43 protein-coding genes are annotated in these 53079 nt (G+C 64.1%); 25 read left to right on the top strand and 18 right to left on the bottom strand.

What is annotated here, in order from left to right; translation table 11 throughout:
* Positions 1 to 658: 658 nt before the first annotated feature.
* Positions 659 to 1543, bottom strand: a complete 885-nt coding sequence (locus tag AAGA68_21920; GenBank protein MEM9387727.1) for a hypothetical protein — start codon at positions 1541 to 1543, stop codon at positions 659 to 661.
* 297 nt (positions 1544 to 1840) lie between these two features.
* Positions 1841 to 2659 (bottom strand): hypothetical protein, encoded by an 819-nt coding sequence (locus tag AAGA68_21925; GenBank protein ID MEM9387728.1) that lies wholly within the window; start codon positions 2657 to 2659, stop codon positions 1841 to 1843.
* A 208-nt stretch (positions 2660 to 2867) separates the two neighbouring features.
* On the opposite strand from AAGA68_21925, the gene AAGA68_21930 reads away from it, so the two are divergent.
* From AAGA68_21930 to AAGA68_21960, 7 genes are all read left to right on the top strand, one after another.
* Entirely contained in the window at positions 2868 to 4310 is a 1443-nt protein-coding gene (locus AAGA68_21930; GenBank protein MEM9387729.1) for an alpha/beta fold hydrolase, read from the top strand.
* Entirely contained in the window at positions 4307 to 5011 is a 705-nt protein-coding gene (locus AAGA68_21935) for an ATP-binding cassette domain-containing protein (protein ID MEM9387730.1), read from the top strand. The genes AAGA68_21930 and AAGA68_21935 overlap by 4 nt, the downstream gene beginning before the upstream one ends.
* Positions 5008 to 6150 carry an ABC transporter permease subunit gene (locus tag AAGA68_21940; GenBank protein ID MEM9387731.1) on the top strand — a complete coding sequence of 381 codons (1143 nt, stop codon included), beginning with the start codon at positions 5008 to 5010 and terminating at the stop codon, positions 6148 to 6150. The genes AAGA68_21935 and AAGA68_21940 overlap by 4 nt, the downstream gene beginning before the upstream one ends.
* Before the next feature lie 343 nt (positions 6151 to 6493).
* On the top strand, positions 6494 to 6991 hold the full coding sequence (locus AAGA68_21945) for a TIR domain-containing protein (protein ID MEM9387732.1): 498 nt from the start codon (positions 6494 to 6496) through the stop codon (positions 6989 to 6991).
* Between the two features lie 152 nt (positions 6992 to 7143).
* On the top strand, positions 7144 to 7560 hold the full coding sequence (locus AAGA68_21950; protein MEM9387733.1) for a VOC family protein: 417 nt from the start codon (positions 7144 to 7146) through the stop codon (positions 7558 to 7560).
* Positions 7561 to 7970: 410 nt separating this feature from the next.
* Positions 7971 to 8588 (top strand): hypothetical protein, encoded by a 618-nt coding sequence (locus AAGA68_21955; protein ID MEM9387734.1) that lies wholly within the window; start codon positions 7971 to 7973, stop codon positions 8586 to 8588.
* A gap of 1148 nt (positions 8589 to 9736) precedes the next feature.
* Positions 9737 to 10513: an FRG domain-containing protein gene (locus AAGA68_21960; protein ID MEM9387735.1), complete on the top strand. Its 777-nt coding sequence runs from the start codon at positions 9737 to 9739 to the stop codon at positions 10511 to 10513.
* Positions 10514 to 10634: 121 nt separating this feature from the next.
* On the opposite strand, the gene AAGA68_21965 is transcribed toward AAGA68_21960, so the two are convergent.
* Positions 10635 to 11882: a TIR domain-containing protein gene (locus AAGA68_21965; GenBank protein ID MEM9387736.1), complete on the bottom strand. Its 1248-nt coding sequence runs from the start codon at positions 11880 to 11882 to the stop codon at positions 10635 to 10637.
* Positions 11883 to 12427: 545 nt separating this feature from the next.
* Here AAGA68_21965 and AAGA68_21970 point away from each other — a divergent pair.
* From AAGA68_21970 to AAGA68_21990, 5 genes are all read left to right on the top strand, one after another.
* The gene (locus AAGA68_21970; protein ID MEM9387737.1) at positions 12428 to 13633 is read left to right on the top strand and encodes a phosphoserine transaminase; all 1206 of its coding nucleotides are present in this window, start codon (positions 12428 to 12430) and stop codon (positions 13631 to 13633) included.
* A 15-nt stretch (positions 13634 to 13648) separates the two neighbouring features.
* Positions 13649 to 15250, top strand: a complete 1602-nt coding sequence (gene serA, locus AAGA68_21975; GenBank protein MEM9387738.1) for a phosphoglycerate dehydrogenase — start codon at positions 13649 to 13651, stop codon at positions 15248 to 15250.
* Positions 15243 to 15884, top strand: a complete 642-nt coding sequence (gene serB / locus AAGA68_21980) for a phosphoserine phosphatase SerB (GenBank protein MEM9387739.1) — start codon at positions 15243 to 15245, stop codon at positions 15882 to 15884. Before serA ends, serB begins: the two co-directional genes overlap by 8 nt.
* Positions 15885 to 15893: 9 nt before the next feature.
* Positions 15894 to 16304, top strand: a complete 411-nt coding sequence (locus AAGA68_21985) for a nuclear transport factor 2 family protein (protein ID MEM9387740.1) — start codon at positions 15894 to 15896, stop codon at positions 16302 to 16304.
* A gap of 157 nt (positions 16305 to 16461) precedes the next feature.
* Positions 16462 to 17211 (top strand): carbonic anhydrase family protein, encoded by a 750-nt coding sequence (locus AAGA68_21990; GenBank protein MEM9387741.1) that lies wholly within the window; start codon positions 16462 to 16464, stop codon positions 17209 to 17211.
* Positions 17212 to 17222: 11 nt separating this feature from the next.
* Here AAGA68_21990 and AAGA68_21995 read toward each other — a convergent pair whose 3' ends face one another.
* Entirely contained in the window at positions 17223 to 18188 is a 966-nt protein-coding gene (locus AAGA68_21995) for a LysR family transcriptional regulator (GenBank protein ID MEM9387742.1), read from the bottom strand.
* Positions 18189 to 18501: 313 nt separating this feature from the next.
* Here AAGA68_21995 and AAGA68_22000 point away from each other — a divergent pair, with 313 nt between their 5' ends.
* On the top strand, positions 18502 to 19938 hold the full coding sequence (locus AAGA68_22000; protein ID MEM9387743.1) for a DcaP family trimeric outer membrane transporter: 1437 nt from the start codon (positions 18502 to 18504) through the stop codon (positions 19936 to 19938).
* Between the two features lie 5 nt (positions 19939 to 19943).
* On the opposite strand, the gene AAGA68_22005 is transcribed toward AAGA68_22000, so the two are convergent.
* Genes AAGA68_22005 through AAGA68_22015 form a run of 3 tightly spaced genes read right to left on the bottom strand, consistent with a single transcriptional unit; the run spans position 19944 to position 24213 of the window.
* Positions 19944 to 22016 carry a multicopper oxidase domain-containing protein gene (locus AAGA68_22005; protein ID MEM9387744.1) on the bottom strand — a complete coding sequence of 691 codons (2073 nt, stop codon included), beginning with the start codon at positions 22014 to 22016 and terminating at the stop codon, positions 19944 to 19946.
* A 56-nt stretch (positions 22017 to 22072) separates the two neighbouring features.
* On the bottom strand, positions 22073 to 22906 hold the full coding sequence (locus AAGA68_22010; protein ID MEM9387745.1) for a hypothetical protein: 834 nt from the start codon (positions 22904 to 22906) through the stop codon (positions 22073 to 22075).
* A gap of 32 nt (positions 22907 to 22938) precedes the next feature.
* Entirely contained in the window at positions 22939 to 24213 is a 1275-nt protein-coding gene (locus AAGA68_22015) for a hypothetical protein (GenBank protein MEM9387746.1), read from the bottom strand.
* 370 nt (positions 24214 to 24583) lie between these two features.
* Between AAGA68_22015 and AAGA68_22020 the strand changes: the two genes are divergently transcribed.
* The gene (locus AAGA68_22020) at positions 24584 to 25753 is read left to right on the top strand and encodes a low temperature requirement protein A (protein MEM9387747.1); all 1170 of its coding nucleotides are present in this window, start codon (positions 24584 to 24586) and stop codon (positions 25751 to 25753) included.
* Positions 25754 to 26014: 261 nt separating this feature from the next.
* Here the strand turns inward: AAGA68_22020 and AAGA68_22025 are convergent, their stop codons facing one another.
* The 3 genes from AAGA68_22025 to AAGA68_22035 form a co-directional block, all read right to left on the bottom strand.
* Positions 26015 to 26797 carry an SDR family oxidoreductase gene (locus AAGA68_22025; GenBank protein MEM9387748.1) on the bottom strand — a complete coding sequence of 261 codons (783 nt, stop codon included), beginning with the start codon at positions 26795 to 26797 and terminating at the stop codon, positions 26015 to 26017.
* A gap of 81 nt (positions 26798 to 26878) precedes the next feature.
* Entirely contained in the window at positions 26879 to 27337 is a 459-nt protein-coding gene (locus AAGA68_22030; protein ID MEM9387749.1) for a PaaI family thioesterase, read from the bottom strand.
* Positions 27334 to 28227, bottom strand: a complete 894-nt coding sequence (locus AAGA68_22035; GenBank protein ID MEM9387750.1) for a neutral zinc metallopeptidase — start codon at positions 28225 to 28227, stop codon at positions 27334 to 27336. Before AAGA68_22035 ends, AAGA68_22030 begins: the two co-directional genes overlap by 4 nt.
* Positions 28228 to 28357: 130 nt before the next feature.
* Between AAGA68_22035 and AAGA68_22040 the strand changes: the two genes are divergently transcribed.
* A complete protein-coding gene (locus AAGA68_22040; GenBank protein ID MEM9387751.1) occupies positions 28358 to 29596 on the top strand; it encodes an aminotransferase class V-fold PLP-dependent enzyme in 1239 nt (412 codons plus the stop codon).
* 3 nt (positions 29597 to 29599) lie between these two features.
* Here AAGA68_22040 and AAGA68_22045 read toward each other — a convergent pair whose 3' ends face one another.
* Together AAGA68_22045 and AAGA68_22050 are read right to left on the bottom strand one after the other, a co-directional pair.
* Positions 29600 to 29986 (bottom strand): DUF423 domain-containing protein, encoded by a 387-nt coding sequence (locus AAGA68_22045; GenBank protein MEM9387752.1) that lies wholly within the window; start codon positions 29984 to 29986, stop codon positions 29600 to 29602.
* A complete protein-coding gene (locus AAGA68_22050) occupies positions 29983 to 31848 on the bottom strand; it encodes a carboxylesterase family protein (GenBank protein MEM9387753.1) in 1866 nt (621 codons plus the stop codon). The genes AAGA68_22045 and AAGA68_22050 overlap by 4 nt, the downstream gene beginning before the upstream one ends.
* 138 nt (positions 31849 to 31986) lie before the next feature.
* Between AAGA68_22050 and AAGA68_22055 the strand changes: the two genes are divergently transcribed.
* On the top strand, positions 31987 to 32478 hold the full coding sequence (locus tag AAGA68_22055; GenBank protein MEM9387754.1) for an asparaginase domain-containing protein: 492 nt from the start codon (positions 31987 to 31989) through the stop codon (positions 32476 to 32478).
* Positions 32479 to 32510: 32 nt separating this feature from the next.
* Here the strand turns inward: AAGA68_22055 and AAGA68_22060 are convergent, their stop codons facing one another.
* Positions 32511 to 33161 carry an LON peptidase substrate-binding domain-containing protein gene (locus tag AAGA68_22060; protein MEM9387755.1) on the bottom strand — a complete coding sequence of 217 codons (651 nt, stop codon included), beginning with the start codon at positions 33159 to 33161 and terminating at the stop codon, positions 32511 to 32513.
* A gap of 219 nt (positions 33162 to 33380) precedes the next feature.
* Here AAGA68_22060 and AAGA68_22065 point away from each other — a divergent pair, with 219 nt between their 5' ends.
* Positions 33381 to 33869 carry a pilin gene (locus tag AAGA68_22065; GenBank protein ID MEM9387756.1) on the top strand — a complete coding sequence of 163 codons (489 nt, stop codon included), beginning with the start codon at positions 33381 to 33383 and terminating at the stop codon, positions 33867 to 33869.
* A 53-nt stretch (positions 33870 to 33922) separates the two neighbouring features.
* On the opposite strand, the gene AAGA68_22070 is transcribed toward AAGA68_22065, so the two are convergent.
* Together AAGA68_22070 and AAGA68_22075 are read right to left on the bottom strand one after the other, a co-directional pair.
* Complete coding sequence (locus AAGA68_22070) at positions 33923 to 35752, bottom strand: M14 family metallopeptidase (protein ID MEM9387757.1); 1830 nt, start codon at positions 35750 to 35752, stop codon at positions 33923 to 33925.
* Positions 35749 to 36303: a hypothetical protein gene (locus tag AAGA68_22075; protein ID MEM9387758.1), complete on the bottom strand. Its 555-nt coding sequence runs from the start codon at positions 36301 to 36303 to the stop codon at positions 35749 to 35751. Before AAGA68_22075 ends, AAGA68_22070 begins: the two co-directional genes overlap by 4 nt.
* A 619-nt stretch (positions 36304 to 36922) precedes the next feature.
* On the opposite strand from AAGA68_22075, the gene AAGA68_22080 reads away from it, so the two are divergent.
* The 6 genes from AAGA68_22080 to AAGA68_22105 all read left to right on the top strand — a co-directional run bounded on the left by AAGA68_22080 (position 36923) and on the right by AAGA68_22105 (position 43411).
* Complete coding sequence (locus AAGA68_22080) at positions 36923 to 38257, top strand: selenium-binding protein SBP56-related protein (protein MEM9387759.1); 1335 nt, start codon at positions 36923 to 36925, stop codon at positions 38255 to 38257.
* 140 nt (positions 38258 to 38397) lie between these two features.
* Positions 38398 to 39012 carry an SCO family protein gene (locus AAGA68_22085; protein MEM9387760.1) on the top strand — a complete coding sequence of 205 codons (615 nt, stop codon included), beginning with the start codon at positions 38398 to 38400 and terminating at the stop codon, positions 39010 to 39012.
* A 172-nt stretch (positions 39013 to 39184) separates the two neighbouring features.
* Positions 39185 to 40645 (top strand): MFS transporter, encoded by a 1461-nt coding sequence (locus tag AAGA68_22090; GenBank protein MEM9387761.1) that lies wholly within the window; start codon positions 39185 to 39187, stop codon positions 40643 to 40645.
* A 173-nt stretch (positions 40646 to 40818) separates the two neighbouring features.
* Entirely contained in the window at positions 40819 to 41922 is a 1104-nt protein-coding gene (locus AAGA68_22095) for a hypothetical protein (GenBank protein MEM9387762.1), read from the top strand.
* A 222-nt stretch (positions 41923 to 42144) separates the two neighbouring features.
* Positions 42145 to 42765, top strand: a complete 621-nt coding sequence (locus tag AAGA68_22100; protein MEM9387763.1) for a sigma-70 family RNA polymerase sigma factor — start codon at positions 42145 to 42147, stop codon at positions 42763 to 42765.
* A gap of 10 nt (positions 42766 to 42775) precedes the next feature.
* The gene (locus AAGA68_22105) at positions 42776 to 43411 is read left to right on the top strand and encodes a hypothetical protein (GenBank protein ID MEM9387764.1); all 636 of its coding nucleotides are present in this window, start codon (positions 42776 to 42778) and stop codon (positions 43409 to 43411) included.
* A gap of 12 nt (positions 43412 to 43423) precedes the next feature.
* Here the strand turns inward: AAGA68_22105 and AAGA68_22110 are convergent, their stop codons facing one another.
* On the bottom strand, positions 43424 to 46552 hold the full coding sequence (locus AAGA68_22110; GenBank protein MEM9387765.1) for a CHAT domain-containing protein: 3129 nt from the start codon (positions 46550 to 46552) through the stop codon (positions 43424 to 43426).
* Positions 46553 to 46728: 176 nt separating this feature from the next.
* On the opposite strand from AAGA68_22110, the gene AAGA68_22115 reads away from it, so the two are divergent.
* Both AAGA68_22115 and AAGA68_22120 read left to right on the top strand, forming a co-directional pair.
* Positions 46729 to 47730, top strand: coding sequence for a hypothetical protein (locus tag AAGA68_22115; GenBank protein MEM9387766.1), 1002 nt, complete (start codon positions 46729 to 46731; stop codon positions 47728 to 47730).
* Between the two features lie 19 nt (positions 47731 to 47749).
* Positions 47750 to 48334 carry a hypothetical protein gene (locus tag AAGA68_22120; GenBank protein MEM9387767.1) on the top strand — a complete coding sequence of 195 codons (585 nt, stop codon included), beginning with the start codon at positions 47750 to 47752 and terminating at the stop codon, positions 48332 to 48334.
* Here the strand turns inward: AAGA68_22120 and AAGA68_22125 are convergent.
* The gene (locus AAGA68_22125; protein MEM9387768.1) at positions 48318 to 49385 is read right to left on the bottom strand and encodes an efflux RND transporter periplasmic adaptor subunit; all 1068 of its coding nucleotides are present in this window, start codon (positions 49383 to 49385) and stop codon (positions 48318 to 48320) included. The genes AAGA68_22120 and AAGA68_22125 overlap by 17 nt on opposite strands.
* Complete coding sequence (locus AAGA68_22130; GenBank protein ID MEM9387769.1) at positions 49382 to 52507, bottom strand: efflux RND transporter permease subunit; 3126 nt, start codon at positions 52505 to 52507, stop codon at positions 49382 to 49384. The genes AAGA68_22125 and AAGA68_22130 overlap by 4 nt, the downstream gene beginning before the upstream one ends.
* Between the last annotated feature and the right edge of the window lie 572 nt (positions 52508 to 53079).

Genomic DNA, 53079 nt, shown 5'->3' on the forward strand with positions numbered 1-53079 from the left:
CCGGTTAGTTCGTTGAAGAATTTGCGGGTTCTTTTCCCCCCTGAGCACGTTGCTCCTCCTCCCGTGGGGCCTGCCACGCTCGTCGTCGCGCCGCGCTCCGGAGCAAAAAGCCCCGTGCGAATTCCTCAACGAACTAACCGGACAGGACACTAGCAACATCGACCAGCACATCCTGCACTCAGGTCCACACCCCTAGCGTTGATTTGGAGGAGTTGAAGTCGAATACCCGACATCTGCATGTCGACATCGGCACTCGTGAACGAAGGGCGGAAGAAGATGTATAGTCGCCTTAGGAGATGCCTAACTTCACTCGGCGTATGTCAAACCGGATAGCCCGTTAGGCTCGGTTTTCTGATTGGTGCCGTCGTCAGATAATTCAACGCGAAAGCCGCAGAGCGATCGCAGGCAGCACCACACACACAGCACCGTCATGTACACCCTGCCGGTTAGGAGAACGTCGACATCGCACGCACGCGAGATGGCCGAAAACGCGTGTGCAGCTGATCGAGACTCCGCCTACCGCACCTCTCTGAGGTTGACCAACTGTCTAACACCGCGCAGTGGATCGGAGGAACTCTCTGCACCGCCACCTTTCGTGCCGATGCTCCATTCAACCTGCTCTACGTGCTCCATATACCACGCGGCGACATCAGCGCTTTCAGTGGAGCTTGATCTTGCTAACAGAGAAGTTGGCAAACCGCACCGTCTCTTCTTCCGCTCGTAGGTTGCCTAAATCCGCGACAGAGCGGTAGATTCCCCACTTCGGTCGTACGAAGTGATTCGCGGCCTCGCCGCGCCACAGGTCTAGCGCTGACACGGAGATATCAAAGACAATCGCGCCGTCGCGCAGGCGCGTCGCGATTAGGCGCAGCTCGCCGGACTCGGCGAAGGTGGCGCGACAGTACACGTCGAGCCACTCACCCACCACGTCACGCCAGGGCTGACGGGCGAGTACCATCCCGCCTTGACCGGCACTATGGCGCACCTCGATCCCATCCTCGCCCCTGCGCTTAGCGCCGGATATGGTGAGCATGGGCTGACTGTCGCGCCCACCCACGGCCTTTAGTTGGAAGAAATGGGTGAAGCGCCGTGACACGGCCATCGACGCATTGATCTTGAATTTCCAAGTGTAGAGCAGGGTCTCATTCGCGAACGCCTTGAGTGCCGGCACGGACTTGTCGTACGCCTTGATCTCATTGCGCTGACGATCGGCCTTCTCCACACGGTCGCGATCGCGATCGACATCCCGATGGATAACGAATACGAAGTGCGGGCCGACCGCCGCGTCCGTGTCCTCGTAGATATGCTCCACCCCGAGGTGGTTGACGGCGTAGAGGTCAGGCGCTTCGATCGATCTCCTACCGGCAAAGTCTCGGATCAGGGCGTACGCGCTGAGGCCCAATTGGGGCCCGTCGGCATCCAGGGTTCGCGTGGTGAGCTTGGAAAACACAGCATTGTCCGCCACCTCTAGCGCAAGCGGCGCCTGCTTGGGCGCGGCGGACGCGTGTGAGACGTTGGGCACCTCGTATGAAGCGACGACCATGGGGGCCTCGTCCGTACGATGGGTCGCAAACGCCAGACCTGAGAGGACACTAGCCACCCAGGCCATCGCCCACCGTCCCGTGCTTAGCGGCACCCTACGCACGCCTTCGGCCGGACGGCGCCGATCGCCTGCCAATTGTCTAGTGGACAACATCTGTTCTCCGGCCATCTTGCCCGTAAAACACCCGTCGGCCTTCCCTGTGGAATCACCGGTCGGTTGGTGGCGTTCGCACCTACTCGCTCAGCCTCTCGTTGACTGCACCGTACGCAATGTCGACGTGCGCCGCAAACTCACGCCTTAGGTGGACTTGTGCAAGCGAGAGAACCTCGTCCGCAACAAGAAGGCGACCATCATCAGCAGCGGCGCGAAAGCCAGTGCAACCGGCGCCAAGGTATCGTTGAACGCTTCGGGGAACACCTGCGGCTGCCCCAAAAAAAACGAGCCAGAGGCGATGAAGAACGACACGCACACGCGCCACAAGTGCCGAGACACGCGTGCGGCTGGGAACAGTTTTTTGCGAATGATGGCATTGGCTTCTCCGTACACGGCAGCTACACCGACAAACACAAAGAGCACGAATGCCTGGGGCGGCGAGCCGTCTACAGTGCCGGTAGCGCTGTTCGCTCCGAGGAACATGAAGTACAACCCCATGCCAGTTATCGCGAGCGCCAATGCCAAACCGACTCGCTCAGTCCAGCTCGCGCGGAATTCGCGACGCCTCGCCGTCATGAGGCTCGAGGCCAGGAGGTAAAGGGCCAACACGCCGGCCACCAAGTTCGGTCTCTGCCCTTCAGTGAGAAACGGAGCTACGGCGGCGCCGATCAAGTAGGTGATGGCCATCGAGACGACGAACGTGTACCCCGCCGCTCGGTGCAGTTCCCCGCCCTTTCGTGCGACCGCGGCAATAACTCCCAAAACCAGACCAACCGCACCGCCACCAATGTGCAGGTACAGAAGAACGGCAGCGGCGATGTGCGCGATGGCCGGTGCCGATGGCGACACCTCAAGCTGGACGGCAACTGCGCTCGTCGGGGTCATCAAGGCGAGCAGCGCAGCGAGCAACGCCTGAGGGTAGCGGCAAACTCGAGCCCTAGTGTTTGTAGGGGAATTCCTCATCACGGGGCGCTCGCTCCGAACAGGGCAGTCGAAGTCTAGGAACTTGTCCCGCACACCACATCCGCCAAAAGTAGGATGGGCTGCAAGCCCCACTCCGCCCCGAGGGCTAGGTCACCCGATGCGACGTCGCTCGCATCGCCCGTGTAAGCAAATCGTAGGATCGAAGACTACCCCTCCAAGAACGGGCGCAGCGCCCGTGGAGGGATGCATGAAATTCAATCAGTTGCTATTGCGTGCGGGGGCCTTGATGGCAGGCGCAGCGTACCTAGCGGGGTGCTCCTCACCCCAGCTGGCGATCGACTTCCAGCCTTGCTCGGTGCCCAACGTCGATCGCGTCGTGCAGTGCGCGAACGTACTTGTGCCAGTCGATCATGAGCAGCACAACGGAGAGGAACTCGCCCTCTTCGTCGTGCGTGCCCCCGCGAAAGGGGTACGCGAGAACGCAGCGCCGCTCATGATCCTTGCCGGCGGCCCCGGCCAGGCCGCCGCGTCTCACTACGGCGCTCTCGTAAGATCATCCTTACGCCAAGCGAACACGAACCGAGACCTGATCCTGGTCGACCAGCGCGGCACCGGTCGCTCCCATCCCCTCGAATGCGAAGCGGTGACCGGACTCGGCTTACAGCTGATGAGCGACGACGAACTGGCCGAAGGCGTCGGTGCATGCCTCAAGCACTACGAGGTAAGCCCGCGCCACTTTGCCAGTGAGTCCATCGTGCGTGACCTCGACCACGTGCGCGAGCTCCTCGGCGAGGAGCAAGTCGCCCTGTGGGGAGCCTCCTTCGGTACGCGCCTAGCCCTGCGCTATCTCGCGCGCTACCCTGAGCGAGTCGCGGCGATGGTGATCGATGGTGTGACCTCGAACACCGAATCCCTGTTTGCACAGGCGCCCAAGCACTCGCACGCGGCCGTCATGGCGCTGCTCGCGCGGTGTGAGCACGAAAGCGCCTGCGATGCGCATCAGGTAGTGCAGGACATGGAGCACCTCATCGCCGCCTCAGTCGACACCGTAAACCTACGTGATCCATTGGGCGGCGAGCACATCACACAGGAGATCGACGGCCCGGTCGGCCGCAACTCCGTACGCGGCGCACTCTACTCACCAACGCGCACCGCCCTGATCCCCCTCGCGCTTCGCCGCGCCAGCAACGGCGACCACCAGATGCTCGCCGCGCTCGCGGCAGACACCGCCTCTTGGGCTGGCGAGACGATGTTCGGCGGCGCCACCTTGAGCATCCTCTGCACGGAAGACGTCGACCGCATTACCCCCGAGGCAGCGCGCCTTGCCGGCGAAGGAAGTCTCTTCCAAGACAGCTACTACCGCTTCTGGGCAACGGCCTGTCGGCACTGGCCGCGCACGGACCTGCCCGCGGACTACGGCGAGCTGGTGGTCTCCGACGTGCCCACGCTCGCCCTATCGGGCGGCCTGGACCCGGTCACGCCTCCCGCCTCAGCGGAGGTGGCCATTCGCGGCCTAAGTCAGGTGCAACACCTCGTGGCGCCTGCCGTGGGCCACAACGTCACGCCCGAGGGGTGCGCCCCCCGCCTCATCGCCCAGTTCCTCGACGCCCCGCGGCAGCCAATCGATGGCACCTGCCTGAAGAACCTGAAGGCTCCCCCCATCGTCCCTACCGGAGAAACAGCACTGTGATTTCAATTAACGGATTCGAAAAGTCGTACGGCCAGGTGCAGGCAGCAAGGGGCATCACCTTCGACGCGCGCGACGGCGAGATTACCACCCTGCTGGGTCTCAACGGGTCGGGAAAATCGACGACGCTGCGCGCAATCGCCGGCACCTTGACGCCCGATCGTGGCACGGTGCGAATCGATGGGGTCGACATACAAGCAGATTCGCACCAGGCCCTTCGCGCGCTCGGTGTCTTCCCCGATCGCTTCGGTCTCTACCCGCGCCTGAGCGTGCGCGAGCACCTTGCGCACATCGCCGAGCTGCACGCCCTTGCGCGGGTCGAGAGCGCGATCGCGGCGGTCAGCGCCCAGCTTGGCCTAGGTGACATCCTGGACCGACGCACGGAGGGCTTCAGCGAGGGGCAGCGCATGCGCACGGGGATCGCCATGAGCCTGCTGCACAACCCGCAGAACCTCGTGCTCGACGAGCCCAGCCGTGGGCTGGACGTGCTCGGTGTGCGCGACCTTCGCACACTGCTGTGCGAGTTACGAGACGCGGGCAGAGCGATTCTCTTCTCCAGCCATGTGCTGGCCGAAGTCGAAGAGATCGCCGACCGCATCGTGATCATCGACTCAGGACAAGTGCTGCGAGTGGATTCCCCGCGCGACCTGCGGGGCAATTGCGCATCGCTAGAGGATGCCGTGCTACGGGAGTTGGCTGCATGAAAACCCTAACGCAGATGATCGAGATCGCACGTAAAGAGCTGCTGCACATCCTGCGCGATCGACGCACGGTGGTCTCCACGCAGCTATACGCGTTGTTGGGCCCTATCCTGTTGGTCGTGACCATAGGAGCCCTGGCGGGAGATCCGCAGCGCACGCTACGGGTGGGGATGGTGGGACAGGACGCGGCGATTACGCAAGCCTTAACGCAGCGCGGCCTGGAAATTGTGCCGCAGGAAACGGTGCCGCTCACGGCGCAGGCGCTCGAGAAAGTGGATGTGGTCGTGGCCATCCCACCGGACGCGGCCAAGGCGCGCGAGCGACACCGCTCTGTGCAACTCGACCTTTTCACGGGCAAGGATGCTGACCAAGGTCGGGCCGAGGAAGAAGTCCGCCGGGCGATCGGATCACTGTCCGCACGAATCTCCTCGACGGCACTGATCCGCCAGGGCGTGGCGCCGGTGGTGACCCAGCCCTATCGGGTCAACACAGTCGCCCTGGACGACACCTCGAAGCTCGGGCTCTTCGCGAGCGTGTTCATCCTCTACATCGTGCTGGCGCCGTTCCTCGCAAGCTCCGGCGCCGCGATCGACAGCGCGACCGGTGAGCGCGAACGCGGCACGCTCGCCCTGATGCGACTGCAGCCGCTTTCGCCGGTGGCGTGGGTCGCCGGAAAATGGGCCGTGATCTCCCTCTTCGGGTGGGCCGGCGCCCTGGTGACGACCGTGGTCTCGGCGCTAACGCTCCACCAGCTGGTGCCCGCGCAAGCGGTCGAGCTCAACCTGGGCGTGGGCAGCGTGATGCTACTGGCGCTCGCCGCACTGCCCGTCTCGTTGCTGGCCTCCGCCGTTGGCTTTGCCTTGGCGCTGCAAGCCAGGACCACCATGGAGGCCCAGACGCGCCTGACGATGGTCAGTATCCTGCCCGTGGCGGTGGGGTTGATGGCAACAGCGGGAGCGGCACCGCAGGGCGTCAGCCTGCCCGTGCTCTTCGAACTTACATCGCTGCCGGCGTGGCTCACCGGCGCTGCATTCCCGGTCAGCCAAGCGCTCGTGAGCGGTGTGCTGTCGATCGCGTTGATCGTTGGCGTGGTGCTGTGGGGGGCACGACGCATTACGAGCGAAGACTACTGGGTGGCTTGACCGTGACTTGGCTGCGCGAATTGCACTGTCAGCCTCGCCAGTGAGCTAGTTATCGCCACGGCAGAGCGCTCGCCGGTGGAAAGTCTGTACGGCGGCGAACAAGCACTCTCCTTAACATCGGTCTAGGACCCTGCACATACCAAAGCACAACGGGTAAATCGCCCCCTGTTTCGCCGTCCGAGCGCGCGTTCGAACCCGGTAAGCGCAGCATCCAGACGCGACGGCTGACGTCTGCTTCGACTTGGTTTGCAGCTGGCGGTACTGATGCTCACGCCATAGCCGCAGCCCAGCCTGTGAAGTGAAGAGCGCCTAAGCCATTCTACTGCGAAGAACGACAGAGTAAATGCACATACTGACGGGTATTGACGCCCAAGTGACCGAGTCTACGTCGAGGTTGGAGAAGTCAGTGAGCTTACGGCAAATACATGTCTTTATTAGTCACGCCTGGTCCCACTCCACCCACTATGAGACGCTTGCCTCATGGATCTTCGACGAGCCCTGGTCAATCGGCCAAGCTTCATTGAAGTTCAGAAACTTCTCGGTACCAAGGTCTGATCCGATACACAACGCCCACAGCGATAGGGAGCTCAAGAAACGAATCTACAACCAATTGAGTCGAGCGCACGTGGTCGTGATCCCGACCGGCATGTATGCAACCTATAGCAAGTGGATTGGCAAGGAAATCAAGGGTGCACAGTTTTACTCCAAACCAATCCTCGCTGTGAAACCCCTGGGACAAGAGCGGGCATCGTCAGTGGTCGGAGCAAACGCAAGCAAGTCCGTGGGATGGAGCAAAAGAACCGTCGTCGAAGGGATATGGACACTCTATCGTGATGCCTAACGCGTGGCCCTCCGAGATGACCCACCACCTCCGAGCGATTTGCGGAGCGACAATCGCTTGCACACAAGCAACCACGATGGCAGCGACACCCATGCCACTAGGGATGCTGGCTTGCTCACGCCCGCAACCCCCTCGGCGACGGAAGTAGGAACTTGCAACGAACACCCGGGTTCCTTGGCGTTCAGTACTTTGAGATTCCCGTCGAAGATCTGGACCGCGCAGTCTCTTTCTACGAGGAAGCCTTCAACATCCCCCTCACCAGAGAGTCCGTCGATGGCTACGAGATGGCGCTCTTCCCTGAGACTGCACAAGGTCGCGGCGCTACAGGGGCACTTGCCAAGGGGGACGTGTACGTTCCAGCAAAGACTGGAGCGATACTGTATCTGAGCGTACCGAGTATCAAACGTAGCCTTGATCGGCTAACGAGGCTTGGCGCCGAAGTCTTGCTGGATCCTCGCGAAGTACCGGGTCAGGGCATCGTTGCGGAGTTCGAAGATTCTGAGGGCAATCGAATCGCTCTCTTCCAACCCACCGATGCGAGTTCCGCCTCGCTACACACTTCGCCCTAGTCGACGAAGGTCAGCCACTCGAGAGATCGACCACGTGCAGGTACCACGAAGCCAGGCTCGGCGAGCGCTCTGCAGCATCTCGTTGAGCACGCGCCTTTACTTTCGCTACCTCGAGGCCTCGATGCACGTCGCTTACCTAGCATCTTGCCTAGTACGTTAGGTAATATTCCCACTCAAAGCGCGACACTGAGATCAGCTTTTCAGCCAGCCTACGCGCTTCCGCCTGCGCTCTTAACCCGCTGATCTAGAGGTTACTTTCATCCATTGGTGGCGGTGGTACCGCGCACTCGCATCCTCGCCATCGCCACCGATTCGGTATCACTGAACTGTGCTGAAGGCGAAATCGAATTGATTGCACCGCCCGTGCCGTTAGGCTAATTGTATGCAAGCGTCAACGAGCGATAGCCCACATGAGACACTCAACTGGCCTCGCCGCAGCCCTGGCATCAGTGCTGCTTTCCTCGCCCACGTACGCAGCCAATCCAGCTCCGAGCCCCGCCGCCGACGGTGGTTTAGGCGGCGTTGAGTGGGTACGCCAAACGCTGGAGTCCGGCTTTGACGGCACAGAGATGAGTCCGCTGACCCTGTCGGGGGCAAGCGGTCAGTCGGGTAGCCTCGGCGCAAGCGTCACACTTGCCTCTCTGCGGAGCACCGACACGCAGGTACCCCTGGCAAGCTCAGCCACATCACCGACAAGGCAAGACATCGGACGAGTCGCGTTGACGACTCGGCCCATTGGCGCGTCGGTCACGGAAAGGGCCTCCATGGAAGAGGTGGTGGCCGTGGGAATGCGTCGACGCGAGCCCCGGTGGGATCTACAGATCGTCGAGGAACCCGAGAGGGACTGGCATCGTCGCGACGGCACGGTCCGCACCGACACTGGACGCATAGCCGTCGGCCGCGCCGTGATCTTCCAAGACCTGAGTGATCGGCGTCGCTACGACATGCATCTCGACGAGTACCGCGACCCGCGACCTCAGCAGTCCGTCTCGGTCGGCCTGCTCGGCGGGCGACGATTGCAGGACTGACTGAGCTGGTCCTACGTATCCACCCGCTTCCAATCACCTGCGCCGACCCGCCCGAGCGTCGCCTGCATCTGAGGCAGCACTTGGGTCGACCGACCCGCAACGGTAGTGAAGGGTGGGAGCGTTCACGTGTCGCGACTTCACCGAAACCGTTAGGTGTCACCGCAAGAGTCCAATACGTCTCTCTGACTCACGAAGTGTGCAAGCTCAACCGGGTCTTCTGCTGACAGCGCACCTTGTGCCCAATAGACGCAACCGCCGGCGCGGGTCGGTAGTCGCCCTTTCGGCCAGCACCTTCGCGCAGTACGGTTTGGGGCTGCGCTGCGCCTCGCTTAGGACAGCCACCAGGAGCTCACGCAGTGGGATCGAGAGCGTTGCGCCGCCAGCCGCTCCGGCGACAGCCGGAGTGGAGGTTGAATCAAGCGACCGCCCCCGGCGACCTTTATACAGCGCCGCGACGCACCAACACCTGGCATCGGAGAGTCTCGACCGACCTCACTCTAGCCCTTTCGGGACGCAGACGAACGTCTTCTGACCTTGTCGAATGGCTGCCCGGAGCTGCGTGGCCGCTGCCTCACATGCTTGCTTACTCTCGTACTCCTGGGAGTCAAGCGCCACTGATCTAGTGGTCTGGCCAGAGCTGTTGATGCTCACCACGATGAAGACGTAAAGAATGTAGTTCACGACTCTATATCTCTGGATTGGCCCGTGCGTTTGGGAGCAATGCTATCACTACTAGGGCTCGTTTCAGACTCAAAAGCGTTGGCGCCCACCGGTTGCCGACGGATGAGCTCGGGCGCCTCCAGGCTCACGCCAGCGTCACCGACTGCCGGTAACTTGAAGAGGCGGCGCCGCGATAGGACTCTCCGATACACTGCATAGCATCCTTCACCTATCTCCATCACCACAGCGTCACAGACGCATCGTCCGAGATGCGCTCGACATTGCGGGCTGGATAGTCAGTACGACCGGGAATGCGTTGCGCGCGCGTGAGCGAGTCAACCCAAGCCCTGGATGGGCGATTTCGCAGACGCCTTGCGACTAGGTAGGATAGGTCCGGGAGACCGGAGCCAACGCGCCAATACGAGCCCTAGTGGGCCATCTTCCTTCCCCTAGGTGGCGCGTGCCTAATCAGACCCCGAGATCACGGAATGACTAAGTACATCCAGAACGACGATGGAGAGATTCGGGAGTACCGAGTCGATGACTTCGAGGCACTAAGGGACTTAGTAGAGAACGAGATGCAGGGTATCGAGCGTTTCGTATTCCGCGGCCAATCCGATTCCCAATGGCGCCTAGAAACCACCCTCGACAGGTTGATTCGTAATGCCAGATCTACGGGAAGCAAGCAGGGCTCGCTAGACTCCTTCGTTGAGAAGCATCTAAACCGATTCAAGCTGGAAATCCGTGGTCGGCGCGGCGATAACCCATCGAAGCTGGAGGAAGATGAGCTGTGGGCGCTCGGGCAGCACTACGGTTTGGCAACACCACTGCTCGATTGGTCTCAATCGCCCTACATATCAATATTCTTCGCCCTAGTTGATATCGTGGATCCTGTCCGTCAGCGTGCGCTCTGGTGCCTGAACCAGGAGGCGCTTGACAAAGTCAATTTAGCACTTTCTGACGAGAGGAAACTGCGTCTGATTTTCCCTGACTCGGACGACAACAAGCGCCTGCTTGGACAGTCGGGACTGTTCTCTAAGGGCCCGGTGATGATGGATGTTGAACGCTGGGTGAGGGAAAACGCAGCCTCGCCGATCGTGTCGGACGCCATACTATTGAAGGTCGATTTCCCGGGCGACCCTGTGTTCAGGAAGTCGGCCCTGAAGAAACTGAGCTTGATGAACATCACGCACTCAACGATTTTTCCGGATGTGTCCGGCGCCAGCCAGCATTGCAACATCGTGGCAGAGGACTACGAGATCTGACGGAGCGCTGGTAAGCCATCGGCAACAAGGTCTACGCGCGTGTCTCCGCCGGAAGAGCAGGTCGGTCGACTAAGACCCACGCCAATTTCCGCTCCCGCTCGGCTACAACGCTCAATAGTTCCTAGAGCGCAAACAGGTAGTAGTAAGGGGACCAAAACTCCCGACGATCCGTCGTGACCAGAAACCGCACGAGCACATTGCTCGGCATGGACTTGTACGACTTGAGCACCAAACCGAATCGGTAAGGCTCATTCGGCTGAAGGAACACGGGGTCGCCCAGCGCTACCTCCTCGACGATGGGTAGCCCGGTCCACTCGTAGTCGAGCGTGCCCATGACGGATCGCAGGGTGGTTGGGCTCGGGTAAGCGCCGTAGGTGGCGACAAACTCCTGCAGGGTTGCTGAAAGATCGATTAGCGAGTCACCCACGCGGAAGGTATCACTGGGCGGGCGAGCAGGCATTGCGATCTCGTACTGTCGGTCGATCCTGACCCGCGTCGTCTCCCAATCGCCAAGCGAGACCGTGATTTGCGCAGCGAACTCGATCTCCACGCCGAGCGACAGGATGAGCAACGTGTCGCCCGAGTGATTCGACAGCAGGATGTCAAAGCTCGGGTCGATGGCCTCGTTCTGAAGGTGCTTCTGGGCGAAGAAGCGAGCCGCTTGGCGACATCGTTCGGGACGCGTGAACAGCGCCGGGCAGACGTAGGCGCCACTTGCCTTGCGCGCCTCGATCGTAGCCATGAGATCCCCGTCGTCACCGGCAAGACTCAGCGCCCGCTCGTAGTAGTAATTGGGACGATTCGCCGGCACTTCTTCCCAGTGATCATTCTCGGGATCCAGAGTTACGCGCGAGAAGCGAAGCGCGCCCTCCTCCATCGTCTTCTCGGGCGTTGGGCCTTGGAGCACGTAGATCGCTCCTGATACCAATCCCAGCACCAACACGGCCAGCGTGGCGGCGACGCGCGCACGACCCTTGCTCCTGACCGGCGAAATCGCTTTCAGCACGGCGGCGGTGACGCTGCCCGCGGGTTCAAGCACGGTGAGCGAGCGAAGGTACGGCGGCAGGTCGTCCGCGTCGTAGGCAGAGACGGCGATCGGCAGCACACGGCCGGTGGGATCCGGCCAGCGATCTTGGGCGTAGCCAAGCTCGGTTTGGGTATAGCGGGCGGGTTCGAGGGCGGCACTACTCACCAGCACGAGCATCCGATCGGCAGATGCGATCTCCCTCCGAAGTGCGGGGTGATAGGCATCCCCCGCCCCGAGCCCGATCGAATCGATGAAGACGCGGTGTCCCTGCTGAACGAGGGCGTGATAGAGCTCCTCGGCGATCACTCGGTCCGCCGATGCGTAGGAGATGAAGATGCGCACGAAGCCCCCGTCCGCGAAGCCCTAACCGCTGGGGGAATTCTGGGGAACGAACGCACCGACGACAAGCTGCGCTTACGCGCGCCCGAAGACCGCCGCCACGAAGCCGCGAGGATCGGCGATCCCGAGTCTCTCAACGTGCCGTCTGAGCGCTACACTTCATTCGCTGATTCACTACACCGGACACGCACACCCCCAAGCACCTGTGCCCCCGCGGCACATTGACGGCCCCAAGGATATCCTCGTGGGAGCACGCTCGTGGATGGCATTCATATCGCTCTGTGTCCAAGGGTCATTGCGGGGCAGTCGACCTGAGCATCGATCCAAGCGCCCCTCGTGGAGCTCCCCCCGCAGTTGCCTAGCTGCTTCCGACGAACAGAGTAACTGGCCACCGCGGTGGCTCGCCCGTAACGCTGTGCCGATGGCGCTCGAAGGCTTGATTTCTGCCTTCACATTGGGTCTCCTACACGGGCCTGGCGGAGCAACCCGCCCACAGACTAGAGGTTTGAAACATGACGACGCACGACGTGCGTTCGCCGCGTGCCCCCATGCGTGCGCCGGCAACCCCACCCAGTGGCGCCAGCCCTGCGCCCGTGGCTAAGCCCACGCGAAAACCCGCCGATCCTAACTTCTCCTCCGGCCCTTGCACCAAGTTTCCCGGCTGGACAGTACAACTGCTGGCCGGCGCCGCCGTAGGCCGTTCCCACCGCGCGAAGGAACCCAAGGCAAAGCTGAAGGCCGTCATCGATCGCTCGAAGGCGCTGTTGGGTCTGCCCGACGACTGGCTCGTGGGCATCGTGCCCGGCTCGGACACGGGCGCAGTCGAAATGGCCATGTGGTCGATGCTGGGCGCGCGTCCAGTCACGGTGCTGGAGTGGGAGAGCTTCTCCAAGGACTGGGCGACCGACGCCCTCAAGCAGCTACAGCTTGCCAACGCCCAGGTCATGAAGGCCGAGTACGGCGCCCTGCCGGACCTCGCTGCCGTCGATCCTGCCCACGATCTCGTGTTCGCCTTCAATGGCACCACCTCTGGCGTTCGCGTGCCCGACCTCGACTGGATTGCCGAGGACCGCGAGGGCATCGTCATCTGCGACGCCACCTCCGCCGCCTTCGCCATGGAGATGGACTTGCGCAAGCTGGACGTGGTGACTTGGTCCTGGCAAAAGGTGCTCGGCTCCGAGGCCGCGCACGGCATGCTGGCGGTCTCACCTCGGGCCGTTGAGCGCCTTGAAACCTACGTCCCGCCGCGCGCCCTGCCTAAGCTGTTTCGCTTGACCAAGGCGGGCAAGCTCAACGCGGGGATCTTTCAGGGCGCCACGATCAACACCCCCTCCATGCTCGCCGTCGAAGACGTGTTAGCCGCCCTCGACTGGGCCGATCGCATCGGCGGCGGCCCGGCGCTCGTCGCACGCGCGCAAGCGAACTTCGCCGCCCTCGACGCCTGGGTTCAGACGACTCCCTGGATCGACTGGCTCGCCGGTGACAGTGCGACGCGCTCCTGCACCTCCATGTGCCTGAAGATCGTCGACCCCGCCTTTCAGAAGCTCTCGCCCGAAGCGCAGGCTGCCTTCTGCAAGGGCCTCGTGAAGCTAGTGGAAGCCGAAGGTGCCGCCTACGATTTCAACGGCTACCGCGACGCGCCCGCAGGCCTTCGCATCTGGGGCGGCGCCACGGTCGAGACCGGCAACATCGAAGCCCTGACGCCTTGGCTCGAGTGGGCCTTCGCTACGCAATCTTCTCTCACATTTTCCTGAATAGGTGACCGCGGCATGAGCGCGAAACCCAAGATTCTGATCTCCGATTCCCTGTCCACCCAAGCAGTCCAGACCTTCGAGAACATGGGCTGCGAGGTTACCGTCTCCGGCAAGCTCACGCCGGAAGAACTTCAACACATGATCCCCGAGTTCCATGGCCTCGCCGTTCGCTCAGCCACCAAAGTGACGCCGGAACTGCTGGAGAAGGCCACCAACCTGAAGGTGGTGGGCCGTGCCGGTATCGGTGTCGACAACATCGACGTCCAGGCCTGCACGCGCCACGGTGTGGTGGTGATGAACACGCCCTTCGGCAACGCCATCACCACCGCCGAGCACGCGATCGCCATGATGTTCGCCCTGGCCCGCCACATCCCCCAGGCGAATGCGTCCACCCATCGGGGCCTGTGGGAGAAATCCAAGTTCATGGGCACGGAGCTTACCGGCAAAACCCTAGGGCTCATCGGCGCTGGCAACATCGGATCCATCGTGGCGGCTAAGGCCATCGGGGTGGGCCTCAAGGTGATCGCCTACGACCCCTTCCTGTCACAGGAGCGCGCCAAAGACTTAGGCATCACCAAGCTGGAGCTGGATGAGTTGCTGGGCCGCGCCGACATCATCACCCTGCACGTGCCCAAGACCCCGCAGACCGAGAACATCCTTGACGCCAACGCCTTCAACAAGATGAAGAAGGGCGTGATGATCGTAAACTGCGCACGCGGTGGGCTGCTCGACGAGGCAGCGCTCCTCGTTTCCCTCGAGAGTGGCTACGTGCGCGGAGCAGCCCTGGACGTGTTCGCGAAGGAGCCCGCCAAGGAGAATCCCCTATTCGGGCATCCTAAGGTGATCTGCACGCCGCACCTTGGGGCCTCGACCCAGGAGGCGCAGGAGAAGGTAGCTGTGCAGGTGGCCGAGCAGATGGCTAACTACCTCGTCGACGGCGCCGTGCAGAACGCCCTGAACACCCCGTCCCTGAGTGCTGAAGACGCGCGCAAGCTGGGCCCGTGGATAGACCTGGCCAAGCACCTGGGCTCCATGGTCGGGCAGCTGACCGATGAGGAGATCACGGAAATGCAGATCGAGTACTGCGGCGACGCTGCGGGACTCGAGCACGAACCGATCACCAACGCCGCGATGGCCGCCATGCTCGGCACCAAGTTCGCCTCGGTCAATTTGGTCAACGTGCGCGACATGGCGCACCAGCGAGGCATCAACGTCAAGCAGACGCGTGCCGACAGCGCCGGCGACTACCACGCGGTGATCCGCATCCGCGTATCGACGCCAGAGCTGAGCCGCTCGATTGCCGGCACCATGATGGCGGGGCGCCCGCGCGTCACGGAGATCAAGGGCATCCAGCTAGAGTCCACCTTGGGCAACTACATGCTCTACATCACCAACCAGGATCAGCCCGGACTGATAGGCGCCGTTGGCTCGCGCATGGCGGCGAGCGGGATCAACATCGCCAACTTCCATCTGGGACGGCTGGAGCAAGGCGGTGATGCCATTGCATTTCTGGAGATCGACAGCGCGGTGAGCGAGGAAGACCTGTCTTCCCTGCTCGCCCTGCCACAGATCGATCGCTGCCGCTTTCTCGAGTTCCCAGACATGGCGCATGCGTGAGCGGCGCGGCTATGCGCTGCTCGTCTCGGATATGGACTCGACCATCGCCGAGGGCGAGACGATCGTCGATATGGCTGAGGCCCTTGGACTTGGCCCGAAGATCGCCGAGATCACCGAGCGGGCGATGCGCGGCGAACTGGACTTCCGTGAGGCGCTAGAGGCACGCGTGGCCATGCTGCGGGGGCTGCAGCTATCGAGGATTCAGCGCATCGCCCGAGACGTGCGCCTCTCACAGGGCGCGGCTGAGTTGCTCAGCACCTGCCGCACGCTCGGAATGCGCACGGTACTGGTCAGCGGCGGTTTCGATCTCATCGCGGATGTGGTGGGAGCTCGCTTGGGGTTCGATCGGGTTGTCTCCAACGGCCTGGAGACTGCGGATGACGCCCTCACCGGCATCGTCCTCGAACCGGTGGTCACGGCGCAAAGGAAGGCCGCCGTGCTGCGCGAGGAGTGTCAGGCCCTGAACATCTCGCCCGCGCAAGCGGTGGCCATCGGCGATGGCGCTAACGATATCGATATGATCCGCGAGGCCGGGCTGGGGGTGGCCTACCGCGGCAAGGCGATGACCCGCTCTGCGGCAGACCTGAGCCTCGAGCGACTGGCCGACCTAGCACCGCACTTGACGCGCGCGTAGGGCTGACGCGTGGACGCTACGCAGGGACCCTCGGAAGACGACCTCCTAAGCCACCTCCGCACGCTAGAACGCGCCCTCCATCAACCCAGTGTACGCGCCGACCTCACTCGGCTCGACGCCCTACTCCACGATTCCTTTGTCGAGTTTGGCAGCTCGGGTCGCGTCTTCTCTAAGGCAGATCTGCTTCAGCAACTGCCGACAGAGTCACACCCGAGTGCTGTGCTAGCACAGGATTTTGCTGTGGCACCGCTCGGCGAGGGCATTGCGCTTCTCACCTATCGATCCGCGCACGTGGATGGGGACGGCCGAACATCTCGTCACACCCTAAGGGCGACCCTCTGGCAACGCACGCCAGCGGGTTGGCAAGCGCGCTTCCATCAAGGCACCGCCACCGCCGCCTTCGATTGCCCGGCACCCTAGTGAACGCGCACCTGAACTCATCCAACACCACGCGTGCCGCACAGGCGCTCATCGGGCGCGCGCTGCACGCCTTGTCCCACACGACACCGTCGACTGAACTGTAGTGGTCCGGGAGCGCTGCTCCCCAGGCGTTGACGCTGCTATCGAGGCGCTAGTCATGCACCACACATCTCCCATCGTCGCCCACTTGAGTCTACTCCTCGCCACGATGCCAATCGTCAGCATCGCAGAAGAGCCTGAGTCAATGGCGCCGGAGACTCTATACACGCTACCGGGGCTCGACCATGGTCTGATGCAATCGCCGGTGAATATTCTCACCCAGAACGCGCGCAGCGGCGGCCACCGGGTGCTGTTCCACGACGATCACGTCGCCGCCGACGCAGTCCGCAACACCGGTCACTCCGTGCAGCTGTCCATGGCCTCGGGCGCGAGCGTCGAGTTCGAAGACAAGCGCTACGCACTCTCCCAATGCCACTTCCACACCCCCTCGGAGCATCAGGTGGACGGCGTCACCTTTCCGATGGAGATGCACTGCGTGGCCACTGGCATCGAACCGAAGGACCCGCCTGACTACCTGGTGGTGGGTTTCCTGTTTCGGATGGGTGCGGAGAGTAACTTCATCCGAAAATTCGTATCGGCGATCCCCAGTGAGGCGAATGGTTCTTATAGGCTGCAGGGTGATCCTCTGTTCATCGAGGACATCGCCCGTGAAGGATCCATCGAGCAGGGTTACTACGCCTACCGCGGATCCCTCACCACGCCGCCCTACACGGAGTCCGTGCGCTGGCTCATCCTAAAATCCGTGCTCGAGGCAAGTCCAGCCCAGATAGAGCGCATCAATGCTACCGAGGGCAACAACGCACGGCACGTGCAGGCGCTGTTCGGCCGCACCGTCGAGCAACAGTGAGCCAACGGTGCTCATGCACCTGCCCGCGCAGCGTCGAGAAAGCGCTGCACCTTGGGGCTGCGATGCAGATCGACGTGCGTCACCACCCAAATGCGCGTGCTCCAGCGTCGATGCGGCTGTTCTAGTTGCACCAGCGTATCGGCGTGGCGTTCAGCCACCTCCAACGGCAAGAACCCGATGCCCACCCCACTGACGATGGCGCGAATGAGCACACGCGGGTCGTTCGTTTGAAAGGTGCGGGCATGGTCTGGCGCGTTGCGCCGTAACCACACAGCAATCCCTGCAGGCCCCTCGGGCGCCAGCACGGCGAACCGGTGCTCGGCATAGCGCTCACTTTCGGCGCCCAACTCGCCATGCTTGGCGAGGTAGTCGCGGCTCGCGAACAAGCCGAAGCGAATCTCGCCAAAGGGCAACACCACGTAATCGGGATGCGCCGGCTTTCGGCCTATACGAAAGGCAATGTGGGCCTCGCCATACTCCAGGCGCAGCAGTTCCGGCCCCTCGATGAACTGCACGCTCACCTCGGGGCACTGCGCCTGGAAGCGCTGGACGACGGGAATGACCTTGTAGGCAGCGTCGGCCAGGGAGGACACGATCAGCTTGCCCGACAAGGCGGACTCTAAACCCAGGGCTTTGCCTATCACCGAGCGGAAGTGCGCTTCCGACGCCTTCGCCGCCTGGATGAGTTCCATCCCCAGATCGGTAGGGGCATACCCGCGCGCATGGCGGTGGAACAGCTTGGCGCGCAGGGCTTGCTCGAGCGCGTCCACGTGGCGAATCACCGTTGCCCGATGGATGCCCAGATGCTCGGCCGCGGCGGATACGGTGCCCAGGCGACCTACCTGATAGGCGGTCTTGATCTCGGTCCAGTTCTGCATGGGCGCCGTCGCTTCATCAGCGGTGGCGCTCACCAGGCCGGTGCCCTGAGTCGCTCTGGCGAGCGGTCGCTGCTGCGTCCGTTTCGTGTCGTCAATCATCGTCGTCCCTGCTCCCGGCATTGATGGTGGCCTCCCCCAGCGGCGAGTGGCGTCGAAGCGCAGCGGCGAATATCAGGACCGGCTCGCCCCGACTCAAGCCGCTCTGGCGCACATCACATGTGCGTTTCAGATCCGAGCAACCGTTGCCGTTAAGGCGCGTGCGACCGGGCGTCCCAGACCGAGCGGTTCGCCCCCACCACCGGGCGCGCGAAAACGCTTAACGCGCGCACTTCCCCTGCGCGCTGCACGCCTATTCGTCGCTTCCTTGGGTCAGGAAGCTAGTGGCTGCGTCTAGCCCAGAAGGAACTTCGCGATGTCGAGCACCGACCCAACGCACTGCCTTGAAACCTCCACGCGCAATCGACCGGGAGGTGTCCTTCGCGCCGCCGTGGCTGCAGCGCTGCTCGGCGCGCAGGCCGCGCCGGCCCGAACAGGCCCGGAGTTCGACGCCCTCAGAGCGCAACTAGAGGCGCTGACGGAAGTGGTGGCTCAGCAGGCTCAGGAGATCGAGCGGCTGAAGCAAGGCGCGGCGAGTTCACCAACGCCAGGTGCCTCACCCTCTTCCGATGGCTCGGTCGCAGACGGCGATGCGCAGGTCATTGGACCGCAAGGCCGTCCGGCACGCCAACCGCTAGGTCGCTTCCCCGACGATGCGATCGTGACCGCCGGCAACTTCGACGGCGCCATCCGCATACCGGGCACGGGCGCCTCCGTGCGCCTCGGGGGCTTCATCCGCGCAGAGGGCAACTACGACCTTGACAATGCGGGCTTCCAGGACTCGTTCAACCCGCGCAGGATCCCTCTGGACGGCAGCGTCGACGACGATACGCAACAGGTACGCTTCCATGTTCGCAACACCCGAGTGAATCTCGACGTTCGCAACGATACCCCCCTTGGCGAGTTCCGCACCTTCGTCGAGTTCGACTTCTTCGGCGGCGGCAACGAGTTTATCAGCAACTACGAGGCACGCATTCGCCACGCGGCCGCGCAGCTGGGCAGCCTCTACGTTGGCCAGTGGTGGTCGCAGTTCGTCGACATCCGCTCCTCGCCGGAGACCGTGGACTTCGGCGGCCCCTTCTCGCAACCCGCAGCACGAAACCCCGGTGTTAGGTGGAATCAGTCCGCCGGCGAGCAGTGGCGCTTTGGAGTCGGCATCGAGAATCCCGCCGGCGATCTGACCGGGCCCGAGGCTCTGCTCGCCTCCGATTCCGTGCCCAATGTGACGAGCTTCGTCGAGACCACCCGCCCCTGGGGCCGCTTGCGCCTGTCTGCCCTCGGTTTGCAGTTGGAATCGACCACGGACGAGATCTTCACTGGTGGAATTCAATTCTCCGGGCGCGTCTACGTGCCTTGGCTCGACCCGCGCGACAACATCGTCTTCGGCGCGCAAGCGGGTGAGGGGTTCACTCACTTCTACTCCACGCTGGCGACCGTGGGCCTCGATGGGGTGGTCAGCGAGGACGGCAGCGTAGAGGCGACCGGCATCCTCGGCGGCTTCTTCGCCTACCAGCACTGGTGGTCGGAGCGCTGGCGCTCCACCTTCGAGGTCAGCGCCCTGGACCTCGACCTGCCTCAAGGGGCCGACAGCAGCGCCTACACCGGCGGCGAACGCTTCTCCGCCAACCTCTACTGGACGCCGGTGGACAACGCCAACTTCGGTATCGAGATGATCTACGGCCGCAACGGAGTACTGTCCGGTGAGAACGGCTCAGCCTCGCGCCTGGCCGCCGTTGCTCGCTTCGACTTCTAGGCCTATCAGTGGTGGCCGACGCTGGCGCTCGCCGTAGGGGCGGCGGGCACGATCTGAAGCGCCTGCATCATGCCGAAGTCCTCGTGATCCAAGATGTGGCAGTGGAGCACGAAGGTGCCGATGTAGCGCCGGTAGTGGGTGCGTACGGTCACCGTGTACGGCACGCCGAAGATATTCGTTGGTAAGAAGATCGTGTCCTTCCACTGCCCCTTGAGACCAGCGTAGACGGATCCCGAGTCGAAGGCGCTAACATCCACTCCCGTGTCCGGATCCACGATGCTCACGATCTGCACGGGATTGACATGCTTGTGAAACGGGTGCCCCTCCGTGAAGGCTGCTAGGGTCCATTCCTCGACGTTGTCCAAGGTCAGGGTTCGATCGATTCGACCTGAGACGTAGTCACTGGCCTCGATCAGGCGCGGTAGCTCCCCTGGCGTGAGCTCAAGGTTGCCGACGACGAACTCGTTTTGCGGCGCATCTTCCACGATGATCGTATCGAAGCCTAGGGTCTGTTCGCCGTCCACGGGTAATTCCAGCAACGAGCGGTGCGCAACGAAGGACGCGAGACTCATGGGCTGTCGAGACAGCTCCTCCACCACCCGATCGCGCGCGTCGGCCGGCATATGGCGCGCGGCGGAGGCTCGAAGAGATGCACCCACGAAGGCCTCGGCCGAGTGTCCATCCAGCGCGTCGCACTCCCCGTCTACCACCACGAAGCCCAACAGCTGGCGCTGCTTGCTCTGCATGCGAATACTGTCGGCACGGGGGGCCTCGTTGTCGATGAGACAGTAGGCGCCCGACTCGGGGAAGACCATCAGCAAATCGTCACGATAGCCTGGATGCAGGTTACTACGACCCTGACGCATCACCTGGCTGCGCGTGAGTCCATCGAGGGCGATCGAGAACTGCGCCACCTCAGGCCCGGCACAGTTCTCCACCACGAAGCGGGCACGGCTGTCGGCGTCGCCGCCCCGATAGGCAAGGTCAGGCGCCGCGCCCGTGTAGCGACGTACGCTCAGCGACACCGACCCACTCACGCCAGCTTGAATCACGCGCCAGCGCTCCAGCACCCCGGCGCGCACGCCGTAGATCGTCGGTACCACCTGCCCGTTGACCGCCGTATGGCGCCCCGACACTTCCCACCGAGTCTTGAGGTCTGGGATACCCGTGGGCGTATCGAAGTGATGCTCCACGCCGAACTGGTTGTAGCCCTCAACGGCACCGACATCACCCTCTTCGCACACCCAGTAGCCATCCTCGTCGGTCTTGATCTCGATGGTTCCATCCGCCCGGCGCGGGCCACAGGCGTAGGCAATCTGAGTCAACACGAATACGCGTTCCGCGAAGGGCGCGCCGTCGACCGTGCGCAGCAGCGTATCGATGTCGCCTGTGCGATCAGCCCCTGGCAAGCGCTCGCCGCGCACGATGAGCGGCCCGCCCATGCCGCTGCTCACCTGCAGAGCGGTCGAGCCGTGTAGGTGTGGGTGATACCAGAAGGTGCCAGCCGGGTGATCGGAGGGGACGTTGTACTCGTGGGTAAACCGTTGGCCTGGCGCCAGCCTTAGCAAGACGTTGTCTGAGTTGCCGGCGGGACTCACCCAAAGGCCGTGCGTGTGCATGTTGGAGTCGTTGAAGCAATGGGGAATGTTGATGTCCCCATGATCGATACAGGACGGATCCTCGGCAGGCAGATCATTGATCAGGGTAAAGCGGAAGGTATCGCCTGGACGCAGGATGATGGCGGGCGGCACGAAGGGCACGGCTGGGTTGACCCCCTCACCCTGGTAGCTGCGCAAACGCACATGATCCATACGCCCGGTGGCGGGGTTGTAGATCTCGCCGTCTGTGTACGCGATGCGCGCCGTCCACTCCACGGTGCCGGCTTCCAGTCGGGGCAGGGCGTCGCGAGCACGAAGCTGCGTCGCGGGTGAGGCGTAGGCGAGTCCCGCAGGCGGCATGGCCACCAGCGGCGTAGACCCGTGGAGCGTATCCGCAGCATTACTAGGGGATGTCCACATCGCTAAGACAAGCAACAGGGCGCCGCATGAGCGGCGCGGGGCCGACTTGCGTACATGCATGGGAAGTCCTCGTTGGGGTGCCGGTAACGGCGCAAGCTCAAGGGAGATCACACGGATCACTCAGCAATGATAAATGTTCGGTTGAAGCTGGCCGCGCTCGCACTGAGTTCACGATTGGCGGTGGTGGGGTCGTCGAACAGGCCGGTGGGGCGATTGCCAGCGAGATCTTCAAGAGTGGGATCCACCCGCAAGGTGTAGGTGCCGGCTTCCCAGGTCTGCGCCGGCGAGAAGCGCCACACCTGCTCGTGCCTCGCCAGCATTATCGCCCCTGGCACCGCGTGCCGATCCGCATCTAGCACTCGGATTCGATAGGCGAGCGACAAGTGATCTGTAGGCCCTTGCAGGGCGACCGTCAGCGCCTGGCGCGTGCGCACGGCGGGAAGCTCCAAGGACCACTCGGCGGGATTGGGGGCGCGGCGATCCGCCCTCCCTGCCGTAAATCGTTTCTCGTGCGCGACGCTCATCGCACAGCCCCTTGCATCTCGTAGGCCCCGCTCGATGCGCAGCGCGTAGCGTCGCCCGTGCGCGAGCACGGCGCCCATGCGTTGGTGCGCCGCCAGCCCCGTCTTAACGCGTCCCGGATCGAGCAGCACGGTCAGACGCCGACCGTCGGTGGACCAAAGACCGAAGCGCGTGTTCAGCAGAGCACCGGGCACGACCCCTCCCTGGTCATCACGCAGCGAGACTTGGGCAGCGGGATCCGAGCGCTCCATCGGCTGCGTGAAATAGACGTAGAGCCTGAGCAGGTTCTGGGGTAACTCGTCCGCCGTAGGGTACACCTCGGCTACGCGCGCACGGGCCGGAGAGGCATCCGCGCAGTCTACGTTCGCACCGGCCGGGGAACTCACAGCCACGATCAGCCAAAGCAGGGTCCGCATCCAACGTCGCACCGGGCGCTCCTCGATACAGGGTTATTTGCGACTTACTTCACTGCGTCCGGGAAACCCTCGTCCATCTTCAGCAAGTTCTGGAACATACGTGCGCCATCCTGCGACTCGTCGTACTCGTAGTCGGGGAAGTTGTACTCGCTGACGAAGGTGGAAAGGCGCATGTAGGCCCCCTTACGGAAGGACACCAGCTCCATATCGCCGCTGTCGAGATCACGGCGTAAGGTAAGCAAGTACTGAGGGTCTTGGTCCGCGGCTTGGAGGATGCCGCTCAACGGCAAGGGCATGGTGCTAACGCCGCTGTTGCTGCCGATCTGCACCACTTCCTTGAGTCCGGTTGCTTTGGCCGCCGCGGTGAGCGCCGGCAGGGGAATCAGATCCGCATCCATCTCCCGGTTTATCACCAACACGAAGCGCTGTGCCTCTCGCTCGGCGTTGTAGGCAGTGAAGGAGAGCACTTCCAACGGCGTGTTGCCGTAGCCTAGCTCCGCGACGGTCTTGCCAACGACGTGCTCACCGTCTTTGAGACTGGCCACGTCGAAGGTGACCAGGGGCGTGCAGGTATAGGCAGCGACCACCGTTGCCTCGCCATCAAGGTCCACCACCGTCAACGCCCGAATCGGTGCCCGCGTCTCTTGCTGACCGTGCGCCGTGTGAAAGATCTCCACCGAGCTGGTGCTGTTGCCATCAGCGCTGAAGGGGTAAGGGATCTGGCGCAGGGTGGAGGCGAACTCGCCCGTGGACAAACCGGAGACGAACAGTACGCCGTCGGCGAAATCTAGATCCGTTACGGCAAAGGTGCTGGCGGGAATCGCCCGCCAGAAGGTCACCCCGTCGTCCGCAGGCCGCTGCAAGGCCATCGATGTGCTCGGCAGCTTCTCGAGGGGAAGCTGGCTGATCTCCCCATCTGGAGACACGCGCACGATGGCGGGGGCAGGCCCCGTATCACCGGCGCTAACGGTCAGCGACACGAAGGCATCCTTGGTGACCGGATGCACGGCCAGATCGTTGAACCTGATGTCGCGGGAACGTAGCTGGAGTGAGTCCGCCAGCGCGGTACCGAACTGCTCCAGATTGAACGGTGCGGAGTCGACGGAGTCGGCGGCGTTCATGAGGCCGCCCAACTCGTAAGCGTAGATGCGTCCGCCCGCGTTGTCCGCAACGAAGAGCGTGTTGGCATCGCCGAAGGCCAAGATCGTGGTGGACTCGGGCACCTGCTGCTCATCTGCATGGGCGTTCAGCGCGAAAGCGGTAACGATGAGCGCCACCGTTAGGGAACTGGGCATCGCAAGGGAAGGAATCACGGTCATGACCTACCTTGGTTGAGAACCGAAGCTAGAGAGTCCCATGCTGCGCCGACTCGCACCATGAGTCGAGCGCACACCGAAAGTGCATACGTGCAGCACTACTCGTGCGCGGACTCCCAGCGACCTACCGATAGGCACCTCAGGTCGTCGCGCGACTGCACGCAAGGTGTGGAATGACGCGCGTTTACACCCGCATCGCCTCGTGTAAGCCTGTATCGTCCAGGCGCTCTCGCCCGCGTAGCGCACATAGATAGATAGTTGCACCTACAAACGATTTCCCGTGCACCTCGAGGCCGTTCGAGCACCATGTGGGCGCCGCCCGTCGGAGCTTCCTAAGATCGTCGACCAACCCTCAACGCAGGAAAGGTATCGCATGCTACGGCGAATCCCGCTCACGGCGAGAGATAGCGAGGAGGCGCACCGGGGGGCCACCCAGCTGGAGCTGTTTTTCGACCTGGTGGCCGTGATCGCAATCGCTGCTGCCACGCACGAGTTTCGTCACGCTCTATCGAGCGGACACGGTGCACAGGGCATAGTGCAGTTCCTGATGGTGTTTTTCCTGATCTGGTGGCCCTGGCAGCAATACACCTGGTTCTCGTCGAGCTTCGACAACGACGACAGCGTGCAGCGACTCGCCGTCATGGTGTTGATGCTGGGCTTCATGGGCATCGCGGCCAGCGTTCCGCTGGTGTTCTCTGGCGGGGAGCGAGGCTCCCTGCTGATGAGCTACGCCCTCATGCGCGCCGTGCAGCTGTTCCTGTGGCGGCGGGTCGCGGCCCACAACCCAGAGCATCGCGCCACGGCTAATCGCTACAGCGCGTGTCTAGGCCTCACGTTCTGCTACTGGGTGGGCCTCAACGCTTGGGCGCCAACGACGGTCCACGCGTGGCAGGCATGGGTGCTGCTCGGCTACGGACTCGAGCTTGCGGTGCCGCTGGTGGCGAACGGACCCAAGCGCACGCCATGGCATCGTGGTCACATCGTCGAGCGCTACGGGCTGATGATGATCATCACCTTGGGTGAGATCCTGCTCTACAGCGTCGAGGCGTTGCGCCTGCTCGTGGGGCCGGCCGGGGATCCGGCCGTTCTGCCGCTGGTGCTCTGCGGCCCCGCGATCACCTTCGCCTTGTGGGCGCTGTACTTCTCAGGCGAAGGTCACCTCGACACCTCGGGCTACTGGCCTGTCTTCTCCTGGAGCTACGGTCACTTTCTTGTGTTCGTGGCTGTGGCAGGCGTCGGCACAGGCCTAGGAGTGAGCATCGACACCCTCCAAGCACCAGCCCACGGCGTTGCCAGCGCCAACCTAGGTCACCTGGCCATCTCAGTACCCGCGGGCTTGGCGACGTTCGGCCTGTGGTTGGTTCGAGACCGCACGCACTTGGCAGGCGTAGGCGATTTGCCACTCGTAGCTCTTGCCGTCCTGATCGCTGTTTCAGGGATGGGGCCGTTTGCGCCCTTCACGACCTGCGCGCTGCTGATTGCTGCCCTGGCTTGGCGCCAGTATTGGCTGCGCGCTTCAGACCGTACGCCAATCGCCCGCTAGCGACACGGCTCGCGCGCCAAGACCCGCAGGTGAGCCGCCCTGGCCTACGCCGTGCGTCGCTGCGCCGGCGTTTCGCCCCCAGCTTCCCTGTTCGGCGCTCTTGTCGAAGCCCACGGCCCAGGCCGGCGACAGCATCGAGTATCTTACTATTGAATTTAATAGGTCAAGATGAACCCCCCGCAGCGGACATGGCGGCCCGGTGGAGCGAATGCTCGCTTGTCGGGTCGATAGGCTCGCGACACGGGGCGCCGTCTCTTAGGCTTAGAGCGAGCGAGTGCGGCCACCGTCGACGGGCAGATTGATGCCCGTGATGTAGGCGGCCAACGGTGAGGCTAGGAACGCGATGGCGGCGCCCTGCTCCTCTGGCTTGCCGAAGCGGGCGGCGGGCACGGAGCTGCGCGCCGCATCCGCCATCTCCTGCGCTGTGCGGCCGGCAGCCTTGGCCTGCATCTCGAACAGATAGGCCAGGCGCTGCGTGTCCGTGAAACCCGGCAGCAGGTTGTTCACTGTGATGCCCTCGGCGGCGAGCTCTGTGGCCAAGGTCTTGGACCAGCTCGCGACGGCGCCACGAATCGTGTTCGATACGCCGAGCCCGGGGATCGGCTCCTTCACAGAGGTGGAGATCACATTGACGATGCGCCCGTAGCGGCGCTCGCGCATGCCGGGAAGTACCGCCTGCACCAGCGCCTGCCCAGCGACGATGTGCTGCGTAAACGCCGCGCCCAAGGCAACGCTGTGCGCATCCGCCACGGCGCCGGCAGGCGGCCCGCCCGTGTTGTGAACGAGCACATCGGCCCGCCCTGCAACCTCACCCAGCGCATCGGCAAGGGTCTCGGGCTTGGTGTAGTCGACGACCCTGTAATTGTGGGCCTGACCCTCGCCCGTAGCGAGCGAGGTGAGCGTGCGCTGCAGGTCGTCCTCGCTGCGCGCAAGCAGGGTTACGCTGGCCCCAGCCTCGGCCAGGCGCTGAGCCGTTGCAGCGCCGATGCCCCGGCTTGCGCCGCCGACGATGGCCCGTTGCTGAGTTAGATCGATCGACAACACGAGGCGTTCCTCACTCCCAATCCGACGATCGTGGGATTGTAGCGCGCCGCGAACAGTGCGGGCCGCCAGGGCGGGCAGAACTTAGGTCAGTTCGCGCGGAACGCCGAGGTCGAGCCCCTTGCCGGGCAATACCATCAGCGTTGACGTGCCGTGGGCGATGAGCCGGCCCTTGTCGTCGTGAACGTGGGCCTCGGAGTAGCCGATCGTGCGCCCCATGCGCACCTTGCGGCCAGTGGCGCGCAGCTCGCCGCCGGTCACCGAGGATAGGTAGTTGAGCTTGAGGTCGACGTTGACCAAGCCGTCCTGGGCCGAGGGCAGGGAGAGAAACACTGCCCAGAAGGTGGCCGTGTCAATCAAGGTGGCGATCACGCCGCCGTGGATGATCCCGAAGGGCTGTAAGTGCTTCTCTTGCCCGGCGAGGGCAATGACGCAGCCCTCCTGATCGATGTCCGCGATGGTCATCGACATGAGCGCTGGGTAAGCCGCGTGACGAACGCTTTCCTTCACTGCCGTGACGTAGGCTGGGTTGATTTGACTCATAGCTGATTGTAGGGAATGGAATAGGTGTCGCCGTCTTCGATGCGCCCGCTCTGAAGGCCCTTCTCAAACCAGCGCATGCGCTGCTCGGACGTGCCGTGGGTGAAAGCGTGCGGGTCGATGCGTCCCTGAGCGCGCATCTGTATCGCGTCGTCACCGATCTGATTGGCCGCCTGCATCGCCTCCTCGATGTCACCGCGCTCAAGGTAACGCTGGTTGTGGTGCGCCCACACGCCCGCGAGGAAATCCGCCTGCAGCTCCAGGCGCACAATCCACTGGTTCTCCTCGCGCGTGCCCCGTTTGGCATTGACCTGCTTATCGAAGCCAAGGAGGTTCTGGATGTGGTGCCCCACTTCGTGCGCGATAACGTAGGCCTGTGCAAAGTCGCCAGGTGCCTGGAAGATACGGGCCAGCTCGTCGTAGAAACGCAGATCGATGTAGATGCGCTGGTCAGCGGGGCAGTAGAACGGCCCCATGCGCGAATCGCCAAGGCCGCAGCCGCCGGTGTTGATACGATCGCGATAGATGATCAGCTCCGGCTCACGGTAGGCCTGGCCGAAGCGGCCAAACTCCGAGTTCCAGACGTCCTCCGTGTCCGCCAGCACCACGGCGACGAACTGGAAGAGCTCCTGTTCCGCCGCTGTCGGCGTGTACTTCACCTGCTGGGAGGTGGGTGCGCCGCCGAGCAGCGTGGCCGGGTTGATCAAGCCGAGCTGCCAGCCCACCACGCCGATCACCCCGAGCACGAGCACGCCCTTGAGGCCAAAGGTGCGCAGCACCATCTGCAGCAACATATTGATCCCAGCCCCGCCGAGGCCACCGCCCCCGCCCGACATGCGCCGCCCGCGCGCGTCGGTCACGTTGTCGCTGCCGCGTCGGCCTCTCCACTCCATGGTGCCTTCCTCGGTCGATTCCCCGGGCTTAAGTGTAGTGCAGGTCTGGTGCAGGTGAACGCGATCCGTTGACCTAGGCGGCCCGCAACGGTGAAATCCCGTGAACTCCCGCGCGAGCAGAGAGAACCGCATGTCCACAAGCGCCACCCTCGACGTCGACTTTGCCCGGCACTGCTTCCCGGCCTTCCGCGAGCCGGACCTACAAGGCTGGGCCCACTTCGAGAACGCCGGCGGCTCCTACGCCTGCGCGCCCGTCATCGAGCAGCTAGATCGCTTCTACCGCGGCAACAAGGTGCAGCCCTACGCCTGGTCGGCGGCCTCCGTGGCTGGTGGCGAGGCCATGGACCGGGCGCGCGAAGGCCTGGCGAATTGGCTCAACGTCTCCACCGACGAGCTGCACCTCGGCCCCTCGACTACGCAGAACGTCTACGTACTCGCCCAAGCCCTGCGCGCCCACGGCAAGCAGGGTGATGAGATCATCGTCACCAACCTCGATCATGAGGCCAACGTGGGCGCGTTTCGGCGCCTAGCCGACGATGGCTTCACCGTGCGCGAGTGGCGCTTCAATCCCTACAGCGGGGACCTCGATCTCGCCGCGCTCGAATCGCTTCTCAGCGAACGCACGGTGCTGGTCGCCTTCACCCACTGCTCTAACATCGTCGGCACCTTCAATCCAGTGACCGCGATTTGCGAACGGATTCGTGAGGCCGGAGCGGTGAGCGTGGTCGATGGGGTGTCCTACTGCGGCCACGGCCTGCCGGACGTGCGTGCGCTGGGCGCGGACATCTATCTGTTCTCCCTGTATAAGGTCTACGGCCCCCACCAGGGCGTGATGACGATGCGCCGGGCGCTCAACGAGCAATGGCCATCGCAGACCCACTTCTTCAACGCGGGCAAGGCGAACGCACGCTTCGTGCCCGCCGGCCCCGACCACGCCCAGGTAGCCGCATCCGGGGGCGTGGTCGACTACTTCGAGTCGCTCTGCCTGCACCAGGGCATCGCCGACCTGCCCCTACGCGCGCGTGCCAACGCCCTACACGACCTGATGCACGCCCACGAGCAGTCGCTGCTCGCGCCGCTTCTAGACTTCCTGGACGATCACCCGCGCGCCAGCCTGGTCGGCCGCCGACAGGCTGTCGGGCGAGCCCCGACGGTGGCGGTAGATACGAAGCGCCATCCACGCGACATCGCCCAGGCGTTGGCGACGAACCATCGCGTAGGCGCGAGCGCCGGGCACTTCTACGCGCATCGCTGCATCGAGGCACTCGGCATGGAACCGGAGCGTGGCGTGTTGCGCCTGTCCTTCGTACACTACACGAGCCAGGCAGAGATCACGCAGCTGATCGAGGCCCTGGACGCACAGCTCTAACACCTAAGTCTTGGACTCGGCACCTATTCCAAACACTAATAGGAGCCAACCGATGATCAGCGCGACCCCACCGAGGGGCGTGATCACGCCGAGCATGGGGGCATCTAGGAGCACCAATGCGTATAGCGACCCGCTGAACAGCACTACACCGACGGCGAAGCACAGACCGGCCCAGGTGAGCAGCCCCGTACGCGGCTGACGACACGCCACGACGCCCGTCAGCAGCAGCGCCAGCGAGTGCCACAGGTGGTAGCTGGCTGCCGTCGCGAAGGTCTCTAGGCGAGCTGCACTCACCTGCCCCTCAAGACCGTGGGCACCGAAGGCACCTGCGATCACGCCCACCGCCCCGAACGCCGCCCCCGCCCGCATCAGCAGCGTCGCCTGGCTCATTCGTTGCCCCCGAAGATCGGCACGCGCGGCACGCCTTGGCAGCCCAGGGAGGCGCGGTCGGCAGCGTGCGCTGCATCGAAGCCCAAGGTGATGTCGTAGAGTCGGCAGCGTTGCCTGTCTTCGAGATAGGCATCAGCACGCAGGGCGTCGAGGTAGTCGACTTTGGTGATGCGCTCGCTCACGGCGCGGACTCCGCCATCGCTCGAAGTGTCGAGCACCATCAGGCCTTCGGCATCGGGCTCATCGGTGATGGCGGGCCAGACCGGCGCTCCCGTGCCGCCGCTGCCCGGGGCGCCGTCGCGCACGAAGGCGGCCCAGTAGCCCATCATCAGGCGGCTCAACTCGCGCCGACCCGCTTCGTTGCGCTTGTGGTATAGCATCTTGGTGTTAGGCCCCACGTCGTAGTGTCCAAAGATGAAGGCGACCTCAAGGCCGTGCCCAGCGCCAGCGATGGCTGACAAATCGACGAAGCCAAACTTGCCCTCCTCATCCCAATCCCAACGATAGGTGAAGAAGGGACCGGAGGCACCGCCCTCAAGCATTGCGCTGACGGGGCGATCGACACCGAAGAACTTCCACGCGCGCGAACGGTAAAAGGCTTCGCGCTCGTAGCTCACCGCATCCTTGCGCCACAGGGGTAGGCCCGCCACCTGCTGCACCTGATCAGGCTCGAAGGCCATGAAGAGCTTCGCCTCATCGCGCGTGCTGCCGAGCATCACCGGCATTTGCTGCCATTTGCCCTCCCGCAGGAGTTGCAGGGTCGGCGTGAGGGGCAACACGTGGCCGTCGCGGATCAGCGTTGGCCCCTGAGCGCCCAGCGAGTAGGGACTGGCCTCGTACAGCTCGAAGAGCCTCGCCACCTCCAAGGCGCGCAATCGCGAAGCGATCTCGCCGTCGGCCAGCTCTTCCTCTGCCCGCCGCTTGGCCGCTTCGCGCTCGCCACCGAGTGACTTCAGCACGATCTCCGCGGAACTGGTGTCGTTGCCCGGCGCCTGGGCATCGTCCCGATAGTGGCTGGCCGCCGCCACGGACGCCGTGGTCGTGCCGCCGCTCTGGGCGATCGCGCGGTGGAAAAGGCCCTCGGCTAGGGGCGAGACGAGCAGGCTGAAGACGTTTCGTCCACCCGCCGATTGGCCGGCCACGGTTACCCGTTGCGGATCACCGCCAAAGGCATCGATCTCCGCACGTACCCAATGGAGCGCGGCGATCATATCGAGAACGCCGTAGTTTCCGGAGCCGTCCTGTGCCGTGCCATCGCCAAGGGCGCGGTGGTAGAACCAGCCGAGCGGACCGAGGCGGTAGTTGAAGGTCACCACGATCAATTGCTGCTCGGCGGCGAGGCGAGCGCCATTGTAGAAACCGCTGTGACCGACCACATTGCCACCGCCGTGAATCCACACCAGTACCGGCAGGCCGGCGGCGTCACCGCCGCGTGGTGCGTCGGCAGGGGCGTAGACATTGATGGACAGGCAGTCCTCATCGCCCCAGAGTTCACCGTAGGTATCGGCAGGGGCCCCGCCGAGGGGGCTGCCCGTCTGCGGGCAAGCGGATCCGTGGACGATGGCCTCTCGCGGCGCCTTCCAGGGTTGCGGCGGCCGCGGAGCCCGCCAGCGCAAATCTCCAACGGGCGGTGCGGCGTAAGGTATTCCGAGCCATACGTGAGCCCCAGGAGACGCTAACGCCCCGGTGACGGGTCCGGCTGACGTGGGGACCAAGGTATCAGTCGGCAACGGTTCCAAGGTCGGCGCTGTATCGCGGCTGCAGCTAACGGCAGCAATCGCCAGCACGAGCACGGCCAGAACCAGCACCGGATCTCGCCAGGCGAACCTAGCGATCGCCACTCGGCTAAAGCGCCTCAGCATTCATCCTCCCTTGACATGGCTCCACGTGTACCCCATCAGCGCCGCAGTGTATCGTGCGCGAACCGGGCCGGGGAGCTCGCGTCAATCGATGTGACGCGCGTAGGCCCCCAAGCATCGCCCAAGCCACGGAGCAGCCCCATGCAAGTCGCGATCTTCACCACCGGTGGAACCATCGACAAGGTCTACTTCGATGCACGCAGCGAGTTCAGTATCGGCGCCCCGCAAATCCCGCAAATCCTGCAGGAGGCCGGCGCAGGCTTCGACTACACCCTGACGGAGCTGATGCACAAGGACAGCCTCGAACTGACCGACGCCGACCGAGCGCAGATCCACGCGGCGGTAAGCCGCTGCCAGGCCACCCACGTGCTGATCACCCACGGCACCGATACCATGGTGCAGTCGGCGCGCACGCTTGAGGACATCGCAGGCAAGACCATCGTGCTCACAGGTGCCCTAACCCCGGCGCGCTTCCGCTCCACCGATGCGTTGTTCAACACGGGCATGGCCGTGGCCGCCGTGCAGGTCTGCACCCCGGGGGTCTACATCGCCATGAACGGAGAGATCTTCCCCTCGCAGGCCGTGCGCAAGAATCTCGACGCGAACCGCTTCGAGCGGGTGCCGATGGCCTAAGGCAATCGCGACAGTAGGCGCGTACCAAGCGCTCACACCGCGCTCTGCAACACCTCGTCGATCACCTTCAAGCGCTCACTCACCTGCGTGGTCTCGAGCACGGACTGCATGAGATCCGGGTCGAAGCGCAGGAATTGGAAGACCTTGAAGGAGAACACTGCGGGACTGAGCGAGCGCCAATCGTCCTGTTCCAAGGCGTCAGCCAGCTCCGGACTCTCGTCGGCCACGATGCGCACTAGGCGTCCGTTGATCTCCCGTTGCAGCTCGCGCGAGACGTCTTCTTCGCCGTCCGGTTCGTCCTCCAGAGCCGTCGCCTCGACGATCCGATAAGGCAAGGTCTGCACTTCCCGTCCTAACACTAAGCGTTGTTCAACGCGGATCACCGCGTGCAACCGTCCGTCATCGAGGGTTTCGACGATCTCCCCACAGCCGGCGGAAAACACCTCGTGCGGCTGATATGTCGCCTGGTTGCTCGAGAGCGCTTCCTCCACCGATTCGTGCTTGCGCCCCGGATGTATCTGCTTTCGCGTATTAGGAATACCAATCAGACGCTCCTGTTCGATCGACTCATTTAAAAGCTGCCGGTAGCGCGGTTCGAAGACGTGTAAGGGCACGATCGTGCCGGGAAATGCCACGAGATCCGGAATCGGAAACAGGGCAACGTTGGTAGGGATGCTGCTCATTGAGATGTCTCGTCGTGGGCGTATCGCCGCGGCCCGTTATGATCACAGGGGAAGGTTGTCGCCTGGCGGCGGCACTCGATCCGCACATGGGACGTGATCCGCTACCCTCCCCTCAGGTAGGATGACGCAAAAGAGCCAGTGGCGGCCACCGACGTTTGTGGCTCCCACGCAACGGAATGGCCATCGGCAACTCCCTTGCCGACCCTCCAAGGACGGAAGATGAAAGCAAGAGGCTTTACGCTGATCGAGCTGATGGTGGTTACGGCCATCGTCGGTATTCTTACCGCGATCGCCGTCGCTGCGTATCAGCGCTACGTGACTCGCGCCTACGTGGTCGAGGCACTGACGATCACGGGCGGAATTAAAACCCGCGTCGAGGACTACTTCTCCTACTTCGGCGAGTTCCCGGACTCCAATTCGGTGCTCGACCTGCCGGTGCCCACCGAGATCAGTAGCGATGGCGTGTCCGCCGTCGCCGTTTCAGAGGGCGCGATTCACGTGGAGTTCGCCAGCGTCAACGCCGCCTTAGGCGAGCGCATTCTGAGCTTGCGCCCGAGTCTACGCGACGACAACGCGGGCGCCACGGTGGCGTGGGTGTGCGGCTTCAGTGGGCCCCTCGAGGGGATGACCGTCTTCGGCAACAACTTGACCACCGTCGACGTGCAGAATCTCCCCGCGTCCTGCCAGGGATCGTCCGCGACGCCTTAGGCGACCTGCCGAACGACGCCGAACCGCAGCGGTCCATCGTACCGGAGATCGACTCAGAAGGTCTCGATCACCACGTCGCTGAGCGTACAGCTAGGCCGCTCCACCGCCTGCAGTCGCAGGGTGCGCCCGGCGAGACCGCCCGGCAGGAAGCGGGTGAGGGTCGCCGTACCCGTCGCATCGGCGTTCCCCACCGCCAGCACGCGGAAGTTGGCGATGTCCGCGAACAAGCCCGGGCAGCCAGGCACTTCCGTCGCCCCGGGGGCGCCACCGACCAGCACGAAGTTGCGCTGCCCCGGCGTCGCGCCGGTGATCTCGAAGGTGTTCACAACCCCGGCGTCACCCGGCAGCGGTGGATTCAAGATGTAATCAGGAACACCGCCGTCGCCGGTCACGGTGATCAGCAGGGGCTCGGCATCACGGTAGATCTGGCCGACCACCGTGTTCACCTCGCTGGGGTCCACCTCATTGCGGAAGACCTCTCCCTCCTCCGTGCGAGCACGGACCAGGAAGCTCTGTGGCGGCAAGGCCGGATCGGGATTGCTCTGACCGAGGAGTGATTGATCGACTCTCGCCACCGGCGATAGGAAGTACTCCCCCGGCGCGTCGATGCTCACCTCGGCCGTGAATTCGCGCGCTGGCTCGAAGCATGCGCGACCGCTCACATCACTCTGCGATGCACTCTGCTCATCGAAGTCCACCCGAGGATCCGCCGACCTACCCCAACGCACGCGCGTATCGTCCACATCGAAGCACCCGCGCACCTGCCAGCGCACTTCGAAGGTCTCGCCCGCTTCCACGTTGGTCGGCACCTGGTCGCGGTTGGCCCACTGGACGAACGGATCTGTCAGGTCAATCGCCGCCAGGGCGATACGCACGTTCTTCGGGATGTAACCGTCTTCAGCACCGCCCGGCGTGAGCAAGTCCGCATCGCCGCCAAGCAGGTTTTGCGGCGGGCGCTTCTGGTTGGAGATCTCCACGGTGTAGCTGATGGCACGGGCCGCATCGTTGGGGAACTGGGCATCCGCGTTGTCGGGGTCCCAGCCGGGCGCGTAGGACGAGTCGTCCAGCGGACCGATCACCGCGCCGAGCAGGTCGTTCGATGTGCCCACCGGGTAGAAGCCGCGGAAGGGGCCGCCGTACTCGCTCATGAGATTGCCGAGCGCATTGGCAGCACGCTCGTCAGGGCTCTCCGTGTTCTGGCGATGGATCGGCGTGCCCCATGGATGGATGATCAGCTCGATACCTCCGTGGTAATCGAGCATAACGCGGAAAGCGTGACGCCGAGACAGCTCCCAAATGGCCCGGCCACCCACGGTTGAGAGGGGGATGTCGTCGTCGCAGAAGAAATCGCACGCCCGGTCGTAGATGTGATCGCGATTCATGTCCTCGTTGCCTTCGGCACCGGGACTGGAGCGACGCCCCTCCGAATACCCCTGGGGATTCGCCAGCGGCATGAAGTAGATCTCGCGCTCATCCACCAGGGCCGTGAGCCAGGGGTCTGAGCCGTAGCTCTCGAGCAGCAGCCGTGCCGTCTCGATGGCGACCTCGACACCGACCACCTCATCGCCATGCTGCGTACCGACGATCAGCATCTCGGGCTTGTCAAGCCCAGTCGCCTCGTTGGTGATTCGCAGGATGAAGTGCTCGAAGCGATCGTCTCTCGGCAGACCGTAGTCTTCCTGCGCGGTGCTCAAGCGGGTTAGCTCCGGATACTGCTGGGCGAGCGCCTCCAGATCCGCCTGCACCTGATCGTAGTCGCGATAGGTGAAGGGCGTGGCGAGGACGGACCCGCTGAGCAACATCCCGGCGGTGAGGGTGAGTGCGGCGCCAGTGCGGCGGTGAGAGGCTAGCACGGGTGCCCCCGGCAGCTGCGGCCGGCTCACTCGTGCACCTCCCCACGAATGCTGACGCTCACATCGCCCACCTGACCACTGGTCAGGTCGTAGCGCGCGAAGAAGACGAGGTAGCGATGAACGATCTCGAAGCTGGCCGGCAGGCGCGGACCGCGCAACATCAGGTAGAGCGCATCGTCGTCGGCAGCCAGCACTTCGGCGCCGTTGAAGTGTGGCTCGGCAGGCGGGTGCCAGCCACGGGTCGCTTCGACGTGGAAGCGCGACAGCCCCACCACATCGAGGGCACCGATCTCCTCCCAATGGGCGTGGGCAAAGGCGGTCAACTCCCGCACGGCATCGGCCTCGGCCGGGTGCGCATGGAGGCGTGCACTGCCGCGGGATGCGCGGGCCGCCGCGAGGATGCCCTGCGGCGCTTGGCCCTCCGGGACGGAGTTGAAGGCCAGTGATGTCGGCTGCTGCGCATCGACGGCGCCGGCGGTCAGTGCGGCCCCCAACAGAAGGGCCGTGAGTCGGGCGAGCCCCGGCGAGGTGCGAGCGTGCGCTCGGCCCGCAGGATCGGCCCACTTGTCGTCTTTTTGCATGGAATAGTCTCCTTGAGTCGAACATCCATGTTCCTGCGGTCATTATCGCCGATGGATGCTCGGCACGGGCGAAAAACTGCCCTTGTCACCGCGCCGTGACAGCGCTTCACGATATCGCCACCGCATTTGCAACATGCGGTCGCAGCCGCGCCAAGGCGCAGATCAGCGAGAGCTAGGGCGATCTGACGGATGCGCAAATCCGGACTACCACCAGCGACGGCCGCCGATGTTTCCTGCATCTTCAGGGCACTCCCGCAACCGGCGCCCCCTAATCATCTTATTCGGTGAAGGCGTGGCGATCTGCCGACAGACACTTCCGTCGATGCCGCCGGCGCGCCAGCGACCCAGTGGGCCGCTTGGTAAATGAGGTAACGCTCAGTCTGCGTCGGGGCCGCGTCAGCAAGGCGCGTCGCGCAGCCAATGGCATCGCCATTGGCAAGCGATGCAACGCCGCGGACGCTGCCCCTGGGCAGACCCTAAGGGCGAGTAGCACGGCTCTTCAGCTAGCTCTTGAACCGCCGAACGGTGACTCGTAGGCTGGCGATAGGAGCACATTCAGGGAGTTGCACCCATGTTGAAGTCACGTTCCCGCCGTCCCCTCGGCACACCGGGATGCTCGATGCTGGCGCTCATCGCTGGCCTCAGCTTCGGCCTCGGCGCTGCAGGAGATGAAACCTGCATGTCCCCCTACATGGCGAAAATCGTGGGCCAAGAGGACTTTGTCTACATTTGGACCGTGGGCGTCGAAGGCATGGGCGACGGCGAGGACAAGCTCGTCACCATCGACGCACACCCGGATTCGCCCACCTACGGCAAGGTGGTCGCGAGCCTCTCCGTAGGCGGGCGCTTCGAGGCCCACCACAGCGGCTTCACCGACGATCGCCGCTTCCTGTGGGCCGCCGGCCTCGACAGCAGCCACATTTTTATTTTCGACGTGCACACCAATCCCGCCGAGCCCGAACTGGTCAACACGATCGATAACTTCGTCGAGGCAACGGGCGGCGTGGTGGGACCGCACACGAACTATGCGACGCCGGGGCGCATGCTGATCAGCGGTCTATCCAACGCGCAGGACCACGGCGGCCGCACGGCACTCGTCGAGTACTCGAACGCCGGTGACTACATCGCCACCTACTGGATCCCCGCCGCCGACAACCTCTACGGCGCCGAGCAAACCGGCAAATTCGCAGACGGCTACGGCTACGACGTGCGGGCCCTGCCCCGGCGCAACGCCCTCATCACCTCGTCGTTTACGGGCTGGAGCAACTACATGACTCCGCTAGGCGACATCATGGCCAACCCCGATGCAATGGCCGCCTTCGGCAACACGGTGGTGATCTGGGACTTGCACACCCGCCAGCCGAAAACCGTACTTGACGTGCCCGGCGCCCCCTTGGAGATCCGCTGTGCCTGGGGCTCGGACCATGACTACTGCTTTACGACCACGGCCCTCACCTCGAAGATCTGGCTGATTCACGCGGACACGAAGGGCACCTGGTCAACCACCGAGGTCGGCACGATCGCCGATCCCTCGAAGATCCCCCTCCCCGTGGACATCTCCATCGCGGCCGACGACTCGTTGCTTTGGGTGAACACCTGGAACGACGGTACCACCCGCGCCTTCGACATCTCCGACCCCTTTAAACCTGAACAGGTCTACGAGAAGAAGCTCGGCGCCCAGGTCAACATGCTGTCGCAAAGCTGGGACGGCGAGCGCATCTACTTCACCTCCTCGCTGCTCGCCAAGTGGGACAAGGTGGATGCGCCAGACGGTGAGGACCTGCAGTACTTCAAAGCCTTCCAGTGGAACGGCAAGGCGCTGGAGCCGACCTTCGCCATCGACTTCCACGCCGAAGGCTTGGGCAGCCCTCACCAGATGCGCTTCGGCGCCTACGCCCTCTACGGTCAGGAACGACCCGCGCCCGCACCGGCGAGCGCTCGGGTGCAACCCTGAGCACGCCGGCGGACGGTCGACGACGCAGGACCGCCCTCGCCGCGCTACTGCCGTGCACGCTGCTGTCAGCGGGGATTGGCGGGGCTGAGGAGAGAGCCGAGAATCACCATCGCCTGCACCTGCAGCGCCAGGCGCCCCAGGTGCAGGCACCTGGCTACGGCAAGCTAGCGTTTGACGCCCCCGCGCCAGGCTCCTACCGGCTGCCCGCCCTCGGGCCGGCAGCCGATGGCCACGTGCTGCGCAGCGACGGCAGCCCCGCACGCCTACACGAGCTGATGGGCGATCGCCTGACGGTGCTGAGCTTCATCTACACGCGCTGCCCAGACCCGAACGGCTGCCCCCTCGCCACCCACGTGCTCAAGCGCCTGCGCCGGGAAGTGAGTGAGCGCGACGCCCTGGCCGGCAAAGTGCGCTTCCTAACCCTGAGCTTCGACCCCGCCTGGGATACGCCACAGGTCATGCGCACCTACGCAGCCCAGGTGGCACCCGAGCCCCAGGGAGAGGCAGGGACGCCGTGGTTCTTCCTGACCTCGGCCTCACGGGAGGCGCTAACACCCATCCTCGAAGCCTACGACCAGACCGTGATCGAAAGCGTGGACGAGCACGGTGCCTCGCTCGGCAGCTACTCGCACATTCTGCGCGTCTACCTGATCGATCGACGCCAGCGGCTACGCAACATCTACAACGTTGGCTTTCTCCATCCCGACATATTAGCGGCAGACCTACTCACGCTATTGAGCGAAGAGAAAGGCTGAGCCCGGCTCGCTCCGCGAGCGCTGCCACGGTGACGGCCAGCCAGCCACGGCTATACACGGGCCAGCTCACGCTGCCTAGGCGGCGCTCTCCGCTCGTGCGCCTTTCCCTCAATCCTTGACCTCAAGCAAACTTGAGGTCTGAGACTGTGGGAAACACCGAGAGGATCCCACCATGAGTTCAGGTCACGCCCAGGACGAAGCGGCGAACGCCACCCAGGAGCGCCTGCTCGCCCCGGCCTACCGTCGGGCCACCCTCGGCATCGTCGTCCTCACCTCCTTAGTAGCCTTCGAGTCGATGGCGGTGGCCACCGCCATGCCGATCGCGGCGACCCAGCTCGATGCGCTCTCCTGGTACGCGCTGGCCTTCGCAAGCACCCTCGCCGCAAGCGCCGTCGGAATTGCCATCGCGGGTATCTGGAGTGACGCACGGGGGCCGAGCGCACCCACCTGGTGCGCGATCGGCGCGCTGGTGCTGGGGTCAGCACTGGCCGGCCTTGCGGATCACCTCACCCTGCTGTTGGTCGGTCGGGTGGTACAGGGGCTCGCCGTCGGGGCCATCGGCGTAACCCTGTACGTGCTCGCGGCCTCCTCCTACCCAGCCTCCATGCATGGCCGCGTCCTGTCCGCCATGTCCACGGCCTGGGTGCTGCCTGCCCTGATCGGGCCAGCAATAAGTGGACTGATCGTCGGTACGCTCGGCTGGCGCTGGGTGTTTCTGCTGGTGGCCTTGGCTAGCGCACCGGCGGCAATGCTGCTCGCACCGATCCTAAAGTCAAGCGAGGCAAGGCGCGGTCAGCTAGCTCCGCGGGCCGGGTCTCGGGTCGGATGGTCGATCGTGGCGGCAGGCGGCCTGGCCCTCACCCACGCCAGCGGCCACAGCGCCGGCGCGTCGAGTCAGGCCTTGAGTCTCGTCATGGGACTAGGATTGCTCGCGCTCGGTGCACGGGCGCTCCTCCCTGCGGGCACGTTGCGCCTCGCCCGGGGATTGCCGAGCGTCGTCGCGGTGCGTGCCCTCGCCGCGGCAGCCTTTTTCTCTGCCGAGGCCTTCGTGCCGCTGCTGTTGATCGAGCGTTACGCCTTCAGCGCAGGGTTGGCAGGCCTCAGCCTCACAGGTGCTGCTCTAGGCTGGGCGAGCGGTGCCCATTGGTACAGCCGCGGGCGCCAGGAACGCGATCCGCGTGGGGTGCTCCATCTGGGCGCGTTCATCATGTTCACGGGGCTGCTGCTGATCGTGGCCGTGCTGGCCTTCGCGCTACCACCCACGCTGGTGATCGTCGCGTGGTCGATCATGGGCCTCGGCATAGGCATGCAGCGGCCAGCACTCGGCGTGCTGCTGATCCGTCTGGCCCCGCCCGGCGCCATCGGTGCGAGCGCATCCGCGCTGCAGATGGGGGATGCGATCGCCATCGCAGCAACGCTCGCCATCACGGGGGGTGCGTTCGCCGCACTGCACGACACCACCGCAGGACTCGCCTACGGTCTCGTCTTCGCCGTCAGCATGGGGCTGCTGGCCATCGCCGCAGTCGGTGCAGAACGGGTGCTGGCACCGCGTGGCACCCGAAAATCGCGTTCGCCCAGCGTGACCGGCGCTGACTCCAAGATCCCCTCGGATCAGGCGTTGCCCGGCAGGTGAGGTCACGAGCAGCGAATGCCCATCGCACGCGCTTTCCTGACACGCTAGACTGCAATTGCCATAAAGAAGTCGTGCTACCGGGGACATGAGTGAGCGCCGTGCCGTCCGTGTACGGTCGCCGCCCGTATCGCTGCGACGCACAACACTCTCGTTAGGGATTAGGGGGAAACTACATGAAAGCAACCCATTGGCTGGCGCTCGTGGCCAGTGCGTCGATGTGCTCATCGGTCGCGCTCGCCCAGGACAGCTTCGACAGCGACAACGACGGATTCGACGACAACAGCGACAACTGCACGCTGGTCGCGAACCCGGATCAACGTGACACCAACGGCGATGGCTTCGGCAACGTATGCGACGCCGACCTGAACAATAACGACCTCGTCGACCGCCCGGACTTTGTGATCCTGCGCCAGAGCATCGGCGATCAGGAAAAGGACTTGGACGCCGACCTAAACGGTGACGATCGGGTCGGTCGCGAGGACTTCTTCATTCTGCGCGACAGCTTCGGTCAGAAGCCCGGGCCCACCGGCGCTCACCCGGATATCCCCGCGTGCAACTGCTACTTCTCCGGCGACTGCGTCGGCAACGATCAGTTCTGCGACTGGGGCCCCGCAGGCTTTACGGTCGAGGACATCTGCTGGTGGCGTGATCCGAAGCCCACCCAGGCCGGCAACGGCTGCTCCACGGAGTACGAGGGCCCTTGGGGACCGATCTGCGACGGCTTCTGCACCAACTCCAACTTCGGCTCATCCGTAGGGCATGAGGACCCTGCCATGCTGACCGAAGCGGTCGAGCTGTGGGCGGGCGCGATGCTCAAGCCCGCCCGCGGCGGCGGCGGCCCCGTCGACGATGCCCTCGCAACCCAAGCGCGGGCCGTCGGTTTCCTATCGGAGTACTCATCGGAGATCGTAGGTCGCAACACGGCGGACTTGCTCGGCCTCGCCTCGAGCACCAAGTTCTACGACTACTTCTGCCACTTCGAGCACCATCCCAACGAGGCAGGAGAGGTGGTAAACCTAAAGGGTGATAGCTGCCGCCTCAGTGCCGCCCGCATCGCCATCGACGCGCTGACCACGGAGATGCGCTCCCCTGGGCAGGGTGCGCCGATGATCCAGCAGATCGCGGACGTGTGCCCTGAGTGGCAGACCATGTACGCCCCGCGCTGCCCGAGCGGGCCGCAAGCACTGGCTTGCGTGCAGGAGACGGTGGAAGCCTTGGCTCGCTTCTTGACCACGCCGCGTGCGCCGGTTCAGCGCTCGATTCTCGATTACCTGTAATCGGTCTTAGGGGGCCGGCAGCCGCTCATCGCCGGTTGCTGGCCCTCCGTCACACTTTTTCACCCGATCCGCCGAGCGGCATGCGAAAACGGCGCTCCTCAGCTCACCTCCCCCAAGGGAACCGCTATCACTGGTGCGGTTTTCGGTGGAGGACGCTCAGAGGGCCCCAAGTTGCACGCCGCCAGCCTCGACAGTTATCCGTTTCGATCGCCATTGACGGCCGTGCATCGCGCGGCGCGGGTAAGTCACGTCCAAAAGAGCAGAACGACGGCTAAGAAATCTGATCTAGAGCGCCGCATCGCAGCGCTAGTCGCCGATTACCGACAGGGCGACTCAACGGCTGCTGGCAAAATCGTCGCCCACATGCAGCCAGCCCTGTGGGCGAAGATCCATGCGCGAGTGCCATCCCCTCTCGTAGACGATGCCTATCAAGAAAGTTGGCTGCGGTTTTTCAGGGGCTTAGACACAGACGTTAACCCTGATAGCTACATCGCCTGGTTCCTAGGCATCGCGAGGATCGTGGCCCTCGAGATGATGCGGGCGGAGCATCGCGAGGCGCCGCTGCCCGAAGATGCAGACGATCGCTATCAGGACGAGACCCCGACACCCTCTCGATTGGCCGAGGCTTCTCAGCTGCGTGCTGCCATCTTCGAGTGCCTCGGCAAGATTCCCGAACGCTACGGGCGACTGCTGGTCGGCCACGTCCGCGGCGAACCCCGCGAGCGCTTGTGCGAAGAACTCAATCTCTCCATGGAGAACTTCGGCAAGCTCCTTTACCGCGCACGCAAGTCGCTGCAACAGTGCTTGGGTCCGCTCTCACGTTTCTTCGACGAGGACGAGTGAGGGTGCGCTAATGAATCGAGACTACATCATCGACAACGACATCGTAGGGCGCTATGTCGCCGGCACTCTTTCCGAAGGCGAGTCCGAGGCCTTCGAGCTGGCGTACTTCAACGACGAGGAGCTCGCCGCCATGGTGCTTACCGAACAGCGCCTAAGGTTTGCTTTAGCGCCGCACAAGAATGGTGCGGTAACTGCGTTCCCGCACTGGAGCAGCCGCCGCAGCCTGCTAACTCGAGTCGCCGCGATGGCCGCCGTCGTCCTGCCCACCGCCTGGCTCCTTAGCACATGGCAGAGCTACGAGGGAAGTTCACCGAGAGTCTTTACGCAAGTGCTCACCCTGCACTCAGTCAGGGGCGTGGGCGGCGGACCGAGCCTGCCGGCGTCGACAGACTCAAACGCCATGGTCGCCCTGCACATCGACGCTAGCCAAGTACCCAAGACAGCGCGCAGCGCCGTGCTGATCCCCGACGGCCTCAGCGCCCAGCCCCTGGCGAGCTTCGAGCAACAGCAAATCGATCAGAGCAATGGGCTCATCATCCAAGTGCCTGCGATCCAACTGCCCCCGGGAACCTACGTCCTCGAGCTGCGCGACAGCGACGGAGCGCCGGCGCGAAGCTTACCCTTCCGAATCACCCTGCCTGATTAGTCTCGAATCAGCCTATTCGTAGCGGAACAGCTGCACATACTGCCAGGCGGCCATCGCGCCGACATCGTCGGTCGATACCGCAGCTCGCTGCGCCCGAACCAGCGCCTCGAACGGTGCCTGACCGGTGCCCACTCCGCGGTAAAAGCGCTCCATCAAGGCGTTGTAAGCCACGTCCTCGATCGGCCGCAGCGCCCCCATCACTTCGAGCGTGCCTAGTTCGAGCAAGGGCCGCACGATCGACAGTGCGTGGGGCAGGCGGTCGCTGTAGGCCGCCGTGTCACAAGCCGCCAGCACGACCAGCCTCGGCGCCGTCCTACCGTCTGCCTCAAGCGTCTCCAGATCATGCGCTGTGATGGACTCGAGGAGGTCACCCGAGGTATCTCGCTGCAGCACAAGTCGAGACCGCGAGGGATCGACTAGATCCACTTCGCCATGGCCCGCGTAGTGCAGCAGGTCCGCGCTGAACAGCGCCTGCTCGAAGGTATCTTGCGTAAGCGACGCGCCCCGATGAAGCGAGACCGCAGCGCCGAGCGCTGTGAAGACCTCCTCTATCACCTGCGCATCGCGAGCCACAGCCGCCAAGGCGATCGTGCGGTCAGCCTCGGGGTCAGCAAACACATCGACCTGGCTCCAGGTAGGGGCGGCAACGGACCGCTTTGCGTTCGCTCGCAGCTCCACGGCCACATCAACGTAAAACTGCTGCACGAGGTAGAGTTCTACTTCGCGATCCCACAGGGCAGGCCAAGGCAGCCCGAACAGGGGACCATCGGGAACGATGTGCACGCGCGCATCCGCCCCTAGATCCGAGGTCATTGGGCGAATTAGCGCGTCGTACAACTGTGCGAGCGCTGCCTCACGCCCGCCGGGGACGGGCACCGCACTAGTGCCCGCCGCGCGCTCTACAAGAGTCTGCCAACTGGCTTGTCCCGTCGCTCGCGATGGGGCTTCGAAGAACACTAGCTTACCGGCAGTGTCGATTCGCCAGCTCACGACCGCATTGCCTAACCAGGCGAATATCACAGTGACCTCGTCTTGCCCCCGGCTGCCCTCGGGCGTGGCCGCATCGATGATGGCCTGAACGCTCTCGTTGCCGAAGCGATCCGGCTGACGGCTTCGCACTAGCGTGGCCAGAGCTTCCTTGTGAGCGCCGCTGCGAATTTGAGCCCGCAGCTGACGTTCATACGCCGTTCGCTCAGATTGATAGCGCCAACGCCTGATCTCGCGGTCGCCTGCGGTAGGGAGGCTATCCAGCCGTTGCAACAGAATGCGGAGCTCCTTGTCGGCTTGTTCCGTTTGCCCTAGATTGTCGAAGGTTCGCACCAAGGCCTCACGCGCCATCAGCTCCGAACTCGTCGTCCCGTTTTCCTCGTAAAAGGCCGCAGCCGTCTGCAGCGGCGAGAGTGCCAGAAGCGGCGACTCGGTCACCATAGCGAGCCCCACCTGTAACTCGACGAACACCTCGTTCAGCCTTGCTTCGTTGGGATCGCCGGTTTCCCGAACGGCCTCGCGGGCTGCAGCGAAGTCCGCTTGCGCAAGGGCGAGCTTGCCAAGTTGCAATCGACCGCTGCCGCGCACGACGTGCGCTTCAACGCGGTACGTCGGCTCGGCGTCATTGGGTAGGTTTCGAAGCGTACAGTCGGCGTACAACTCGAGCATGTTCACTGCATCAGCAAGGGCTGAGATCCCAGCCCCGAGGATGCAGAGGGTAGCAATCGTTTCCGGCGGTAACGCTGCTTGGCGCGCGTCCTTCAGGGCGTTGACCAGGGCGGCGGAGGCTGCATCGTGATTGCCAAAGGCACCGAGCGTATTCGCATGCAGGGCCGCGATGCGCGCCTGACGTACCACGTCATGCCCACCGGACAGAGCGGCTTGCGCGTTGGCATAGGCGGCCACTGCCTCCTCAGATCGAGAGCGACGCAAGGCAGTAGACCCGAGTCGCTCGAAGCCCCGTGCGACGACGATGGGATACTCGCAGCTGGTGGCAACCTCGAGGGCCGCGTTCAGCGCCTCGAACTGCCTGGCGTCTTGATAGCGCTGCTGCGCGAACAGAATTGAGCCCTCCACCAGGCGCGCCACGCAGGCCAAGGGGCTGCCGTCCTGTGCCAACGCCGGATACACACTCGCGGCTTGCTCCCGAGCGAGTGAGACTTCCCCATTGCGGTCTAAGGCCATCGCCCCTGCTAGCTCGCGAACGAGCCGTCCTCGCTCAGTGGTTTCCCGCTCGCAGAGCCAGGCGAGCGTATCGAGTAGGAGGGAGGGGGCGGTTAGGAGCCGCTGCAAGTCACCGAGGCGCTCGAGTACCGTGCTCCTGTCCCCATGGCAGCTGCCCGCCGGATCGTTCCCGATGGCCTCGAGCAAGCGGCCGTCATCGAGGAGGTCACTCGCCAGTTCACTGCGCACGAGTTGCCGTACTGCGGGGTCGCGCTGCGCCGCGAGCATCGAAGGCTCGCTGGCGATCTGCCCTACCGTTGCCCGCACGGCAGCACGTGCCTCGCGCGCAGTTTCCAGATGACGAAGTCGTCTCTTTGCGGTGCTCTCCCAGTCGTCTTGGCGCGCGTTTGCAAGGTAGGCGCGCCATGCTTCTTCGGCGGCCATCAACATCCCCATCGATTCGAGGATGAGCGCGCGATTGTAGAGTGTGCGTGGTTCGTTCGGCGCCAGCGCCAGCGCGCGCCCAACGGCGATTAGCCCCGCCTCATAAGCTCGCCAGTCCGTGTCGTCTCGCCGCGCGCTGTAGTACGCCGCCGCCAGATCGTTCCAATGCCAATCGGACGCCTCGTTGCCCTCTAGGTGAAGCTCCATCAACGGTGCCGAGCGAGGCCGATCGCTGGGCAGGGACAGAAACCACAGGGCCCACTGGTGATCGTCGAAATCGCCAGATGACGCCTGGAACGTCCGCAAGCGGGCCTGGCTCGCAACGTCGGGATCCATGATCTCGCCGCAATCGTCTCTCAGGGCATCAGCTAACACGGGGGCACAGGGGATAGCGGGCCCATCGGCGGAGACCCGTGCCTCGCTCCAGCGCCCGGCTTCGAACAGGGGCGCAATGCCCCGAAGCACCTCGGACTCCGTCTCTACCGGGTTGCACCCCGCCAGGAGCAGCGCGCTGAGGACACCTAGGAAGAAATCAACCTTGCGCAAGCCTTGCTCTCCAGTGCCTTCGCTAACAAGGCCGAATAGTAGTCGATGGGTCGCCGCGGAAACGCGACCCCGGATGCCTGCTCGTCAGCGATTGAAATTTGAGGCGAGAGAATTCGAGCCGCGGATGCACTAGTTAGTAGCTCTATCAACAAAACAAGCGGCTAGGAGGCCACCAGATGACGCTAGCTAGGATAGAACTTCGCGGTGCGATCAACATAATCCCGTTGCGGCATAAGGACGGTCGCACCACGTTTCTCGCCGGACTCGCCGACCTGCGAACAGGCCTGCAACGTCCCCAACTCCCGTACCCGATCTCACCGCACATCCCCGCGATTGTCGTGCGTTCGGACCAGGTTCGGGCGCAGTCGTACATCGAGCCTGATCTGGATTTCGCCGGCAACGACGCTAGCGCGTTCGGCAAGGCCCGTCATTGCGTCTACAGCTTCGACGATGAGCTCCTGACCCTCGATGGGACGACGAGCAACTGCTTGCAGTTCGCCATGTCGTCGCTGCCGAAGACCGCCGACCCCTCGCGTATGCCCGTACCTGGCACACATAACGAGCAAGACCTGATGTGGGTGCCCCCGATGGGGCATGCGGACAACGGCGATCGGCGCAACTGCGGTGCCATCGATGGCCCGCGTCTACTCAACACCAACCTAACACCCCGCGACGGGGTCTGCGACGGTGGAGAGAAAAAGGCGGACCTCGTCGGCACCGTACACATCGATCGCGGTCACTTCTACGTTGATGGTGTGGTGGTCGAGGGCGACGAGCCCCTCGGCTTCGGCTTCCGCGATGCCCGCAGCCCAGACGTCGAATGGCGCCAGGCAATCTACACGCGGCTGATCTGGGATGTCGAGTGTGAGGACACCTTGGAACTCGTCCTCAAGCACGGCGAGAGCGAACGTCGTCGCTCCATCCAGCTGAGCTCCGGCGGCGGGCGCTACGACATTGTGATCGCCAACTTGGAGTTGGAAACCTTGCTTGCGGTGGGGGGCATCGCACCGCCCGTGTCCAATGCGGATGGCGACTACGCAGTGGGCTACCTCTTGTGCAAGGAGGTGCCTACCCGTGATCAAGGCATGCCCGTGCCGTTCTGGGATGGCCCCATGGCCGGCATGTGGCGCACCTGCAACGCCGCCCTGCGCGAAGAGCTTCCGCTCCCCCCTGAGTGAAGCGAGGAGACGGCGACCGGTGGCGGCACCCCTAAAGCGCTTAGGCGCTGATCTGTCACCGGTCGCCTACGCCGAAGTGAGTCACTTCCACGGGGTGACCCAGCGCGCGAGCCGCCTGTGTTGGGCGGCTTGCGTTCAAGCCCGTCTCGCGATGGACGCCACACACCGGGAAGCGCCTCCCGACCAGGCTGCGCTCGCCTTCCGGTTCGTACCCGATCCCGGTGCGAAGGAGGATCTCGCGTGGCTCAGCGCGCGGCCTAGCCACCCGTGCAACCAACCGATGCCGCCGCAACGGATGGCCGCGGTGTGGCACGCCTTGGGTTACGCGAGCGCTCGTCGGCTGGAACTGCCGATCGCAGATCTCGGCGGTGTACTGCTCGCGCAGCTGCGCCGGAACTGCCCCGTGCAAGTGCGCATCGAGGGCACCCACGCGGTACTTGTGGTGGCCTACCAGCGCAGCGCCGACGGCCGCGAGGGCGTGTTCATTATGGACCCCGCACCGGCCGCGGCCGGCGGCTGGCAGCGCCTTGGCAAGGCGACCACCTGGCTCGATCTTTGGATCGACCTCGAACGCCCACACCCCGCGCCTACGCCGCGGGATTGATCACGCGAACGGTCTGCCCATCGCGCAGGGTCTCCCCACCGCGCACCACCACGCGATCTCCCTCAGACAGTTCGCCCTCCACGGCCACGAGCTCGCCAGCGCTCTCGCCCGTCTCCACGGCCACGCGCTCAGCGGTCCCATCCTCGCGCACGCGGTATACGAAGGTGCCCTCCTGGCGCAGGATCAGCGCGTCGCGATTCACGGCCAGGGAGGCTCGCGCGGAACGCAGGGGCACGGCGGCGCTGACCAGCTGCCCTAGGTTCCAATAGTCGACAGCGGCTGGCGGCAGATCGATGCGCAATTCCATGGCTTGCGTGCGTGCATCGATCGGCGGCACCACAGACCTTACCGCGCCGACGAAGGTGGACTCGTAGCCGAACAGCTTCAGCTCATCGCCCGCACGCACGCGACCGGAGTGCTGCAAGGGCGCGAGTACGCGTACCTCCAGCTGGGTCGTGTCCGTGATGCGCCCGAGCACCGCTCCGCGGGCCACGGTCTCACCCTCGCGTCGCTCGCGCGCGGTGATCACACCCCCGAACTGGGCACGCACCTCGGCCCGCATCAGCTGATCGCGGGTCTGCGCCAGGCGACTCTCGGCGATGCGCAGATCGCTCGCGGCCACGTCGCGGTTCGAGCGCGTCTCGTCGTACTCGTTACGGGCAGCGCTGTTGCTGGTGAGGAGGTTTTCGAAGCGCTCAAGCTGCGTGTCGAGGTAGGCGAGTTGAGCGGTTGCACGGGTACGCTGGGCCTCGAGCTCCACCAGCTGCAGGCGCAACTGCGTAGGGTCGATGCGCGCGATCGCATCGCCTACGCCCACCCGCGTACCGGGCTCGGCCACGTACTCGAGCTCACCGTCGATCGCCGCCGTGATCTGCACGTCGTTGCGACTGAACACGGTGCCTGTGATCGGCACCGTCGGCACCACTTCGGTGAACACCACAGACTCCACAGCCACCGGGCTCGCCGACGTCGAGGGTGCCTGCGCGGCGGCAGCGAGCGCGAATAGGGGGGACAGGGCAATCAGCGCAGCCGCAGTCGTGAGGTGTCTCATGCGGTAACTCCATCAGCAGCGGGGCCCGGGTCGCGCACGCCGCGGAGGCGACGACCTAGGCGGTGGAACAGATCGCCGGTCTCGCCCATGCGCAGCAGGCTCGGCATTAGCAGCAGGGTGAACAGGGCGGAAAAGCACATGCCACCCACGATAACCGTGGCGAGGCCGCGGTAGATGTCCGAGCCCACGCCGGGAATCAGCATCAGCGGCAGCATGCCGAAGATGCTCGTCAGCGTACTCATGTAAACGGGCCGAGCCCGCACGACGATGGCGGCGCGGACCGCCTGCGCACGGGAGAGTCCGTTGCCTTCGCCGTGGCGGGTCTCGCCGACCAGCAAGATGGCGTTGTTTACCACCAGGCCGAGCAAGATGATGAAGCCGATCATGGTCAGCATGTCGAGGGACTGGTAGGTGACCAGATTCAACAGGCTCAAAGAGCAGATCCCCCCGGCCAGCGCCAGCGGCATCACCAGCAAGACCAAAGCCGAATCGCGCACCGACTTGAAGATGGCCGCCATCACCATGAACAGGATCAGCACCGCCAGCAGGAAGTTCGCGAGCATGCTGCGCAGGGCACCCTCCAGCTGATCTGCGCTGCCGCGATAGGTAATGGTAGCGCCAGCGGGAAGGGCCTCCTGAATGGCGGGGCCCGCGTCTTCGCGCAGGCGCGCCAAGGCCTCCTCCACGGTCATGTCGTCGGGTGGCACCACCTGCAGGCTGATCGTGCGCTGGCCGTCAAAGCGCCGCAGTTGGGTCGGCCCTACGGTGCGCTGGAGCCGGGCCAGGGAGCCGATCGTCTGCGGCCCGGCCAGAGGCGTCGCGATCGGCATCGCTGCGAGCTCCTCCGGCGTCCCCCAGTCCCCCGTGCGCAGGATCATGTCGTAGCGCTCGTTGCCGTCGAAGTACTCGCCCGCGAAGAGCCCACCGGTGGTGGCGCGGATCGCATTGGCGAGAGCACGTGGGTTGAGCCCAGTCTCGGTGATGCGACGCTCGTTCGGGATCACCTGCAGCTCGGGCTCGGCGAGGGAGAGGCCCGGCACCGGCCGCACCTGCGCCCCCGGGATGACCTCTTGGATCTTGCCAAGGCCCAGAGCCGCGGCGCTCATCAGCCCGTCCATGTCCGCGCCCTGCAGGTCCACGGATATCGAGCGCCCGCCGCTGCCAAAGCCGATCCCGAGGAGCGAGGCGCGGGTTGCGAACACCTGCGTGTCCGGGATGCCCTCGAGCATGCCCTCGCGGAACATGCTGAGCCAGAGTTCGGTCTGCGCCGGATCCGCCGGGTAGAAGTAGAGGATATTGAAGCTACCGAACATGGAGAGGTTGTAGCCGCGAATGTACGGCGCCTGCTCCCGATCCATGTGGGGCCGCAGGCGCTCGATGATCTCCGCGCCAATCTCCTCTGTGAACACCTCGTTGTTCACGCCCGGCGGCATGTTGAAGAAGACGGTCACCGCATCGGCCTGCGCGGACGGCAAGAAGTCCGCCTTCGGTTTCAGCGCCAAGGTCAAGCCAATCGATAGGCTCAGCAAGCCCACGATCCACACGCCGCGGCGCAGGCCCGTGTTGGTGAGCACCATCACGGCCTTGGCGAGCCCGGTCCACCAGTGGGCGTAGGGATCGCGCTCGGGGAGCTTCTTCAACAGGTACCGGCTCGCCGTCGGCACCATGGTCACGGCGGCGAGCAGCGAGGCCAGTACCGACACGGACAGGGTGAGGGCGAGGTCTGAGAACATCTGCCCCTCAACGCCGGTCATGAACAAGATCGGCAGAAAGATCGCGACGGTGGTCATGGTGGAGGCGAACAAGGCGCCAGACACCTGCCGCGTGCCCTTGAGCGCGGCCTGCTCCGGGTCTTCCCCCTGCTGGCGGTAGCGCACGATGTTCTCCTGCACGATGATCGCCGCGTCGAGCACGAGCCCCACGGAAAAGGCGAGGCCGGCGAGGGAGATCACGTTTAAGGAGATGCCGAACACCTGCAGGGCGACGAAGGACGCGGCCAGACTCACGGGAATGCTGAGGCCGATGATCAGGGTGGCCCGCCCGGCCCGCAGGAAGGTCCAGAGAATCCCCAGGGCGAGGAGTACGCCAAGACCTAAGTTGTTCTGCACCAGGGCGATGGCGCGGCGGATGTAGACGGAGGAGTCGAAGGAGATCTCCGCCCACAGGCCAACCTGCGCCAGCGCACCTTCGTTGAGCTCATCGAGCACAGCGTTGACGTCGTCGAGCACAGACACCGTATTGGCATCGTTGGTGCCGGCGACGCCCACGTAGGAGGCGGGATAGCCGGAGCGGATGTTGACGCCGAAGGGATCGATCATGCGCTTCTCGACCACCGCCACCTCACGCAGGTGCACGGGCCGCTGCTCCACCCACCCCACGATGAGCTCACCGAGCGCATCCACGTCGTGCTGACCGATGTAGCGCACGGTGTACTGGCGACGGCCGATGTCCGCAAAGCCTCCGGACGCATCGCTGGCGCCGGTGAGCGCGCCCTGCATGGCGGCCACATCGATGCCTAAGGCGGCCGCCCGATAGGGATCGAAGGTGATGCGAATCTCCTGCGGGCGCTGACCGTTCATGTCGACGCGCGCCACGCCGTCGATCTTCGCCAGGGCAGGCTCGACCACGTTCTCGAGCACATGCTGGTACTCGGGCGAGTCCATGTCGGTGTTGGCGTTGTCGCGGCGCGGGTAGATCTGGATCGAGGCCGCGTAGTTGCCACCGCCCTGCCCGCCCATGCCCACGAAGGGCTCGTTGGCGTCCGCCGGTAGCGGCGGGGTCTGGTTGAGGTTGTTGATCACGTTGATCAACGCCTCGTTCATGTCCGCGTCCACGGCGAAGGTAAGGGTGATGGAGCCAAAGCCGCGGGAGATGGTGGACTGCATTTCGAGCACGCCGGGCGTGCGTCGCAGCACGCTCTCCTGGGGCTCGATGATCTGCGACTCCACCTCCGCTGGCGCCGCCTCGCGCCAGCCCGTATTCACCGAAATCTGGGGCTGCTCTAGGGTTGGCAACAGCTGAATCGGGCGTTGCGCAATCGCCAGCATGCCAAATAGGGCGAGGAGCGCCAGGAGCACGGCCAGGGCGGCCGGATTGCGCAAGCTTAGTCGAGTCAGATCCATGGTTTTCCCGCACCGCTGAGGGTAGTAGGCCGACGCGCATGCGGATTTCTGGCACCGCGCGTCCGTCTGCGACACTTCGCACGGCACTTGGATGTCGTCAGAGCGGAAAAGGTCGCCTCGAATATCGGCGAACGGTTCGGCGGCAGGTGATGGGTCTGGGCGCACGGCCGACGAGGCCGCTGGCCGGCCGGTCAACGGCGCTCGTAGATGCGGAACTCAAAGCTGCGATAGTCATCGCGCAGGATGATGTGCCACTCGCCATCGTCGAAAGCTGGGAAGTAGGTGTCTCCCGGGTGGTCACCCCGGACTAAAGAAAGATACAGGGCGCTAGCCTGGATTATTCATGAGCCAAAAGAGAAGAAGGCCCTCGATGTGTTAGAAAGGTGTTACGACACAGCACTTTCGGACACAAAGAAGGCCTTCCAATGGAGGACGTTACCACAGCGCAGGGTGCACTGTTCAACACAGGCTTTGGCAAGCCCCTCACGGCGCGATTTGACCACCCGAACAGCAGCTCGGACGGCGGTGCGATTCTGCTGAAGGCTTGCGACCGCAAGCTTGGGTTGATCGAA

The organism is Pseudomonadota bacterium, from assembly GCA_039193195.1.
In the GTDB taxonomy this organism is placed as follows: domain Bacteria; phylum Pseudomonadota; class Gammaproteobacteria; order Steroidobacterales; family JBCBZW01; genus JBCBZW01.

Coding starts and splice junctions, on each gene's coding strand:
- AAGA68_22015 (MEM9387746.1), bottom strand. CDS start 24,213: ATGACCGTGATTCCTTCCCTTGCGATGCCCAGTTCCCTAACGGTGGCG.
- AAGA68_22105 (MEM9387764.1), top strand. CDS start 42,776: ATGAATCGAGACTACATCATCGACAACGACATCGTAGGGCGCTATGTC.
- AAGA68_22080 (MEM9387759.1), top strand. CDS start 36,923: ATGCTGGCGCTCATCGCTGGCCTCAGCTTCGGCCTCGGCGCTGCAGGA.
- AAGA68_22130 (MEM9387769.1), bottom strand. CDS start 52,507: ATGGATCTGACTCGACTAAGCTTGCGCAATCCGGCCGCCCTGGCCGTG.
- AAGA68_21990 (MEM9387741.1), top strand. CDS start 16,462: ATGCACCACACATCTCCCATCGTCGCCCACTTGAGTCTACTCCTCGCC.
- AAGA68_22005 (MEM9387744.1), bottom strand. CDS start 22,016: ATGCATGTACGCAAGTCGGCCCCGCGCCGCTCATGCGGCGCCCTGTTG.
- AAGA68_22060 (MEM9387755.1), bottom strand. CDS start 33,161: ATGAGCAGCATCCCTACCAACGTTGCCCTGTTTCCGATTCCGGATCTC.
- AAGA68_22055 (MEM9387754.1), top strand. CDS start 31,987: ATGCAAGTCGCGATCTTCACCACCGGTGGAACCATCGACAAGGTCTAC.
- AAGA68_22040 (MEM9387751.1), top strand. CDS start 28,358: ATGTCCACAAGCGCCACCCTCGACGTCGACTTTGCCCGGCACTGCTTC.
- AAGA68_22065 (MEM9387756.1), top strand. CDS start 33,381: ATGAAAGCAAGAGGCTTTACGCTGATCGAGCTGATGGTGGTTACGGCC.
- AAGA68_22000 (MEM9387743.1), top strand. CDS start 18,502: ATGTCGAGCACCGACCCAACGCACTGCCTTGAAACCTCCACGCGCAAT.
- AAGA68_22030 (MEM9387749.1), bottom strand. CDS start 27,337: ATGAGTCAAATCAACCCAGCCTACGTCACGGCAGTGAAGGAAAGCGTT.
- AAGA68_22020 (MEM9387747.1), top strand. CDS start 24,584: ATGCTACGGCGAATCCCGCTCACGGCGAGAGATAGCGAGGAGGCGCAC.
- AAGA68_21945 (MEM9387732.1), top strand. CDS start 6,494: ATGCACATACTGACGGGTATTGACGCCCAAGTGACCGAGTCTACGTCG.
- AAGA68_22090 (MEM9387761.1), top strand. CDS start 39,185: ATGAGTTCAGGTCACGCCCAGGACGAAGCGGCGAACGCCACCCAGGAG.
- AAGA68_21930 (MEM9387729.1), top strand. CDS start 2,868: ATGAAATTCAATCAGTTGCTATTGCGTGCGGGGGCCTTGATGGCAGGC.
- AAGA68_21955 (MEM9387734.1), top strand. CDS start 7,971: ATGAGACACTCAACTGGCCTCGCCGCAGCCCTGGCATCAGTGCTGCTT.
- AAGA68_22050 (MEM9387753.1), bottom strand. CDS start 31,848: ATGCTGAGGCGCTTTAGCCGAGTGGCGATCGCTAGGTTCGCCTGGCGA.
- AAGA68_22075 (MEM9387758.1), bottom strand. CDS start 36,303: ATGCAAAAAGACGACAAGTGGGCCGATCCTGCGGGCCGAGCGCACGCT.
- AAGA68_22045 (MEM9387752.1), bottom strand. CDS start 29,986: ATGAGCCAGGCGACGCTGCTGATGCGGGCGGGGGCGGCGTTCGGGGCG.
- AAGA68_21920 (MEM9387727.1), bottom strand. CDS start 1,543: ATGGTCGTCGCTTCATACGAGGTGCCCAACGTCTCACACGCGTCCGCC.
- AAGA68_22095 (MEM9387762.1), top strand. CDS start 40,819: ATGAAAGCAACCCATTGGCTGGCGCTCGTGGCCAGTGCGTCGATGTGC.
- AAGA68_21970 (MEM9387737.1), top strand. CDS start 12,428: ATGCGTGCGCCGGCAACCCCACCCAGTGGCGCCAGCCCTGCGCCCGTG.
- AAGA68_22125 (MEM9387768.1), bottom strand. CDS start 49,385: ATGAGACACCTCACGACTGCGGCTGCGCTGATTGCCCTGTCCCCCCTA.
- AAGA68_21960 (MEM9387735.1), top strand. CDS start 9,737: ATGACTAAGTACATCCAGAACGACGATGGAGAGATTCGGGAGTACCGA.
- AAGA68_21925 (MEM9387728.1), bottom strand. CDS start 2,659: ATGAGGAATTCCCCTACAAACACTAGGGCTCGAGTTTGCCGCTACCCT.
- AAGA68_22115 (MEM9387766.1), top strand. CDS start 46,729: ATGACGCTAGCTAGGATAGAACTTCGCGGTGCGATCAACATAATCCCG.
- AAGA68_21995 (MEM9387742.1), bottom strand. CDS start 18,188: ATGATTGACGACACGAAACGGACGCAGCAGCGACCGCTCGCCAGAGCG.
- AAGA68_21940 (MEM9387731.1), top strand. CDS start 5,008: ATGAAAACCCTAACGCAGATGATCGAGATCGCACGTAAAGAGCTGCTG.
- AAGA68_22035 (MEM9387750.1), bottom strand. CDS start 28,227: ATGGAGTGGAGAGGCCGACGCGGCAGCGACAACGTGACCGACGCGCGC.
- serA (MEM9387738.1), top strand. CDS start 13,649: ATGAGCGCGAAACCCAAGATTCTGATCTCCGATTCCCTGTCCACCCAA.
- serB (MEM9387739.1), top strand. CDS start 15,243: ATGCGTGAGCGGCGCGGCTATGCGCTGCTCGTCTCGGATATGGACTCG.